Source organism: Intrasporangium sp. DVR (assembly GCF_040365325.1).
Taxonomy (GTDB): Bacteria; Actinomycetota; Actinomycetes; order Actinomycetales; family Dermatophilaceae; genus Intrasporangium.
In genome coordinates this window covers 1-55,336 of the sequence record NZ_BAABZW010000032.1, presented here as the reverse complement: position 1 = coordinate 55,336, position 55,336 = coordinate 1, and the positions used below count along the sequence as shown (strand labels likewise).

Annotated in this window: 54 protein-coding genes and 5 tRNA genes (1 of these 59 cut by a window edge); 27 read left to right on the top strand and 32 right to left on the bottom strand. The window is 70.7% G+C overall.

Going from position 1 to position 55,336, the window contains the following annotated elements; genetic code table 11:
- A protein-coding gene (locus tag ABWV20_RS18620) for a tetratricopeptide repeat protein (RefSeq protein WP_353357848.1) crosses the window boundary here: on the bottom strand, positions 1-619 show its 5' portion. The gene continues 353 nt to the left of window position 1, outside the view; only the first 619 of its 972 coding nucleotides appear in the window; it begins with the start codon at positions 617-619; its stop codon lies beyond the left edge, outside the window.
- Between the two features lie 318 nt (positions 620-937).
- Between ABWV20_RS18620 and ABWV20_RS18615 the strand changes: the two genes are divergently transcribed.
- From ABWV20_RS18615 to ABWV20_RS18605, 3 genes are all read left to right on the top strand, one after another.
- Positions 938-2,737, top strand: a complete 1,800-nt coding sequence (locus ABWV20_RS18615; RefSeq protein WP_353357846.1) for a sensor histidine kinase — start codon at positions 938-940, stop codon at positions 2,735-2,737.
- A complete protein-coding gene (locus tag ABWV20_RS18610) occupies positions 2,734-3,420 on the top strand; it encodes a response regulator (RefSeq protein WP_353357844.1) in 687 nt (228 codons plus the stop codon). The genes ABWV20_RS18615 and ABWV20_RS18610 overlap by 4 nt, the downstream gene beginning before the upstream one ends.
- A gap of 135 nt (positions 3,421-3,555) precedes the next feature.
- The gene (locus tag ABWV20_RS18605) at positions 3,556-3,888 is read left to right on the top strand and encodes a helix-turn-helix domain-containing protein (RefSeq protein WP_353357842.1); all 333 of its coding nucleotides are present in this window, start codon (positions 3,556-3,558) and stop codon (positions 3,886-3,888) included.
- Here the strand turns inward: ABWV20_RS18605 and ABWV20_RS18600 are convergent.
- Positions 3,860-4,357 carry a hypothetical protein gene (locus tag ABWV20_RS18600; protein ID WP_353357840.1) on the bottom strand — a complete coding sequence of 166 codons (498 nt, stop codon included), beginning with the start codon at positions 4,355-4,357 and terminating at the stop codon, positions 3,860-3,862. The two genes, ABWV20_RS18605 and ABWV20_RS18600, sit on opposite strands and share 29 nt — an antisense overlap.
- 15 nt (positions 4,358-4,372) lie before the next feature.
- Positions 4,373-6,367: a threonine--tRNA ligase gene (gene thrS, locus ABWV20_RS18595; RefSeq protein WP_353357838.1), complete on the bottom strand. Its 1,995-nt coding sequence runs from the start codon at positions 6,365-6,367 to the stop codon at positions 4,373-4,375.
- A 260-nt stretch (positions 6,368-6,627) separates the two neighbouring features.
- Between thrS and ABWV20_RS18590 the strand changes: the two genes are divergently transcribed.
- A complete protein-coding gene (locus tag ABWV20_RS18590; protein WP_353357836.1) occupies positions 6,628-7,122 on the top strand; it encodes a hypothetical protein in 495 nt (164 codons plus the stop codon).
- Here ABWV20_RS18590 and ABWV20_RS18585 read toward each other — a convergent pair.
- The 5 genes from ABWV20_RS18585 to ABWV20_RS18565 all read right to left on the bottom strand — a co-directional run bounded on the left by ABWV20_RS18585 (position 7,108) and on the right by ABWV20_RS18565 (position 12,875).
- Complete coding sequence (locus ABWV20_RS18585) at positions 7,108-8,112, bottom strand: zinc-dependent alcohol dehydrogenase family protein (RefSeq protein ID WP_353357834.1); 1,005 nt, start codon at positions 8,110-8,112, stop codon at positions 7,108-7,110. The two genes, ABWV20_RS18590 and ABWV20_RS18585, sit on opposite strands and share 15 nt — an antisense overlap.
- A gap of 95 nt (positions 8,113-8,207) precedes the next feature.
- Positions 8,208-9,191 (bottom strand): hypothetical protein, encoded by a 984-nt coding sequence (locus tag ABWV20_RS18580; protein WP_353357832.1) that lies wholly within the window; start codon positions 9,189-9,191, stop codon positions 8,208-8,210.
- Between the two features lie 153 nt (positions 9,192-9,344).
- Complete coding sequence (locus tag ABWV20_RS18575) at positions 9,345-10,238, bottom strand: MaoC family dehydratase (protein WP_353357830.1); 894 nt, start codon at positions 10,236-10,238, stop codon at positions 9,345-9,347.
- The gene (locus ABWV20_RS18570; RefSeq protein WP_353357828.1) at positions 10,235-11,554 is read right to left on the bottom strand and encodes a 3-oxoacyl-ACP reductase; all 1,320 of its coding nucleotides are present in this window, start codon (positions 11,552-11,554) and stop codon (positions 10,235-10,237) included. The genes ABWV20_RS18575 and ABWV20_RS18570 overlap by 4 nt, the downstream gene beginning before the upstream one ends.
- A gap of 1 nt (position 11,555) precedes the next feature.
- Positions 11,556-12,875, bottom strand: coding sequence for an acetyl-CoA C-acetyltransferase (locus tag ABWV20_RS18565; protein ID WP_353357826.1), 1,320 nt, complete (start codon positions 12,873-12,875; stop codon positions 11,556-11,558).
- Between the two features lie 106 nt (positions 12,876-12,981).
- Between ABWV20_RS18565 and ABWV20_RS18560 the strand changes: the two genes are divergently transcribed.
- A complete protein-coding gene (locus ABWV20_RS18560; protein WP_353357824.1) occupies positions 12,982-13,689 on the top strand; it encodes a TetR family transcriptional regulator in 708 nt (235 codons plus the stop codon).
- 36 nt (positions 13,690-13,725) lie between these two features.
- On the opposite strand, the gene ABWV20_RS18555 is transcribed toward ABWV20_RS18560, so the two are convergent.
- The 4 genes from ABWV20_RS18555 to arsB all read right to left on the bottom strand — a co-directional run bounded on the left by ABWV20_RS18555 (position 13,726) and on the right by arsB (position 16,348).
- Positions 13,726-14,241, bottom strand: a complete 516-nt coding sequence (locus tag ABWV20_RS18555) for a flavin reductase family protein (protein ID WP_353357822.1) — start codon at positions 14,239-14,241, stop codon at positions 13,726-13,728.
- The gene (locus ABWV20_RS18550) at positions 14,238-14,588 is read right to left on the bottom strand and encodes a hypothetical protein (RefSeq protein WP_353357820.1); all 351 of its coding nucleotides are present in this window, start codon (positions 14,586-14,588) and stop codon (positions 14,238-14,240) included. Before ABWV20_RS18550 ends, ABWV20_RS18555 begins: the two co-directional genes overlap by 4 nt.
- A gap of 165 nt (positions 14,589-14,753) precedes the next feature.
- Positions 14,754-15,173, bottom strand: coding sequence for an arsenate reductase ArsC (locus ABWV20_RS18545; RefSeq protein ID WP_353357979.1), 420 nt, complete (start codon positions 15,171-15,173; stop codon positions 14,754-14,756).
- Positions 15,174-15,202: 29 nt separating this feature from the next.
- Positions 15,203-16,348, bottom strand: a complete 1,146-nt coding sequence (gene arsB / locus ABWV20_RS18540) for an ACR3 family arsenite efflux transporter (protein ID WP_353357818.1) — start codon at positions 16,346-16,348, stop codon at positions 15,203-15,205.
- A gap of 116 nt (positions 16,349-16,464) precedes the next feature.
- Between arsB and ABWV20_RS18535 the strand changes: the two genes are divergently transcribed.
- Positions 16,465-16,818 carry an ArsR/SmtB family transcription factor gene (locus ABWV20_RS18535; protein ID WP_353357816.1) on the top strand — a complete coding sequence of 118 codons (354 nt, stop codon included), beginning with the start codon at positions 16,465-16,467 and terminating at the stop codon, positions 16,816-16,818.
- 38 nt (positions 16,819-16,856) lie between these two features.
- Here the strand turns inward: ABWV20_RS18535 and ABWV20_RS18530 are convergent.
- The 6 genes from ABWV20_RS18530 to ligD form a co-directional block, all read right to left on the bottom strand.
- Positions 16,857-16,930: transfer RNA gene (locus ABWV20_RS18530), tRNA-Val, on the bottom strand.
- Between the two features lie 41 nt (positions 16,931-16,971).
- Positions 16,972-17,505 carry a TIGR02611 family protein gene (locus ABWV20_RS18525; protein WP_353357977.1) on the bottom strand — a complete coding sequence of 178 codons (534 nt, stop codon included), beginning with the start codon at positions 17,503-17,505 and terminating at the stop codon, positions 16,972-16,974.
- A gap of 5 nt (positions 17,506-17,510) precedes the next feature.
- Positions 17,511-18,356, bottom strand: coding sequence for an aminotransferase class IV (locus ABWV20_RS18520; protein ID WP_353357814.1), 846 nt, complete (start codon positions 18,354-18,356; stop codon positions 17,511-17,513).
- 4 nt (positions 18,357-18,360) lie between these two features.
- Positions 18,361-19,398, bottom strand: coding sequence for a chorismate-binding protein (locus ABWV20_RS18515; protein WP_353357812.1), 1,038 nt, complete (start codon positions 19,396-19,398; stop codon positions 18,361-18,363).
- 26 nt (positions 19,399-19,424) lie between these two features.
- Positions 19,425-19,907, bottom strand: coding sequence for a glutathione peroxidase (locus tag ABWV20_RS18510; RefSeq protein WP_353357810.1), 483 nt, complete (start codon positions 19,905-19,907; stop codon positions 19,425-19,427).
- Positions 19,908-19,983: 76 nt separating this feature from the next.
- Positions 19,984-20,955 carry a non-homologous end-joining DNA ligase gene (gene ligD / locus ABWV20_RS18505; RefSeq protein ID WP_353357808.1) on the bottom strand — a complete coding sequence of 324 codons (972 nt, stop codon included), beginning with the start codon at positions 20,953-20,955 and terminating at the stop codon, positions 19,984-19,986.
- Positions 20,956-21,089: 134 nt separating this feature from the next.
- Between ligD and ABWV20_RS18500 the strand changes: the two genes are divergently transcribed.
- The gene (locus ABWV20_RS18500; protein WP_353357806.1) at positions 21,090-21,701 is read left to right on the top strand and encodes a hypothetical protein; all 612 of its coding nucleotides are present in this window, start codon (positions 21,090-21,092) and stop codon (positions 21,699-21,701) included.
- A 114-nt stretch (positions 21,702-21,815) separates the two neighbouring features.
- Here ABWV20_RS18500 and ABWV20_RS18495 read toward each other — a convergent pair.
- Positions 21,816-21,888 (bottom strand) — tRNA-Gly (locus tag ABWV20_RS18495).
- 261 nt (positions 21,889-22,149) lie between these two features.
- Between ABWV20_RS18495 and ABWV20_RS18490 the strand changes: the two genes are divergently transcribed.
- Together ABWV20_RS18490 and ABWV20_RS18485 are read left to right on the top strand one after the other, a co-directional pair.
- Entirely contained in the window at positions 22,150-23,322 is a 1,173-nt protein-coding gene (locus ABWV20_RS18490) for a tyrosine-type recombinase/integrase (RefSeq protein ID WP_353357804.1), read from the top strand.
- A gap of 56 nt (positions 23,323-23,378) precedes the next feature.
- On the top strand, positions 23,379-23,816 hold the full coding sequence (locus ABWV20_RS18485) for a hypothetical protein (RefSeq protein ID WP_353357802.1): 438 nt from the start codon (positions 23,379-23,381) through the stop codon (positions 23,814-23,816).
- 1 nt (position 23,817) lies between these two features.
- Here the strand turns inward: ABWV20_RS18485 and ABWV20_RS18480 are convergent, their stop codons facing one another.
- Together ABWV20_RS18480 and ABWV20_RS18475 are read right to left on the bottom strand one after the other, a co-directional pair.
- The gene (locus tag ABWV20_RS18480; protein ID WP_353357800.1) at positions 23,818-24,237 is read right to left on the bottom strand and encodes a helix-turn-helix domain-containing transcriptional regulator; all 420 of its coding nucleotides are present in this window, start codon (positions 24,235-24,237) and stop codon (positions 23,818-23,820) included.
- Between the two features lie 240 nt (positions 24,238-24,477).
- The gene (locus ABWV20_RS18475; RefSeq protein ID WP_353357798.1) at positions 24,478-25,122 is read right to left on the bottom strand and encodes a helix-turn-helix domain-containing protein; all 645 of its coding nucleotides are present in this window, start codon (positions 25,120-25,122) and stop codon (positions 24,478-24,480) included.
- Between the two features lie 186 nt (positions 25,123-25,308).
- On the opposite strand from ABWV20_RS18475, the gene ABWV20_RS18470 reads away from it, so the two are divergent.
- The 3 genes from ABWV20_RS18470 (at position 25,309) to ABWV20_RS18460 (ending at position 27,202) form a co-directional block, all read left to right on the top strand.
- A complete protein-coding gene (locus ABWV20_RS18470) occupies positions 25,309-26,223 on the top strand; it encodes a hypothetical protein (RefSeq protein WP_353357796.1) in 915 nt (304 codons plus the stop codon).
- A 94-nt stretch (positions 26,224-26,317) separates the two neighbouring features.
- Positions 26,318-26,803 carry a GNAT family N-acetyltransferase gene (locus ABWV20_RS18465; protein ID WP_353357794.1) on the top strand — a complete coding sequence of 162 codons (486 nt, stop codon included), beginning with the start codon at positions 26,318-26,320 and terminating at the stop codon, positions 26,801-26,803.
- 153 nt (positions 26,804-26,956) lie between these two features.
- Positions 26,957-27,202, top strand: coding sequence for a hypothetical protein (locus ABWV20_RS18460; protein ID WP_353357792.1), 246 nt, complete (start codon positions 26,957-26,959; stop codon positions 27,200-27,202).
- Between the two features lie 351 nt (positions 27,203-27,553).
- Here ABWV20_RS18460 and mobF read toward each other — a convergent pair whose 3' ends face one another.
- Positions 27,554-31,135, bottom strand: a complete 3,582-nt coding sequence (gene mobF / locus ABWV20_RS18455; protein ID WP_353357790.1) for a MobF family relaxase — start codon at positions 31,133-31,135, stop codon at positions 27,554-27,556.
- Between the two features lie 362 nt (positions 31,136-31,497).
- On the opposite strand from mobF, the gene ABWV20_RS18450 reads away from it, so the two are divergent.
- A complete protein-coding gene (locus tag ABWV20_RS18450) occupies positions 31,498-31,695 on the top strand; it encodes a helix-turn-helix domain-containing protein (RefSeq protein WP_353357788.1) in 198 nt (65 codons plus the stop codon).
- Positions 31,696-31,800: 105 nt separating this feature from the next.
- On the opposite strand, the gene ABWV20_RS18445 is transcribed toward ABWV20_RS18450, so the two are convergent.
- The 4 genes from ABWV20_RS18445 to ABWV20_RS18430 all read right to left on the bottom strand — a co-directional run bounded on the left by ABWV20_RS18445 (position 31,801) and on the right by ABWV20_RS18430 (position 33,249).
- Positions 31,801-31,875 (bottom strand) — tRNA-Val (locus ABWV20_RS18445).
- Positions 31,876-31,895: 20 nt separating this feature from the next.
- Positions 31,896-31,966: transfer RNA gene (locus ABWV20_RS18440), tRNA-Cys, on the bottom strand.
- Between the two features lie 27 nt (positions 31,967-31,993).
- Positions 31,994-32,066, bottom strand: a tRNA-Gly gene (locus tag ABWV20_RS18435).
- Between the two features lie 79 nt (positions 32,067-32,145).
- The gene (locus ABWV20_RS18430) at positions 32,146-33,249 is read right to left on the bottom strand and encodes a YihY/virulence factor BrkB family protein (RefSeq protein WP_353357786.1); all 1,104 of its coding nucleotides are present in this window, start codon (positions 33,247-33,249) and stop codon (positions 32,146-32,148) included.
- Positions 33,250-33,347: 98 nt separating this feature from the next.
- Between ABWV20_RS18430 and ABWV20_RS18425 the strand changes: the two genes are divergently transcribed.
- Entirely contained in the window at positions 33,348-34,985 is a 1,638-nt protein-coding gene (locus ABWV20_RS18425; RefSeq protein WP_353357784.1) for an acyl-CoA dehydrogenase family protein, read from the top strand.
- 24 nt (positions 34,986-35,009) lie between these two features.
- Here the strand turns inward: ABWV20_RS18425 and ABWV20_RS18420 are convergent, their stop codons facing one another.
- On the bottom strand, positions 35,010-36,005 hold the full coding sequence (locus ABWV20_RS18420; RefSeq protein ID WP_353357782.1) for a PPK2 family polyphosphate kinase: 996 nt from the start codon (positions 36,003-36,005) through the stop codon (positions 35,010-35,012).
- Between the two features lie 62 nt (positions 36,006-36,067).
- On the opposite strand from ABWV20_RS18420, the gene ABWV20_RS18415 reads away from it, so the two are divergent.
- The 3 genes from ABWV20_RS18415 to ABWV20_RS18405 all read left to right on the top strand — a co-directional run bounded on the left by ABWV20_RS18415 (position 36,068) and on the right by ABWV20_RS18405 (position 38,635).
- A complete protein-coding gene (locus ABWV20_RS18415) occupies positions 36,068-36,835 on the top strand; it encodes a dihydrofolate reductase family protein (protein WP_353357780.1) in 768 nt (255 codons plus the stop codon).
- Positions 36,832-37,818, top strand: coding sequence for an RNA polymerase subunit sigma-70 (locus ABWV20_RS18410; RefSeq protein WP_353357778.1), 987 nt, complete (start codon positions 36,832-36,834; stop codon positions 37,816-37,818). Before ABWV20_RS18415 ends, ABWV20_RS18410 begins: the two co-directional genes overlap by 4 nt.
- Positions 37,819-37,963: 145 nt before the next feature.
- Positions 37,964-38,635 (top strand): dihydrofolate reductase family protein, encoded by a 672-nt coding sequence (locus ABWV20_RS18405; protein WP_353357776.1) that lies wholly within the window; start codon positions 37,964-37,966, stop codon positions 38,633-38,635.
- Here ABWV20_RS18405 and ABWV20_RS18400 read toward each other — a convergent pair.
- Positions 38,536-39,756 (bottom strand): alpha/beta hydrolase family protein, encoded by a 1,221-nt coding sequence (locus ABWV20_RS18400; protein ID WP_353357774.1) that lies wholly within the window; start codon positions 39,754-39,756, stop codon positions 38,536-38,538. The two genes, ABWV20_RS18405 and ABWV20_RS18400, sit on opposite strands and share 100 nt — an antisense overlap.
- Positions 39,757-39,854: 98 nt before the next feature.
- Between ABWV20_RS18400 and msrB the strand changes: the two genes are divergently transcribed.
- Both msrB and ABWV20_RS18390 read left to right on the top strand, forming a co-directional pair.
- On the top strand, positions 39,855-40,274 hold the full coding sequence (gene msrB, locus ABWV20_RS18395; RefSeq protein ID WP_353357772.1) for a peptide-methionine (R)-S-oxide reductase MsrB: 420 nt from the start codon (positions 39,855-39,857) through the stop codon (positions 40,272-40,274).
- Between the two features lie 80 nt (positions 40,275-40,354).
- Positions 40,355-40,735, top strand: a complete 381-nt coding sequence (locus ABWV20_RS18390; protein WP_353357770.1) for a DUF1707 SHOCT-like domain-containing protein — start codon at positions 40,355-40,357, stop codon at positions 40,733-40,735.
- Between the two features lie 23 nt (positions 40,736-40,758).
- Here the strand turns inward: ABWV20_RS18390 and hemQ are convergent, their stop codons facing one another.
- Entirely contained in the window at positions 40,759-41,460 is a 702-nt protein-coding gene (gene hemQ / locus ABWV20_RS18385) for a hydrogen peroxide-dependent heme synthase (RefSeq protein WP_353357768.1), read from the bottom strand.
- Between the two features lie 8 nt (positions 41,461-41,468).
- On the bottom strand, positions 41,469-42,878 hold the full coding sequence (hemG, locus tag ABWV20_RS18380) for a protoporphyrinogen oxidase (protein ID WP_353357766.1): 1,410 nt from the start codon (positions 42,876-42,878) through the stop codon (positions 41,469-41,471).
- Between the two features lie 120 nt (positions 42,879-42,998).
- On the opposite strand from hemG, the gene ABWV20_RS18375 reads away from it, so the two are divergent.
- On the top strand, positions 42,999-44,033 hold the full coding sequence (locus tag ABWV20_RS18375; protein WP_353357764.1) for a DUF4349 domain-containing protein: 1,035 nt from the start codon (positions 42,999-43,001) through the stop codon (positions 44,031-44,033).
- Positions 44,034-44,089: 56 nt separating this feature from the next.
- On the opposite strand, the gene murJ is transcribed toward ABWV20_RS18375, so the two are convergent.
- Together murJ and hemE are read right to left on the bottom strand one after the other, a co-directional pair.
- Entirely contained in the window at positions 44,090-45,760 is a 1,671-nt protein-coding gene (gene murJ / locus ABWV20_RS18370) for a murein biosynthesis integral membrane protein MurJ (RefSeq protein ID WP_353357762.1), read from the bottom strand.
- Positions 45,760-46,836 carry a uroporphyrinogen decarboxylase gene (gene hemE / locus ABWV20_RS18365; protein WP_353357760.1) on the bottom strand — a complete coding sequence of 359 codons (1,077 nt, stop codon included), beginning with the start codon at positions 46,834-46,836 and terminating at the stop codon, positions 45,760-45,762. Before hemE ends, murJ begins: the two co-directional genes overlap by 1 nt.
- Before the next feature lie 92 nt (positions 46,837-46,928).
- Here hemE and ABWV20_RS18360 point away from each other — a divergent pair, with 92 nt between their 5' ends.
- The 7 genes from ABWV20_RS18360 to ABWV20_RS18330 form a co-directional block, all read left to right on the top strand.
- Positions 46,929-47,513 carry a DUF3000 domain-containing protein gene (locus ABWV20_RS18360; RefSeq protein ID WP_353357758.1) on the top strand — a complete coding sequence of 195 codons (585 nt, stop codon included), beginning with the start codon at positions 46,929-46,931 and terminating at the stop codon, positions 47,511-47,513.
- Entirely contained in the window at positions 47,510-48,844 is a 1,335-nt protein-coding gene (locus ABWV20_RS18355; RefSeq protein ID WP_353357756.1) for an HRDC domain-containing protein, read from the top strand. The genes ABWV20_RS18360 and ABWV20_RS18355 overlap by 4 nt, the downstream gene beginning before the upstream one ends.
- A gap of 132 nt (positions 48,845-48,976) precedes the next feature.
- Positions 48,977-50,266, top strand: coding sequence for a thiolase family protein (locus tag ABWV20_RS18350; RefSeq protein WP_353357754.1), 1,290 nt, complete (start codon positions 48,977-48,979; stop codon positions 50,264-50,266).
- Between the two features lie 83 nt (positions 50,267-50,349).
- Positions 50,350-52,446, top strand: a complete 2,097-nt coding sequence (locus ABWV20_RS18345) for a 3-hydroxyacyl-CoA dehydrogenase NAD-binding domain-containing protein (protein WP_353357975.1) — start codon at positions 50,350-50,352, stop codon at positions 52,444-52,446.
- 157 nt (positions 52,447-52,603) lie between these two features.
- The gene (locus tag ABWV20_RS18340) at positions 52,604-53,521 is read left to right on the top strand and encodes an SDR family oxidoreductase (protein WP_353357752.1); all 918 of its coding nucleotides are present in this window, start codon (positions 52,604-52,606) and stop codon (positions 53,519-53,521) included.
- A gap of 25 nt (positions 53,522-53,546) precedes the next feature.
- Positions 53,547-55,076 (top strand): helix-turn-helix domain-containing protein, encoded by a 1,530-nt coding sequence (locus tag ABWV20_RS18335; RefSeq protein WP_353357750.1) that lies wholly within the window; start codon positions 53,547-53,549, stop codon positions 55,074-55,076.
- Positions 55,077-55,198: 122 nt separating this feature from the next.
- The coding region (locus ABWV20_RS18330) for a helix-turn-helix domain-containing protein (protein WP_353357973.1) at positions 55,199-55,336 on the top strand (138 nt) is incomplete at its 3' end.

The following is a 55,336-nucleotide window of genomic DNA, read 5'->3' as shown; positions in this document are numbered from 1 at the left end:
TGAAGGTGGCGACCGCCTTGGCCGGCTTGCCCTGCTGCAGCTGGGCCAGGCCGATCTGGTACATCGCGTCCGAGTCCGTGGGAGCGATGTTGAGGGAGTGGCTCAGCTGCTCGATCGCGACCTCGGGCTTCTGCTGCTTGATGGCGATGACGCCCAGGTAGTAGTAGGCCGCGCCAAGGAGCGAGTCCGAGTTGGCGAACTCTCCCTTGCGGGTGGCCTTGATGACCTTGGTCAGCGGCGCCTTGGCTGCCTCCAGGTCGCCCTTCTCGAGGAGGGCGTAGCCCTTGGCCACGAGGGCGTCCTTGCTGTCGGGTGCCACCTTGAGCACCTGCTCGAACTGGGCGAGGGCGTCCTCGTAGCGCTTGGCCTGCTGGTAGACGAGGCCGAGGTGCAGGCGGGCATCGACGTTGTTCGGGCTCTTGCGGACGGCCGCCTCGGTCAGGTTGATCTGCTGCTGCAGCATCGACGGGGTCGGGGTGACGTACTGGTCCTTGTAGTAGAGGAATCCCACGGCAGCGAGCCCGACGACGAGCACCGCCACCCCCAGCCGCAGGAACAGGGTCAACATCCGGTCGGACGACCCGACCGCGAGTCGGTGCTCGCTTCGTGCATGTGCCACTGGTACCTCACCCGTCCTTTGTGGCGGTTCTGCCGGCATGCCTGCCGCTCGGAGGCGAAATCCTCCGTGTTCATCGTGTTCGCGCCCGGCCTCGGGGCCTATCCGCCGCAGGGTAGAGATCGGATAGAGGGACCGGCAGGTCTCGTCCCTATCCGCTCAAACCCATGGATCCCGTCACGTTTCGCTCCCAGCGCGATTCCGGGCCGCCGGATCGCCCTACACTCTCCTTGACGCATCAGTCAGCCGGTCCGGCGAAGGAGCAGGTCGATCACCAGCAAGTACGCCACCACAGCGGGGCACGCCGACAGCCCGAGTGCCGTGATCCACTCCCCCACCGGGGAGCCCGTCTCCGACGGCCCGCCCGCACCGCAGCCGCGCACCCCGCTCGTGAGCCGACGGCTCCGGCTGATCGGCATCGTCCTGCCCGTGGCCGGGGCGGTCATCCTCGAGCTGGCCCGGTATGTCCTCGAGTCGCGTGGCTACTGGTCGCCGGGGCTCATGGAGACCTGGCACGTGGCGATGGTCCTGCTCGTCATCGGCGGCATCGTCGTATTCGCCCTCTTCATGTTCCGCCTCATCGACGACTCCGAGCGGCAGATCGTCAGCCAGAACCGCGACCTCACCACCGCCAACGCTGTGGCCGGCGCCATCCAGGGCCAGTCGACCGTGTCGAGCATCATCGACGGCACCCTCGACGCGATCGTCCGGACGGCCGGCGCGGCGCAGGCGAGGATCCGGATCTTCGACACGCCGGGCGCGGCAGACTCCGAGACCTCGACCTACACCCTTGCGGCGACCCGCGAGCTCGAGTCGTCCGACCACCCCACCCTCGATGTGCCGCTCACCCACGGGGCGGTCACCGTCGGGCGCCTGGCGATCTGGTACCCCGACGGGGTCGACCCGGCCGAGCGGGTCGGGAGCACGGCCCTGTCGAGCCTGACCACCCAGGTGGCCTGTGCGATCCAGCTCGCGGAGGCCGTCGCGGACCTCAACCGGCGCAAGATCGAGGGACATGCGCTCTACGACATCCTGCTGAGGGTCTCCAACCAGGACCCGACGACCCCCGTGCTCGATGCCGTCGCTCGGCACGCCATGGTCCGCCTGCACGCGGACGGCGCCGCCATCACGCTCAATCCCGAGACCGCCAGCTCGGTGCGGTTCGAGGCCGGCCCGGAAGCCCCCACCCTGCGCCCCGACGGCACTGCCGTGATGGCCTGTGGGGCGCCTGTGGAGGCGAGGACGAGCAACCGCGGCAGCAACGGGCGCCCGAAGGAGGCTGCCCCGCTCCACAGGGCGAGCAAGGTCGTGACCGGACCGGCCGGGCCGCTCGGCGAGATCACCGTGGCGCGCGTCGCCGGCTCGGCCTTCTCCGAGCGCGACCGCGGGTTCCTGTCCACGCTGGCGAGCCTGGTCGGCATCGCCCTCACCGGCGCCCAGATGCGGGAGCTGTCCCGGCAGCGGGCGATCCTCAACGAGCGCACCCGGATCGCCCGGGAGATGCACGACAGTCTGGCCCAGGTGCTCGGCGCCGTGCACCTGCGCCTCCGGGCGCTCGGAGCCACCTACGCCAGCCTGCCCAAGGACCAGGTCGCCGAGGAGATCGACTCGCTGGCCGAGGTCTGCGCCGAGTCGTACCGTGACGTCCGCGAGACGATCCTGGGTCTGCGCGACTCCCACCAGCACGCCGAGCGCAGTCTCGAGGACAACCTCCGGGCCTATCTCACGAAGTACTCCTCCCAGTCCGGCATCGCCGCCACCCTGATCAACGAGGTCGGGCACGAGGTCAGCCTCTCGCCGAGGGCCGAGGTCCACCTCATCCGCGTCGTGCAGGAGGCGCTGACCAACGTGCGCAAGCACGCCCATGCGTCCTCGGTCACCGTGAGCGTCAACGGCACCGACACGTCGACGAGCTTCGCCATCGAGGACGACGGGGTGGGCTTCGACCCGGGCCAGACGGCCAGCGCCCAGGACGGCTACGGCCTGTTCACCATGCGGGACCGCGCGGCGCTGCTGGGCGGCACGGTCGACATCGACTCCGTCCTCGGTCGCGGCACCCGCATCATGGTGACGGTGCCCGAGCGCCCGTTCGCCCCTCGCGCCGTCGGGAGCGCACGGTGAGCGAGCCGACCCGCATCCTGCTCGTCGACGACCAGCCCCTTTTCCGCGGCGCCATCGCGGCCCTGCTGGCACGCCAGCCGGACATGGAGGTCGTCGGTGAGGCCGAGAACGGCCTCGCCGGGGTCGAGCAGGCGAGGGCCCTGCGCCCCGACCTCGTCATCCTCGATGTCGAGATGCCGGTCATGAACGGCGTCGAGGCGGTGCGGCTCATCCGCGAGCAGGTCATGGACGTCAAGGTCATCATGCTGACCGTCTCCGACGTCGAGGACCACGTGCTCGAGGCCCTGCGCAACGGCGCGCACGGCTACCTGCTCAAGGACCTTCGCCCGGAGCAGCTCTACGACATGGTCCGTTCGGTGATGCGCAACGAGACGCCGATCTCCCCCGGTGTCGCCGGTCGCCTGCTGCGCGAGATCCGTCAGGGTGGCAAACCGCGCGTGACCTCACCCGCCGCCAGGACCGAGCAGTCGGTGACGCGTCGCGAGCTCGAGATCCTGCGGCTCGTGGCGGAGGGGCTGAGCAACAAGGAGATCGCCAAGCGTCTGGTCATCACCGAGGGCACGGTCAAGAACCACGTCCACAACGCCCTGGAGAAGCTCCACATGGACAACCGGATCCAGGCGGCCGCCTACGTGATCCGGCAGGGGCTGGGCGCCCCCGGCGGCGAGCCCGCCGGCCGTTGACGGCCAGGCCCGTTCGCCGCACCCGGGTATAGGCCGACCCGTGCCGTTCCTGTAACCAGAGCCGGATGGTTCCACCTCCCTCGCCGCACCTAGCCTGAACGCGGAACGGCTGGATCCGCGGAGGAGGGTGACAGGGTGGAGCACGAGACGTCGGTGCTCGTCATCTGCGAGCACGAGCTCCTCGGCGAGGGTCTGGCTGCTCGGTTGCAGATGATGGGTGTCCAGGCGCTCGTCGCCGCCGCCCACAACGACCACGCGGTCGTCCTCGCCCTGCGGGCACACCCGGACGTCGTCGTCATCGAGAGCCCGGACCCCGCCTGCCTCGACCGGGTCATGATGTTGAGCCCCTCCTCGCGCGTCGTCGACGCGACCAGGTCGATCGGCCGGGGGTTCCCGACCGAGACGATGCGCTTCGAGGCGATCCTCGCTGCCCTCCCGGTCAAGCCCCAGCCGGAGGCGATGGCTTGACGTACGCGGCCCGCAGGTGCCGCGAGTTGAGCAGCGTCGCGACGACGAGCAGGATCACGGCCAGCACGACCTGCTCGACGATCATCCACGTCGGGTAGAGCCCGGGTATGAAGCAGCTCGCCACTGCGACGACGGGGAAGATGACCGAGAAGAGGCGCAGCCTCGAGTAGGCCCACCACCAGCCCCGTTGCGCCCGCCAGACGAAGTAGTAGAGCGATGCCGTGAGCAACGAGATCATCACCAGGCGGGTCCAGACGATCCAGCTCAGCGACGCGCCCATCTCGGTGCGCACGACAGCGAGGAGCACAGCCGCGACATCGAGGGAGAAGGCGGCCGTGATCCCCATCGCGACATCGGCGAGGATGCGGCGGCTCTCTGGGTGCTCGGTGTGCTCGGGCGGCACGCGCAAGCGGGCCTTGCGCCCGCCGCCGATCCGGTCCAGCACGCGGGCCACGACCTCGACGTCCATGGAATCCCCCGTCCCCTAGACCTGGGCCCGGGACTCGATCGCCCCGAGGATCTCGGCCAATGCGTCGTCGATCGGCACGCCGTTCTTCTGTGACCCGTCTCGGTAGCGGAACGACACCGCGTCGGCGGCCCGGTCGTCCTCCCCCGCGATCAGCACGAAGGGCACCTTCGACTTGGAGGCGTTGCGGATCTTCTTCGGGAAGCGGTCGTCGCTCGCATCGAGCTCGACCCGGACGCCCTTGCGGCGCAGCCGGTCGAGCACCCCGCCGAGGTAGGCGGCGTACTCCTCGGCGACGGGCACGCCCATGACCTGGACCGGTGAGAGCCAGACGGGGAACGCCCCGGCGTAGTGCTCGACGAGCACGCCGAGGAACCGCTCTATCGAGCCGAACTTCGCCGAGTGGATCATGACCGGCTGCTGCCGCGTCCCGTCGGCCGCCTGGTACTCCAGGCCGAACCGCTCGGGCTGGTTGAAGTCGTACTGGATCGTCGACATCTGCCAGGTGCGGCCGATGGCGTCGCGGGCCTGGACGGAGATCTTCGGGCCGTAGAACGCGGCGCCGCCCGGGTCGGCGACGAGCTCGAGGCCGGATGCCTTCGCCACGTCCTCGAGGACCTTCGTCGCGACCTCCCACTGCTCGTCCGAGCCGATGAACTTCGCAGACTTCTCCCCCTCGGTGTCCCGGGTCGACAGCTCGAGGTAGAAGTCGTCGAGTCCGAAGTCGCGAAGCAGCGACAGGACGAAGTCGAGCAGGTGCTTGATCTCGTCGGGCGCCTGCTCCGGGGTGACGTACGAGTGCGAGTCGTCCTGGGTCATCCCCCGCACCCGGGTCAGGCCGTGGACGACGCCCGACTTCTCGTAGCGGTAGACCGAGCCGAACTCGAAGAACCGGAGCGGCAGCTCACGGTAGGACCGCCCGCGCGACTGGTAGATGAGGTTGTGCATCGGGCAGTTCATCGCCTTGAGCTGGTACTTCGCACCCTCGAGCTCCATCGGGGGGAACATCGTGTCGGCGTAGTACGGCAGGTGGCCGGACGTGTGGAAGAGCCCGTCCTTGGTGATGTGGGGCGTCCCGACGTAGTCGAAGCCTTCCTCGATGTGCCGCCGGCGGACGTAGTCCTCCATCTCGCGCTTGATGACCCCGCCCTTGGGGTGGAAGACGGGCAGGCCGGAGCCGAGCTCGTCAGGAAAGCTGTAGAGGTCGAGCTCAGCCCCGAGCTTGCGGTGATCGCGTCGCTCGGCCTCGGCAAGCCGGTCGAGATAGGCCTTCAGCTCGTCCTTGGTCGGCCACGCCGTGCCGTAGATCCGCTGGAGCTGCGGGTTCTTCTCGGAGCCGCGCCAGTAGGCAGCGGCCGAGCGCATCAGCTTGAAGGCGTTGCCGATGAGCTTGGTGTTGGGGATGTGCGGGCCGCGGCAGAGGTCGCCCCAGGCGCGGGTGCCGTCGCGGCGGATGTTGTCGTAGATCGTCAGCTCGCCGGCGCCGACCTCGACGCTCGCGCCTTCGGCTGCCTCGCCGGCGCCGCCCTTGAGGCCGACGAGCTCGCACTTGTAGGGCTCGTGCGCGAGCTCTGTCAGCGCGTCGGCGTCGGAGACGACGCGCCGCTCGAAGGTCTGGCCCTCGTTGATGATCTTCTGCATGGCCTTCTCGAGGGCCTTGAGGTCATCGGGGTGGAAGGGGGTGTCGACGTCGAAGTCGTAGTAGAAGCCGTCGCGGATGGGCGGGCCGATCCCGAGCTTGGCGTCCGGCAGGGTGGACTGGACGGCCTGGGCGAGCACGTGGGCGGTGGAGTGCCGCAGGACGGCGAGCCCGTCCTCGCTGTCGACGGTCACCGGCTCGACGACGTCGCCGTCCGAGAGCACGTGGAAGAGGTCTCGCAGCTCGCCGTTGACGCGGGCGACGACGACGTCCCGACCCCCGGCGCCGATCTGCTCGAAGAGGTCACCCGCCGTCGTCTGCTCCGCGACCGATCGCTCGCTCCCGGCGACGGTGACGCTGATCTGTGCAGACACGGAGGGTGCTCCTTCAGTGGGGCCCGGCCCTGCGGCCGGTGCGAGTTCGCGACCGCTGCGCGCGGCCGAGCCTCAAGGGTATCGACTGCCCCGGGTGCGCCGCGAAACCATACCTGCCCAGCGGACCCGAGATCGCCGGTCCATCCGGGCAACCTTCTGCCCTGAAGCCGCGTCCTGAGTGCACGGGCTCCGGGTCGACCGACCCACCTCCACACACCAGTCCATCGAGCCCGTCAACGGAAACCAGGGGGTTACCTGACATGAATGCACTTCGCACCGGGACGCTCGCCGCCTCCGCGGCCCTGCTCGCCGGCGGGGTCCTCACCGCGGCACCGGCCGCCGCCGCACCTGCGACGACGTCGTCGCACACGACGACCATCTCGGGCACACCGTGCCGGACCACGTCGATCCACCAGATCGGCACGAAGAAGGTCGTCTGGGACAAGGGGATGGCCGCCTTCACCGTGCGCCAGTACCTCGGCTACTGCCGGGACGCCAGGGGCTGGGCGTGGATGAACGTCGCGTCGACCTACGTCTGGCAGCAGTACCACGTGCGCGGCTTCGGGTACCGAGCCCAGGTCGGCATCGCCGTCAAGGGAGAGGACGAGACCCGCGGCTACGTCATCGGCGCCAACCGCCAGCGCCTGACCTGGTCCAAGCCGGTCCGCACCGTGAACCTGTGCACCCGAGGATGGGGCAAGCTCTCCCGACTCGGCTCCGAGTCCGCACAGGGCATGACGTCACTGCGGTGCTGACCCCTCCCTCGTGAGGACGGCAACCCCCGCGAACCTGCCCTCGGCGAGGTCGTCGAGGGCCCGGTCCGCGGCGGCGAAGCCGTAGGTCGTGACGGTCGAGCGGATACCGAGCCGGGCGGCGAGGGCCAGCAGCTCCTCGCCGTCCTGGCGGGTGTTGGCCGTGACCGAGGTGATGGTCCGCTCGCGAAACAGGTGGGCCTGGTAGTCCAGGCCCGGGATGTCGCTGACATGGATTCCCGCGAGGGCCAGGGTGCCGCCCTGCTGCAGGCCCGCGAGCGCCACGGGGACCAGGTGCCCAGCGGGCGCGAAGAGGATCGAGGCGTCGAGCGGCACGGGAGGCAGAGCGTCCGCCGGTCCCGCAGAGGCAGCCCCCAGCTCCAGCGCCAGCTGACGAGCGTCCTCACCCCGGGTGAGGACGTGCACTTCCGTCCCCTGGGCGAGCGCGAGCTGGGCCGTCAGGTGGGCGCTCGCCCCGAAGCCGTAGATGCCGAGGCGCCCGCCGGCAGGCACGTTCGCTCTCCGGAGGGCTCGGTAGCCGATGATCCCGGCACAGAGGAGCGGCGCCGCCTGCTCAGCCGTGATCTCCGGGGGGATGCGGTAGGCGTACGCCTCCGGCACCGTGAGGAAGTCGGCGTAGCCGCCGTCCTCGTCCCAGCCGGTGAACCTGGCTGTCGGGCAGAGGTTCTCCCGCCCGGATCGGCACCACCGACAGGCGCCGCACGTGCTGCGGAGCCAGGCGATCCCGACCCGGTCGCCGAGGGCCAACCGCGAGGTGGCCGGGCCGCGGCCGACGACGCGTCCGACGGCCTCGTGACCGGGGACGACGTGCGGCCGGTGCGTTGGCAGGTCTCCCTCGGTGACGTGCAGGTCGGTGCGGCACACACCGCAGGCCTCCACCTGCACCAGTGCCTCGCCCCTGGCCGGCAGGGGCACTGGACGCTCGACGCGCCTGATCCGGCCGGGGAGGCCCACCGTCTCCCAGGCAGACATCGAATCGGGAAGATGCTGACCATCGACCATGAGCCAAGGCTCACGCGCCGCGGGCCGTCTGTCGAGTGATCGCCACGGCCGGGTGGGCGCGCGCCCTACGACGTGGGGTGGGCTCGCTCCTCCTCGACGAGGCGAAGCGCACCGCCGATCGCTCCCCCCAGCGACATGAGGAGGATGAGGAGGACCGTGGTCCGCTCCCCCGGGCCGGCCCCCGGAGCGGCCCAGTGACCCGGCTCGGTCGAGACGTTGCGCAACGTCTCGCTGAGGGCCGTCGTGAAGATGACCCCCGAGCCGAGCCAGACCGTCGCGAGCCGCGCCCGGGTGAGCCGCTTGCCCCGGACCAGGCCGGTGGTCCCCACGGCGGCCGCCACGGCCGCGAGGGCGGACGCGGTGAAGAGCGTCCGCTGTGGGAGGCTGGGGCCCGCCGACGAGCCACCGCTCTGCACGGCCCCGGAGAGCTGCACCCCGGCGAAGGCCATCGCCGCGACAACGAGGAACGAGCCGAGGATCCGCTGCAACGGACCGGTGTCGCCCTCCCCGTCCGCCACACGGCCACCGCCGGTCGCCACCGGCCACCGGGTCCGCGCGTAGAGCAGGAAGCCCGGCACGAGCAGGACTGCCTGCAGGACGAACCCGGAGTACACCAGGCCGAAGACCCAGGGGCTCAGGACGTCGTCCCCGGTGAACGGGTTGCCACCACCGGTGGCGAGCTGCAGTGGGGTGCCGACGAGGAAGCCGACGGCAACCGGCGCCAGCAGGCCGCTGCCGATCCAGAGGGGGAAGGCGACGAGGAAGGCCGGCAGCCGACGCCCCCACGGCGCGACGAAGGCGATCGCCAGGATCATCGCCACGAGATCCATCCCACCCGTGACCAGGTTGGCGGCTCGGGTGGTGTCGGTGAAGCCCTCGGCAGATGCGCCCACCGAGACTCCGGACACCCACAAGGCCTTGAGGAGCGTGTAGGGCAGGCAGACCGTGACCGTCGCGACGGCGAGGCGTCGGCGGACGACTCCGACCCGGTCGGAACCGGTCCGCTCAGGGCTGGGCTTCCGGGGCGTGGTGACGGATGCGCTGGTCATGGCTCCAGCCTCATCGAGTCGCGATCTCGACGCATCGTCCTCGCGTCTCGACGTCGTCATCCCCACGGATGACGGGCCCTCCGTCGCGGGGCTGAGCCCGGCACCTGCTGCTCGGACAGCGGGACCGGCTCAGCGGCATACGGAATGGGTTGTCTACCAGGAGTGCTCGACGATCAGGTGCACGTGGTCACCATTGGCACTGTGCACCAGCGACAGCGCACGGTTGGTCTCGAAGGCGGTGCGAAGCCGCACCGTGGAGGGCAGTCGCAGCGGCTTGCGGAACCACACCCTGCTCGTGACTCCCGCGGTCGGGATCCTCGGCCCGAGCGCCGCGACCACGCGGGCATAGCTGTACATCCCGTGGGCGATGGCCGTCGAGAAGCCGAGTGGCCGAGCGGTGAGCGCGTGGAGGTGGATTGGGTTCCAGTCGCCGGAGACCCTGGCATAACGGCGTCCGACGCCCTCGGTGAGTCGCCACGTCGGCCCGGCCTCCACCGACGCCAACCCGTCGAGCGACGGCGGCTCGGATGCGTCGCCCGCGGCGCCCTCATCCCTCGTGCCCGTGTCGCTCTCCTTGGACAGGTAGGTGCTCACGCCCGTCCAGACGACCTCGCCCTGCACGCTCACCTCCGAGACGAGGTCGACCTGCCGGCCCCGACGATGCGGCCGGAGGTTCTCGGCCCGGACGGTGAGGTCGAAGGACTCCTCCACCGCGATGGGCCGGGTCGACGTGATGACGTTTGCCAGGTGGACGGCGCCGGCGAGCCCGAGTGGAAAGTCCCGCTCGCTCATCAGGGCCATCTGGAGCGGGAAGGCGAGCACGTGGGGATAGGTGAGCGGCAGCGCGGACCCCACCGGGAAGCCGCAGACGCGGGCATAGTCGGCGAGGGTGTCGAGGTCGACGCGGACGCCGCGGCGCACCGCCCGGACCTCGGGCAGTGGGCCGGATGTGGCGCGGCCGCCGGAGACGAGCGCCGAGGCGTAGATCCGCCGGAGGTCGGGGGCCCGGTCGAAGCGCACCTCGCGGGTCATGCTGGGGCCGCTCATGCGCCGAGCAGGCTCTGCCCGCAGACGCGGACCACCTGGCCGGTGACGGCTGCCGCGCCGGGCTGGGCCAGCCAGGCGATCGTCTCGGCCACGTCCCTCGGGAGACCGCCCTGCTGGAGGGAGTTCATCCGCCGACCCATCTCCCTCGTCGCGAACGGGACGGACCTCGTCATCGCCGTCTCGATGAAGCCGGGAGCCACCGCGTTCACCGTGATCCCCCGGTCCTGGACCTGCGCCGAGAGTGCGTCGACGAGGCCGATGAGTCCGGCCTTGCTGGTCGCGTAGTTGGTCTGGCCGCGGTTGCCCGCGATGCCCGCGATGGAGGAGAGGCAGACGATGCGCCCGCCCTCGCCGAGGGCCCCTTCGCCGAGAAGTGCCTCGTTCATCCGGACGATCGAGCGCAGGTTCACGTCGAGCACCGCGGCCCACTTGTCCTCGGACATGTTGACGAAGAGCTTGTCGCGCAGGATGCCGGCGTTGTGCACGACGATGTCGATCGAGCCGTGGCGAGCGACCGCGTGCTCGAGGACCCGACGACCCGCCCCCTCGGACGTGACGTCGAGCTGCAGGGCGGTGCCCCGCACCTCGTTGGCGACCTGGGCGAGGGCCTCGCCCGCTGCCGGCACGTCGACGGCGACGACGGTGGCTCCGTCGCGCGCGAGGACCGCGGCGATCTCGGCACCGATGCCGCGGGCCGCGCCGGTCACGACGGCGACCTTGCCCGCGAGAGGCGTCCCGGCGTCGACCGGCTGCGTCGACGCCTCGTTGACCCGGACCGTCTGGCCGTCGACGTACGCCGAGCGGCCGGAGAGGAAGAACACCACCGCCGATGCCACCCCGTCGTCCGCCTGGCCCTGGGCCAGGACGTGGTTCGCGGTGGCCCCGAACCGCAGCTCCTTGCCGAGGGACCGCACGAAGCCCTCGAGGGCGCGCTGCGTGGCAACCTCCGCGACGTCGGTCAGGGTGCTCGGATCCGTGCCGACGACGACGACCCTCGAATTCTTGTCCAGCCGTTTGACGGCCGGGACGCCGAGGTTGTGCAGCTGGCCGAGCTCGCCCGGGTCGAGCGCGGCGGACAGGTCGAGGACGAGCCCGCCGAGACGCCCGTCCACCTCGTCGAGGCTGGTCACGACGGACACGCCGGCGAGCTCCAGCCGGCCCACCAGGGACTTCTCGAAGCGCCCGCCTCCGGCGACGAGCACGGGCCCCTCGACGAGGAGGTCCCCGGGTGTGTAGCGCCTCAGTCTCGTCGGCTGCGGGACCCCGGCCTTCTTCGCGAGCGGCGACGTCATGAGCGTGCTGAAGAGGTCGGCCATCTCACGCCTCCAGGATCGCGACGACGCCCTGGCCGCCGGCGGCGCAGATGGACACGAGCCCACGAACGGGCTGCCCCGTCGCGTCGCGCTTCTCGTTGAGCTGCTTGGCCAGGGAGGCGACGATCCGGCCCCCGGTGGCTGCGAAGGGGTGCCCGGCAGCGAGGGACGAGCCGTTGACGTTGAGCCTGGTCCGGTCGATCGAGCCGAGCGCCCCGTCGAGGCCGAGCCGCTTGACGCAGAACTCCTCGTCCTCCCAGGCCTTGAGGTGGGTCAGGACCGTGGACGCGAACGCCTCGTGGATCTCGTAGAAGTCGAAGTCCTGCAGGGTCAGCCCGTTGCGGGCGAGCAGCCTCGGCACGGCATACGCCGGTGCCATCAGCAGGCCCTCGTCACCGTGGACGTAGTCCACCGCGGCCGCCTCGCCGTCCACGAACCAGGCAAGCGGGGTCAGGTGGTGCGCCGCGGCCCATTCCTCGCTCGCGAGGAGGACCGCGGATGCGCCGTCGGTGAGCGGCGTCGAGTTGGCCGCCGTCATCGTGGCGTTCTCGCCCGTGCCGAAGACCGGCTTGAGCTTGGCGAGCGACTCGACGCTCGAGTCCGGACGGAGGTTGTTGTCCCGCGTGAGGCCGAGGAAGGGCGTGACGAGGTCGTCGAAGAAGCCGCGGTCGTAGGCAGCGGCGAGGTTGCGGTGGCTGGCGGCCGCGAGCTCGTCCTGCGCCTCGCGGGTGATCCCCCACTGCTCGGCCGTGACGGCCATGTGCTCGCCCATCGACATCCCCGTGCGCGGCTCGCCGTTCTGCGGGATCGCGGGAGCGAGGTGGGTCGGACGGAATGCGGCAAGTGCCTTGAGCTTGTCGACGGGAGTCTTGGCGCGGTTCACCGCGAGCAGGATCGTGCGCAGCTCCTCGCTGACGGCGATCGGTGCGTCGCTGGTCGTGTCGGCACCACCGGCGATGCCTGAGTCGACCTGTCCCAGTGCGATCTTGTTGGCCACGAGGATGGCGGCCTCGAGCCCGGTGCCGCAGGCCTGTTGGATGTCGTAGGCCGGGGTGGTGGGGTCCAGGCGCGTGCCGAGGACCGACTCGCGAGTGAGGTTGAAGTCGCGGGAGTGCTTGAGCACGGCGCCGGCGGCGACCTCCCCGAGCCGCTCGCCCGCGAGGCCGAAGCGAGCCACGAGCCCGTCGAGGGCGGCGGTCAGCATGTCCTGGTTGGAGGCGCGGGCATAGGCGCCGTGTGCTCGGGCGAAGGGGATCCGGTTGCCGCCGAGGACGGCGACGCGGCGCGTCTGCCGTGCCGACGGCTTGCGGGTCTTGGGTGCCATGGAAATCTCCTGGGTGGTCCGGGATGGGGCCGTGCGGCCCGCCTCCGATCAAGATAACCGAAACTCCCAGTAGTCGATACAGCGAGTACCTGTTAGTTTGCCGCTCATGAGCCATCCCGAGGATGCGAACGAGCCGGCCCGGGTCGCCGACGGCCGCTCGGTGCGCTGGGCCCGGCACCGCGAGGAGCGGCGCGCGAGTCTCGTCGATGCCACCATCCGCGCCATCCGCCGCCACGGCGCGTCCGTCGGCATGGACGACATCGCCGCAGAGGCGGGCACGAGCAAGACCGTCATCTACCGGCACTTCGAGGACCGGGCCGGCCTCTACCGGGCGGTCGCGCAGCGGGTCGACGAGCGCGTCGTCGGCGACATCGCGGCTGCTCTCGAGCGGTCCAGCGCGGCCGGCAAGGACCCACGAGAGCTGATCTCGTCGACCGTGGACGCCTACCTCGCGCTCGTCGAGTCCGACACGGAGCTCTACCGCTTCGTCGTCAACCGCCCCCTGGTCGACCGCCCGCTGCCGGACGACCCTGTCGACCGGCTGGTGAGGCACGTCACCGACCAGCTGACGCAGCTTCTCGAGGGGTCTCTCGGCCGCGCCGGCAGGCGTGGCGATGACCGGGCTGATCGGGCTGATCGGGCTGATCGGGCAATGACCCGGGTCTGGGCCGTGTCCCTCGTCGGCTCCGTGCAAGCGGTGGCCGACGACTGGCTCGCCTCACCCACGAGGGCAGCACGACAGGATCTCGTCGAGTCGCTCACCGAGCTGGCGTGGCACGGCCTCTCGCCCATCCTCGCCGACCGGCGACCCTGAGAGGTGCTGGCCGCCGCTGTCCCCCACCACGTGCGGTCAGGGCCGGGTGTAGCGGCCCCTCCGGTGGAAGAGGGGGTCGTCCTCGTCCCCCACCTCCACGTGCTCCACGACCGCCTCGAGCAGGACCGACCAGCCCGCCTCCCGGCGGGACCGGGCATCGACCCGCACACCCAGCCAGGAGGGCGCCGACGTGAGTCGCGGACCCCAGCCGGTCTGCTCCCACTGGTCCAGCCGGAACGGGCCGCCGGGAGCGGGAAACTGGCCGGCGAACACCTCGGCGAGCTCGCGGTGCCGCCAGGACAACAGCGACACGACGGCGGTCGACGTCTCCTCCAGGCGCTCGAGCAGGTCGGCGTCCGGATGCAGCAGCACGACGACCCGGGCGGGCTCGCCGTCGGCGACGAGAAAGGACGTCACCGTCAGGCCGGCCCGGTCAGGGCCAGCGCCAGAGGTCCAGAGGGACACCGCCCCGCCGACCCGGCCGCGGAAGCGCCGGACCGGGTCGCGTCGGGTCTCGTCCGCCTCGAACGGGTGACTCGAGTGGATCGTCACCCGCGCTCCGCCGTCAGCAGGAGGTCGTCGACCGCCACCTCGCCCGGCTCCACCACGTCGGCGTAGACACCTGGACAGTGCGATGGACGTTTCGTCACGGTCAGGGTGCAGTCGCCGAGCCGGATGACCGACCCGACGAGCGAGAAGAGCACCTCGGGCTCGATGTCGAGCACGATGTTGGCCTTCGGGTGCGTGCCGACGTACTCCTCGGCCGACACGATGTGCACCGCGTGCTTCTTCGACCGGTTGCCCTTGGGGCCCGTCGGCGTGATGTCGATCGCCTCCAGCTCCTGTGCAGGCGAGTCGGCGTCCGGGTAGATGAAGAGGCTGCTCACTGTCACCGGCATGTCGGTCAACCGCCTTTCCGCTGCCACCCGCCGGGGGGCGCCCGCGCGCGGACCCAGCCCAGCGGCATACGGCCGACTCCTGATGACCAGGAATCGCTCCTGGCCGGAGTGTATGACCGAAGTGGCCCCGAATGTCAGGCCCAGAGCCCCGGGAGAAGCGGAGGCTCAGCCGGCGGCGCCGGACACCGGGGTGACGTCGAGGGAACGGAGCAGCTCGATGACCCGACGACGGATCTCGTCCCGGATCGGGCGGACCGCCTCGACTCCCCTGCCGGCGGGGTCCTCGAGCTCCCAGTCCTCGTAGCGCTTGCCGGGGAAGATCGGACAGGCATCGCCACAGCCCATCGTGATGACGACGTCGGAGTCCTGCACCGCCTCCGTGGTCAGGACCTTCGGGCTGGCTGACGTGATGTCGATGCCCTCCTCGGCCATGGCTGCCACGGCCGAGGGGTTGACCTGGTCCGCGGGCGCGGAGCCGGCCGAGCGGACCTCGACCGCGCCAGCAGAGAGGTGCTCCAGGTAGGCAGCCGCCATCTGCGACCGGCCGGCGTTGTGGACACACACGAAGAGGACGGACGGCTTCATGGTCGGGTCCGTGTCGTGGGTGCTGTCGGTCACCGGGTCTCCTGTCGTCCGTGAGGTGGCAGGTGGGAGGCGCGGCCGGTCGGCTCCGCCGGATGCGGGAAGCGACGGCGCAGAGCCAGGCTGACGTAGACGAGCCCCACCAGGACGGGGACCTCGATGAGGGGACCGACGACGCCGGCGAGGGCCTGGCCGGACGTGACACCGAACGTGGCGATGGCGACCGCGATGGCCAGCTCGAAGTTGTTGCCTGCCGCGGTGAACGCGAGCGTCGTGGTGCGCTCGTAGGTCATCCCGAGAAGACGGCCGAGCAGGTAGCCGCCGGCCCACATGACGGCGAAGTAGGCGAGCAGGGGCACGGCGATCCGGGCGACGTCGAGGGGACGGCTCGCGATCTGGTCACCCTGGAGCGCGAAGAGGATGACGATCGTGAACAGGAGGCCGTAGAGGGCCCAGGGCCCGACTCGCGGCAGGAACCGCCCCTCGTACCAGACGCGGCCGCGGGCCCGCTCCCCCCACGTGCGCGACAGGTAGCCGGCGAGGAGCGGGATCCCGAGGAAGATCAGGACCGACTTGGCGATCTGCCACGCGGAGACGTCGAGGACGGCCTGCTCGAGTCCGAGCCAGCCCGGCAGGACCGAGAGGTAGAACCAGCCGAGGCCACCGAAGGCGATGACCTGGAAGACCGAGTTGAGCGCCACCAGGACCGCAGCGGCCTCGCGGTCGCCGCAGGCGAGGTCGTTCCAGATGATGACCATGGCGATGCAGCGGGCCAGGCCGACGATGATCAGGCCGGTGCGGTAGGCCGGCAGGTCGGGCAGGAAGGTCCAGGCGAGCGCGAACATCAGCGCCGGGCCGATGAGCCAGTTGAGCACGAGGGAGCTGACGAGCATCCGCTTGTCGGCGGTGACGCTGTCGAGCCGGTCGTAGCGGACCTTGGCCAGGACCGGGTACATCATGACGAGCAGTCCGAGGGCGATCGGCAACGAGACACCGTCGACCTCGACGGCCCCGAGCGCCTCGCCCAGCCCCGGCACGAGGCGTCCCAGGAGCAGCCCGGCCGCCATGGCGGCACCGATCCACAGGGGCAGGAAGCGGTCCAGGGTCGAGAGCCTGGCGGTGACGACCTCCGCACCCTGGTCAGCGTGCGCGGGCGCGACGTGGGACTGCTGGCTCATTCGTGGTGGCTCCCATGACGTAATATTGATCTGTGTCGATACGACTCAACCAGTCCGTATCGATACCTGTCAATATTGCCCCATCTGGCCCGCCCGGACGCACAAAGGTGACCGACATGACGACCGAGCCGACGCTCCTCGAGTCGGCCATCGCCAAGTGTGCCGGCGCGCCGCGGCCGCTGCCCCTCCATCGATACGAGGCGGACGAGCTCGCCGCGCTGCTCAAGGCGGTCGCGGACCCGGCCCGCCTCCAGCTGCTGACGCTGATCCGGGCCAGCGAGGGCGGCTCCGCCTGTGCCTGTGATCTCACGCCGTCGGTCGGGCTGTCCCAACCGACGGTCTCGCACCACCTCAAGGTGCTGACCGAGGCCGGGCTGGTGACTCGCGAGCGCCGCGGGGCGTGGGCGTGGTTCACCGTCGTGCCGGAGCGCCTGGCCCAACTGGCCCGCGCGTTCGGCCAGGACGCGTGAGACGCGGCGAGGCTGACGAGGCTGATGAGGAGATGCGGTGGACGTGAAGGGACTCGAACCCCTGGCCTCTCGCGTGTGAAGCGAACGCTCTAACCAACTGAGCTACACGTCCTGGCGGTGCGGCAAAACAATAGCGGGTGGGCGTCCCGGGCCCTAATCGAGCCCGGGCAGGCGGGCGAGCTGCTGCTCGGCCCAGTCCGGCGTCCATCCGGGCAGCCCGAAGATCACGAACGTCAACCAGAACACCGCCCAGATGAGCACCAGCGTCCCGAGGCCGATGAGGCAGCGGACCCACAGCGGCTGGGCCATCACCCAGCGGTTCCACAGGTGGACGTGGTGCTTGACGAAGTCGAGCCACCGTTGGGCGAACTCGAACTCGCTCGCGAGGATCACGAGGCCGAGGATGACCACGGCCCAGCCCGGCCCGGGTGCAGGCACCATGATGAGGCCGGCGACGGTCACGACCGAGCCGACCACCCCCACCGCACTGCGCCAGGCGAGGTGTGTCGCGGGGTGCCGGCGCAGGCGCGCCCGCCAGGCCCAGCGGTCCTCGTGGGCGTCCAGGGTGGCGTTGTCGTCGGAGTAGTCGACGTGCGCCCCCGACGCTTCGGGAGCGACCCGGCCGGGGCCGTGTTCGTCGCCGTCGACGGCTCGGAGCGCGTCGCCGGTCTTGGCGGTCTTCGCCATGTCGGTCACGGGTCCAGGTCCTGATGCGCCCTCGCTCGGAACAGGTCCCGCAGCCGGGTGGCCACCGGGCCGACCGGCACGTCGCGGTCGTCGACGGCGTGCACGGGCAGGACGTCCTTGGTCGAGCTGGTGATGAAGACCTCGTCCGCGGTCTCCAGCACGTCCAGAGGCAGCGCGACCTCCCGGATGGCCACGTCGGCCTCCGCCGCCCACTCGAGGAGGAGCTCGCGGGTGATGCCGGCCAGCAGGCCGGAGTCGGCCGGTGGGGTGAGCACCTCGCCCCCCACCACGACGAAGATGTTGCTGCCGGTGCACTCGCACAGCTCACCGCGGGTGTTGCCGAAGACGGCCTCGATCGCCCCGACCTGCTTGGCCCGGCCGAGGGCGACGACGTTCTCGGCATAGGAGGTCGTCTTCAGGCCGGCAATGGCCGAGCGCTCGTTGCGCGTCCACGGCAGCACGGTCAGCTTCCCGGAAGCAGGCGGACGGGCCTGCGGCCCAGCCAGGACGACGTAGGTCAGGTCCGCGTCGCCGCGGTCGGAGCCGAGGGGGCCGACGCCGCCGGTCACGCTGTAGCGCAGCCGCCCGAAGTCGATCTCCTCACCCTCGAGGACGGCGTCGATGCCCTTGGCGATGAAGGCGAGGTCCACGGGAGGCAGCCCGAGCCCGGCAGCGGACCGCTGCAGCCTCGCGTGGTGCCGGGACAGGGCGAACGGCCGGCCGGCGTCGATCTTGGCGGTCTCGAAGACGCCGTCGCCGACCGTGACGGCGTGGTCGAGGGCCGAGATGGAGGGGCCGGTCGGGTCGACGAGGTCGCCGCCCACCCAGACGCGAGGAAGGCTGCCGGTCATGTCGTCATGGTGTCACAGAGCCGGCTGCCAGCCCGACCAGCCGGGCCGCCTTGAGCTCCGTCTCGGCCCACTCCCCCTCAGGGTCGGAGTGCCACGTGATCCCCGCGCCGGTGCCGAAGCGGAGCCAGCGGGCGCCTTCGCTGTCCCGGTCGGCCCAGAAGGTTCGGATCCCGACGGCGAGCTCCGCCTCGGCCCGGTCTGCGTCGATCCAGCCGATCGCGCCGCAGTACGGCCCGCGGGGCGCCGTCTCGAGGTCGGCTATCGCGGTCAGCGCGCTCGACTTCGGGGCTCCTGACACGGATCCCGGTGGGAAGGTCGCGCGGAAGATCTCTCGCCACGTCACGCCCTCCCGGACCCGTCCACTCACCGTCGACACGAGGTGCACGAGGCCGGGGTGCCGCTCGAACGCACAGAGCTCGTCGACCGAGACCGTGCCCGGTTCGCACACCGCCGACAGGTCGTTGCGCATCAGGTCGACGATCATCACGTTCTCGGCGTGGTCCTTGGGGAGCATCTGCTCCGGTGTCGGGGCGGTGCCCTTGATCGGCCTGGTGACGAGGCGTCCCCCGCGCCGGGCGAGGAACAGCTCCGGCGAGGCGCTGACGACGTCCACCCCCGCCTCGGCGCACCTGATCCTGGCTGCATGGGGCGCCGGGTTTCCCTGTCGGAGGAGCCCGTCCAGCCCGTCCAGGTCGGCGTCCTCGGCCAACGGGTGGCTGAGAACCCGGCAGACGTTGACCTGGTAGACGGTGCCGGCGGCGATTCGCCGGCGCACCTCCTTCACCGCCTCGACGTATGCCGCTGGGCTGAGCGAGCTCTGCCAGTGCCGGTCGAGCGGGGCCCAGTCGACCGCCCGCGCGGCCGGCCGGCGCGCACCGTCGAGCCGCTGCACGTCCCGGAAGCGGATCGCCGTGACCTCGCCCTCGAACGTCGCCACGAGCGCCCAGAAGCCACCTCCGGACACCGCCTCGAGGGCGTCGTCGCCGCGCCGGATGTCGCTGACCCCGCGCGCCGAGCGGTCGGGGAAGCGAGCATGGTCCACGCGCAGATCCTAGGCGCGTGGACGCGTCAGGCAGCCAGCGCCTTCTCGATGTCGGCCACCAGCGCAGTCGGCTCCGCCTGCGGTGCGTAGCGCCCGATGACGTGCCCGTCCCGCCCGACGAGGAACTTCGTGAAGTTCCACTTGATCCGGTCCCCCAGCAGGCCGCCCTTCTCGGACTTGAGCCAGGTCCACACGGGGTGGGCGTCGGCCCCGTTGACGTCGACCTTGGACATCATCGGAAAGGTCACGCCGAAGTTCTTCTGGCAGAAGGCGCCGATCTCCTCGTCCGTCCCGGGGTCCTGTGCGCCGAACTGGTTGCACGGGAAGCCGACCACCGTGAACCCCTGGTCCCGGTACTGCTCCCAGAGCTGCTCGAGCCCGGCGAACTGCGGGGTGTAGCCGCACTCGCTCGCCGTGTTGACGACGAGGACGACGTCCCCGGAGAAGTCCGCCAGGGACCGCTCCTGACCGTCGATCGTCGTTGCCGTGAAGTCGCCGAGAACGGCCACCGGTCCTCCTTGGGGTGAGCGGGTCGGCCCCCGGGAAGGGAACCCTGTCTCGGGAGCAAGCCCAGCGGCATACGGCTTATTCCTCCGGCTCGGGAGGGACGTCCTTGCCCGCCTTCTCGTCCCGCTCAGCCCAGTCCAGCAGCGGGGCGATGTCGAAGACGGCATCGTCGATGCCGGCGTGGAGGTCGCCGAGCCGGGCGAACCGCTCGGGCATCGTGGCGATGGTGAAGTCGTCCGGGGCCGAGTCGTCGATCTCGTCCCAGGCCAACGGGGCCGACACCGTCCCGCGGCTGTTGCCACGGACGCTGTAGGCGGCGGCGATGGTGTGGTCGCGGGCGTTCTGGTTGTAGTCGACGAAGAGGTCGTCCGGAGCGCGGTCACGGCGCCACCAGGCCGTCGTCACGTCGTCGGGGAGGCGACGCTCCACCTCCCGGGCGAAGGCCAGGGCCGCGCGGCGGACGTCCTGGAAACCGTGGGTCGGCTCGATGCGGACGTAGACGTGCACGCCGCGCCCCCCGGACGTCTTGGGCCAGCCGACCGCCCCGAGCTCCTCGAGGACCTCGTGCGCGACGTGGGCGGCCCGGCGCACCTTCTCGAAGCCACAGCGCGGCATCGGGTCGAGGTCGATGCGCCACTCATCCGGCTTCTCGGTGTCAGCGCGACGGGAGTTCCACGGGTGGAACTCGACGGTCGACATCTGCACGGCCCAGATGACGTCGGCGAGGCGCTGGACGCACAGCTCGTCCGCGTGCAGGCCGTAGCGCGGGAAGTGCAGCCGGACCGTCTCGACCCACGGCGGCGCCCCGGCAGGCAGCCGCTTCTGGTGGACCTTGTCCCCGTCCACGCCCTTGGGGAACCGGTGGAGCATGCACGGCCGGTCACGCAGGGCGGTGACGATGCCGGGGCCGACCGACAGGTAGTAGTTCGCCAGGTCCAGCTTGGTCTCGCCCCGCTCCGAGAAGTACACCCGGTCCGGGTTCGTCAGGCGCACGTCATAGCCGTCGACGTCGAGCACGACTGCTGGGGTCTTCTTCGACGCGGCCGCCATGGGCCCACCCTATTCCGCTCCGTGGACAGGGTCCGGCCCCGGGACATTTCGGGCTGCCGATCCCGGCGACTCGTCGTACTGTCGACGCACCAGCCACTCCCCTACCACACCCGCCCCGACGACCACGCTGAGACATGACGAACCACCACCATCTGCAGGAGCTCTCGACCATGATGTCCCTCCACCGCGTGATCCCCGCGTTCGTGGCCACCCTCGTCGCCGTCCTGCTGACGGCGCTCGTCCCGACCCCCGCATCGGCTGCCGGCGCCGCCCCGGCCACGGCTTCCTCGCAGCCCAGACCCTCGGTGCCCCTGGCGGCAGACCCCCTGACTGCCGAGGCGACCGCCGAGGCGAGCGCCGAGGTGACCGACGACAGCGCCGGCGTCAACTGCTCCGACGTCCGCGAGCTCGGCACGGCCCGGGTCGTCCGCGACAAGGGCATGAACGCCTTCACCGTCCGTCAGTACATCGGCTGGTGCTGGGACGCCAGCGGCTCGGCCTGGATGAACTTCGCCTCGGTCTACGTCTGGGCCCAGTACCACGCCCTCGGCTTCGGCTACCGCGCCCAGGCGGGCATCGTCGTCGGTGGCGGCAGCGACACCCGCGGCTACACCGTGGGTGACAACCGGCAACGCCTCACCTACTCCACGCCGGTGCGCACGGTGAGCTCGTGCACCCAGGGCTGGGGCAAGCTCCTCCGCGGCGGCTCCGAGAGCGCGCAGGGCCTGACCTCGCTGGTCTGCTGACCCAGCCGGTCCGCCTGGCGGTGCGTCCCGGCGTCGTCCCGGCGTCGTCCCGGCGTCGTCCCGGACTGCGCAACGACGAAGGCCCCCGACCTCGAGGTCGGGGGCCTTCAGCCGAGCGGACGACCGGGCTCGAACCGGCGACCTCAACCTTGGCAAGGTTGCGCTCTACCAACTGAGCTACGTCCGCAGGGGGATCGAGACGAACGGCGCCCGACCCGCTCTCGCGAGTCGAACGCCGTGTCCCGGGTGGTGGGCGATACTGGGTTTGAACCTTTGAGAACCGGTCCTCCGTTGACCCTCGCCGCGCCACTAGATTGAGCGTAAACTCACAGGTCAGAGGGCACTTTCGGGATCTTCTGACGCCTGACAGTCCGAGACATCTTCGGACGGATTCAGACGTCTATGTTCCCCATATGTTCCCCGAAAGGCGGTACTGGGAGGACACAAGATGGCTCGGGCAACCAGTAGCGCCCGCCGCGGCTTCGGCCGTATCGAGCGACGCGAGTCCGGCCGCTACCGCGCGGCGTACACCGGTCCCGATGGGCAGCTCTACCGGGCGCCGACGACCTTCGACGCCAAGGAGGACGCCGTTGCCTGGCTGGCCAACCGCCGCGCCGAGATCCAGATGGAGGTCTGGGCGCCTGACACGGCCGCTCGCGGCGCCGCCCGTCTCGCGATCCCGACGATGAAGGCGTACGGCGACCAGTGGCTCGAGGGCCGCAAGACCCGCGGCCGGGAGCTGCGCCCCACCACTCGCCAGCAGTACCGGATGCTGCTCGACACCTACATCTACCCGACCTTCGGCGACGAGCGGCTCGACCGGATCACTGCCGAGGACGTCACCAAGTGGTACGACGCCCTCGCGCCCGGAAAGGAGACCATCCGCGCGCAGGCCTACAGCCTGCTGCGCACCATCCTCGGTTCGGCCGTCTCCGCGCGGCCGAAGCCACTCATCCCGTACAACCCCGCGCACATCCGGGGCGCCGGCAACGTGAAGCGCGCGCACAAGGTCCGGCCCGCATCGCTCCAGGAGCTGGAGACGATCGTCGAGGCGCTTCCCGATCGGTACAAGCTGATGTGTCTGCTCGCGGCTTGGTGCGCGATGCGCTTCGGCGAGCTGGCCGAGTTGCGCCGCGGCGACATCGACCTGCGCACGAACCGGGTCTCGATCAGCCGCGGCGTCGTCCGCGTTGGCGGCGGCTTCGTCGTCGGCTCGCCGAAGTCCGACGCCGGCGTCCGTGACGTGGCGATCCCGCCGCACCTGATCCCGGTGGTGAAGGCGCACCTGAAGGACCACACCGGCAAGGGCAAGGACGCGCTGCTCTTCCCGGCCGCGGCCGACAGCAACGCCCACATGGCGCCGTCGACGCTCTACAAGGTCTACTACCCGGCCCGGAAGGCCGCCGGCCGCGAGGATCTGCGCTGGCACGATCTCCGCCACACCGGCGCCGTCCTCGCGGCCCAGACTGGCGCCACTCTGGCCGAGCTCATGGGTCGGCTCGGCCACTCCACCCCTGGCGCGGCCATGCGCTACCAGCACGCCGCCGCCGACCGCGACGCAGAGATCGCCAAGCGGCTCTCTGCGCTTGTCGGTGCACAACGTGAAGATGAACCGCGATGAGCCCAGACGCGCGCGATCGCCGAAAGCAAAGACGGCCACGGCCGAAGGTGTCTGCGGTGCGCACCGGGCCGTCGCCAGATGACGAACACGAGATCGTCTTCTTCAGGCGTCACAAGGACGACGACCCGAAACGGCCGACCCCGGGCCGTGAAGCGCTCGACGCCTATCCGACGCCGGTGCGGGCGAAGATGCGCGCCGCGCTCGTCGCTGTCGCCACCGCACCACCCAAGCGGTTCTCTGGTGGCGGCTACTGGGAAGCGATGAAGGGCGAGATGAGCGGATGGTTCGAGCTGCGCATCGATGGCCCTCGCCGTCATCACTACCGGCTCTTCTGTCTGCTCGACTACGACGCCAAGGGCGAGGACAAGCCCTTGCTGGTTGTGATCGATGGTCGCGACAAGCCGTTCCGGACGACGCTTTCGGACGCCGACTACGCGGCCGTCCGCAGCCTAGGGGATGAGTTCCGCAGGCGAAACCCACGCTCGCTCGCGTGAGTCAAGCGGGCACCTTCGGTTTCCGGGTTCGCATCGCGTCGAGGTGTTTGGCCAACTTCTTCGGGTCTGCGACGCGTCCTTCGAGGAGGGGGCCGGTGACTTGTGCTCGCTCGTCCTTGCCCAGCGGCTCGACCGTGATGCGCAGCCCGAGTACAGCGGCGACTTCGGCGAGCGTGCCGAGCGTTGGATTCATCCTGTCGGACGAGAAGAGCCGTCGGATGGTCGCCGGCTCAGACTGAATGGCTCGGGCCAGCTCTGCCTTCGACAGCCCCGCCGCCTCCCGGGCGGCATCGAGCGCATTGACGATCGCGTCGATGGTCGCGATGCGCATCGACTCGGCGACGTACTCCCGCAGGAACTCAGGGTCCTCAAGGTCGCGGGCCAAGTCGTCCCAAAACGCGGTGTGCTTCGTCATTTCCATCAACTCCCCTCGCGCCAGAGCGTATCACAAATGTTACGCTCGGGAGACGAGCCGGAGGTAAGAGACGTCAGCCCCGGTGCTGATTCCACCAGCGTGTCCGGGGCCTTCTTCCTCGCACCGGAGCCCGGGGAGGCGTTCCCAGAGTAGCCCTTCGCTGTCTGGCGTACATCGCGTCGAACTCCCACGCCAATCCGCCGATCAGGTGCACTCAGCGGCCGAGGCGGTGGGATGGGCGCCGGCTCAACCGCTGGGGTGGTCCTCATGCTCGTCTTTCCCGAGCCGCAGGTGACGGGCTCGCTCGCTGGGTCGGAGTCGGATGAGCGCCCCGGGTGGGCTTTCGCTGCCGGCCCTGGTCGCTCGCGGGCGGCGGCTCGGCAGGGCGTTGCGGATGAGCGGCTGCCAGGCGCGGCGGATGGGGTCGGGCAGGTCGAGCTCCTTCCAGACGTCGACGAGCAGTGCGCCGTCGATGTGGTCGAGCAGGTCGCTCGGATTGCCCTCTCGCAGGATGAGCTCGTAGGCGCGTGCGCGGTCGGTGCGGTCGTGGAGGTAGTACGGCCGCCGCGGTACCGGCCAGTCGTGGTCAGGTCCGGGCAGGAGGACCATGCGGAAGGCGCGCTCGGGATCGAGTCGCCACAGCTGGTTGGCGAGCCAGAACGGGTGTAGGCCGTGCTGGCCGGGCACCTCGACGAACTCCAGGTTCGGCACGACCTCCAACCGATGACCGGCTGCCTCGACGATCCGCTCGGCGACGGCCAGCGAGGGCGACTTCGTGCCGCGCTCGTACGCCGACAAGGTGGGCTGCGACGTGCCGGCGAGCCTCGCGAGGGCGTCTTGGGTCAGCCCGGCCGCGCGGCGGGCGTACGCGAGCAGGGAGCGCCCGGACACGATTCCGAGGATATCGGATCGGATCTGCTCGGCCAGATTGTTCGTTTCGGCGCCTGACCTGCACAGATGCGACAGCGGACGGACAGTTGCGGTCAGGTCGTGCGGGGTGTCCATGCCAAATCCGGACATGCCTTGCACACCTACTTCTTGACAGGGGTCTGCCTGGCACGGAAAGGGGTGATCACCATGAGTGTCGCGACGTGTCTCGGCCTCGACGACGTCGACGGTCCGGCGATGGCGGCCGCGGCTGCGGCGTGGCAGCGTTTGTGCCATCAGGAGCCCGAGCTCGCGGTCGTTGACGACCTGCTCGACCTGCCCGACTGGACGCGTCGGGCCTCCACGGTGGCCAAGGACGATCTGCTGGCCCGTCTCCATCGGCTGGCTCAGGACGACGCCGAGGCGGCCGTCGTCATCGCCTGGCTGTTGCTGCCGGGCGCGACGCGCCTGGCCGACAGCCTGCGGGACCTCTCGCCAGACATCGACGCGCTGACCGCCGGCGCGCTCTGGCTGCAGATCCGGACGCGCCCGACGCTGCGGTGCGTGGCCGCGACGGTCCTCCGCGCCGTACGACGGTCACTCCTCGCCGAGCTAGGGCACACCGAGGCCGCGCAGCGACACGATCGCACCTGGGCAAGCACCACTCTGTGCGACAACGCTGAGGACCTCGACCTCCTCGCCGGTCTCCCCGAGCTTCATGCCGACGCGGTGTTCGAGTCGAGCCAGCTCGTCCAGCACGCACTAATCGGCGGGGTGCTGAGCCTGCCGGACGCCTCGCTGTTGCAGCAGCTCGCCGTGGCGGCAGCCGAGCACTCCGCCCCGGCCCGGAGGGGGCGTGCCGGGCTCACCTCACCGCAGGTCGTCGAGGACGTGAGCCGCTACCGCCTCGCGTCGGCGCGTTCGGTACGCCGCCGCGCATCGATGCTCATGGACCGGCTCGGTCGGTACGCGTACGAGGAGCGACTCGTCGACGACCTGCGTCCCTTCGTCGCAGCGCACGAGCTGCCGCCGATGAGCCTCGACGAGGTCCTCGAGGAGTACCTGTGGCAGCACATCGAGGACTGCGCCAACGCCGGCCACCGGGAGTTCGACGAGTCCGCGTGAATGCAGCAGATTCATCTTCCGGATCCGATGTGCGCGCACCGAAGCACGACCCTCTCGCCGTGGGCAGGTATCTGCGGCTGTTACAACGGACGACATGGATGCTGAGATACGAAAGGCGCAAGCGTCGGACGTGGACGCGATCGCCGCCTTCGGGTCGGCGGTAGTCCCGGCGCACTACACGCCGATCCTCGGCGCCGACGGCGCGCAGGGACAGTTGGCTTGGTGGACGCCGCAACGCATGGGGTCCGCGGTTGAACGCGGTCGCGTGCATGTGGCCCTGGTCGACGACACCATCGTCGGCGTATCCGAGACCGGTGAGATGGGCAACGAGCAGGTGATCTGGAAGCTCTATCTGGCACCCGACTTCCGCGGCCGTTCTCTTGGTGTGAAGTTGCTTCGCCAAGCCATAGCTGCGCTACCCACCGGCGCGAAGAGCGTCCTCGTGGAGCACTTCGCCGGCAACACCCGGGCCGGGTCTTTTTACGAGCGCGAGGGGTTCACGGTCGTCAATACCGAGCCATCCAGCTCTGGCGACCCGAATGCCGCAATCATTTGGCGAAGGCTCGAACTGCGCGAATGAGCCATCGTTGAGCCGTGTACTGACTGGCCCGACGCCCGCATCTGGCCCGCCGACAGGGAGACTCGCTGACCTGACCGCTCATCGGTTTTGCACGTGATCGACCATGCCGGTGAGCGAGCGTGGGCGTAACCTGACAGTGGAGGGTGGCGACACATGATCCCGACGATGATCCTGTTCGGTCTGGTTCTTGGGCGATGGTGGCCCGTGACGCTGCTCGTCGCGGCGTTCGGATGGCCCGCGCTCCTGGTCGCCACCGACGTCGTCAGCGTCAACGCCGGTCTGATCGCGGCGGCCGCACTCGCCCTGGTCAACGCTGGTGTTGGCGTTCTCATCTATCAAGGTCTCTTCCACGCCTACCGGCGCTTCCACCGCCCCGCCTCCACGGGGGTTCCCCGCTGACCGGTCGCCTCAACGTCCGGATCTAGCCGCGATGAGCGCAGTCACGCCGATGTGCGAGCGACGAACGCGCGCCCTTTTGCGATGATGGATGCCATGGCGATCTGGGGCAGGCTGGTGGCACGTCCCGCCTCCGGCGATGCCCGGTGGCTAGAGGGACTCCTTGCCGCCTCCGGGGTGCTCACGGGTGTGGTCGGCATCCTGATTGGTCGAGACCCCGTGATCGTCGCGGGCTTCGTGTGCCTCTTCTTGGCAATGGTTGTTGCCAACATTGACTTGGTCCTCGACTGGCGACGGCGGCGTCGAGAGCGGTAGTCGACGACCGCTTCTGCCGCATAGTGTGCGCGGGAGCGCTCACATCCCGATGCCGGGCGCCTGCTGTGCAGGCGCCTGGCGGTGGTGCTCGGCGACGGGGATTTCGCGGCGGCGCTGCTTTGGTGCGAGCTGCTTGCGGATGCGGTATGCGAGCGCCGCGGTGGGGTGTTCGGACGGCAAGGGCCTGATACTCGCCCTCATCAGCAACGGCTCTGGGTCGCGGCCCTGACGCTTGAGCCGGTCGAGTTCGCGCGCCAGGGTGAGGGTGTGCTCGTCAGCGCGGCCGACGTATGCGACCACGCGACGTTCCCACACGTGGACGGCGTCGTCGTAACGGCTGTTGACGGTGCGGACGAGGCTGCGCCGGTACGCCGCGGCGCGGTCGTCGTCGGGCGCGGGACCGGCGATGGTTCGTTCGTCGACTGTGATGCCTTGGGCGGCCCGCCAGACCGCGATGTCCGCGCGCAACTCTGGGGTGAGGACGTCGTTGTAGTCGTCGAGCCAGGCCGGCAGGGTCTGGTCTGCTCGGTTGCTGACTTCGGAGGCAAGGGTGCCCACCAAACGTCCTCGCGCGGCGAGGTAGGGCCCCCACGACGGGTGGTCGGCTACCTCGGCGGGGATGTCGGGCAGCCACGGGAGCGGGCCGGACCCGACCGGCTCTTCAGCAGGCGTGCCGAGCACCGTCCGGGCTGCGAGGCTCACGGTGTCGGCGTACCGGGTTGCGGCGTCGTGGAGGCGAGTCTCTGGCGTGCCGGCCAGTGCGCGGGTCGAAGTCGCCGAGACGGCAGCACCGTCGCGACCGAGGGCGCGCTCGAGGATCTCGGTGGCGGTGAGTTGTTCGGTGATGCCCGGCAGCTCGAACTCACGCTCGTCGCTCAGGTCGTCGGTGATGACGTGGACGTGGTTCTCGGCGCGGCCGCGGGTCATCATCGTGTAGAGCAGCTGCCGGGTCTCCCCGCCGGTCACGACGCCGTGCATGACGTCAGCGGTCAGCCCCTGGGCGGTGTGCACGGTGGAGGCGTACCCGAGCTCGACATGGGCCGCCACGTACTCGGCCGGCAGCACGGTGGTGAGCCCGGAGTCGCGGTGCCGCACGATCAGGGTGCCGTCGTGGACGCGAGTGACGGTCCAGCGGTCGCCGTTCTTGGCCCAGTCCGTGCTGCTCACGCCGAGCCGACGGTCGTTGTGTCGGGTGAGTACGACGTCGCCGACCGACGCGTGCGTGCCGCCCCGGAGCAGGGCCTCGTCGCCAGCGGCGGTGTCGCCGAGGCGGGCGGATCGGGCTCGTTCGTTGAGCTGCCGTACGAGCTCGTGAGTCGGCGCCAGCATCAGGCAGTCGCGGCCCGCGTCCTGCTCGCGTCGCCATGCGTCGAACACCTCCTCGACGACGGTCTGTTCATCGCCGGCGTGGATGCGGTCGTGGTCGAGGTAGTAGCCCAGGGCCGCACGGTCGCCGTCCCGGAGCGCCAGGGAGGCCTCGGCTTCGACCGGGTCGTCGAACCTCACGACCTCGTCCAGGCGTACCGCGCCGTGCGTACGGGCGAGGTCGCGGAGGACGCCGCCGGCGCCGATGGCGGCGAGTTGCTGGTCGTCGCCGATCAGCCGCGCCGTGGCGCCGCGCGCGACGGCGAAGCCGATGACCCGATCGAGGGTGATGGTGTCGGCCATTCCGGCCTCGTCGATGACGAGCAGAGACCCGGGGCCGACAGCCGCGGCCAGCTCGGAATCGGGCTGCGTGTCGAGGTCGTGGACGAGCTTGGCGAGCGTCTCGCACGGCATGCCGGTCGCGTCGCGGAGAGCGGCCGCGGCGGCCGCCGAGGGGGCGAGTCCGAGCACGTCGGCCCCGGCCTCGGTCCACACCCCCGCGAGCACCCGCATCGCGGTCGTCTTCCCGGCTCCGGCGGGTGCCAGGGCGAGCTGCACGCGGCGGCCGCTGCCGGCCATCGCACGGACCAGCTGCTCCTGGCCGGCGTTGAGCTCGATGCCCTCAAGGCGCGCGGCCAGAATTCCCAGCTCGACGTCGCCGGCCGACCATGCCACCGCGTCGGTGCTCGCCGCGGCCGCGACGATGCGCGCCTCCGCGTCGAGCACGCGGGTGGTGGTGAAGTGGTCGCGTCCGGCGTGGCGGTAGACGCTCGTCCCGTCCGACCTACACAACCGATCTGGGTCTGTGACCGGGTCGCGGTCCGGGGTCAGGTTGATCGACAGCTCTGTGACCTCGTCGACGACCCAGCCAACGGCCTCGGCAACCAGATCTGCGGAAAGCCCTGCGCCGCGGATCTGCCGATGAACCTCCGCGTGCACGTGCCAGGACTGCCAGGTCGCCCGGCGCGCCTCGAGTTCGCCGAGCACGCGCTCGGCCATCTCCCGCACCCACCAGGTCGACACCTTGGCCTGTGCGGGCGCGCCGGTGGGGTGGAGCGCGGCCTGCACCATGCGGGCGATCGCGTCCGGGGACCCGAGTACGTCGATGGCCTGGCTCCGCCAGGTCGTCCTCTGCTCGGCCAGGGATCGCGGCCTGTGCTTGGCCTCGCGCGTCTCCAGGTTCGCCTGCTGGGCCAGCGCAACAGCCTCGACCGGCGTCGGCGTACGGCCGTGTGCGTCGCGGAACTCTCGCGTCAGCTCGCGCTGCCGGACGACGATGTCGGCTCGCCGGCGGGACCACGCCTCGCAGAGCTCGCGGTCGACGCCGACGATCTCGCGGATCGGCCTCTTCTCCCGGCTGGCGGCCGGCCGCTCGGCGAACTGCACCCCGAGCGCCTCGACCAAGTGTCGCTCGAGGGTGGTGTTGTAGGTCTCCGATGCGGCGACCACGTGCTGGTGCAGCACCCGCCCGTAGATCGCGAGCCACTTGCCCTGCATGGTCTGCACCTTGTTCGCAACCGCCACATGCGCGTGCAGGTCGGGGTCGCCCGCGCGGGAGTCGCGGTGGGTGAACGCGGCGGCGATCAGTCCACGGGTCTCAACCTGGCGGGCGCCGTCCTTGCCCTCGCGGGTGAACAGGGCGTGCTGCTCGATGAAGGCCAGTGCGTCGGCGACCGCCGCCTGGTGTGCCCGCTCGATCTTCGCCGCCACCTCCGGCGGCGCGATCGCCCACAACGTGGAGACCGACTTGACCGGGCTGAACGTCAGGTCAAAGCCAGCGACCGCGGTCTGCCGCGGGCGTGAGTACCTCGCCAACGCCGTCGACAGCTCCCGCGCCGACGCCGGCTCGCGTCCGTGCTCGGCGACGAAGACCTCGCGCGCCGTGGTCGAGCGCGCTATCGCCCGCTGGGCTGGTGTTGGCGCGGCCACGGGGCCGAGCAGCTCGTCGACCCGGGCATTGAACGCATCGACCGTCTCGTTGACATAGACCTTGTACGCCGCCCCCAGTGGTCGCCCGGAGGTCGGGTCGCAGCCGCTGCCGAACAGGTGTTTCATCTGCTCAGCCGTGACGATGTCGTTGATCGCCAACCCGTCGATGCCGACGAGACCCGAGCCGATCCAGCGGCCGGGCGCCTCGCCCTTCGCCGCGTAGTAGTCGGCCAACGGGATGCTGCCCTTCTCCGTCGAGTCGAGAGCGGCGACCTGCCGGGTCAGGTACTCGTACCCCGACCCGGCCGACAACTTCTGCAGCGTCATCGTCACACCCCTCAAGGCCGCGCACTGGCCGCGAGTGGCCAGGGGGAACCTCGGATGGAAGAGGTGTGTGCGAATGGAGGAGACGGAGGAGGAGATTGGCAGGGCAGAGGGGTGGCTGGAGGAAAGGAGTGAGAGGCAGGACGGTGCAGGGAGAAACGTGGTGACAGGTAAATAGGGAGGTGTTGGGACGGACGAGCGCCCGCAAGACGATCGGCTTGTGGCGAACAGCCGCGCGGGAAGGCGCCCAGCGATCTGCGCCAGGAGCGATCGGAACAACTCGCCATGCGTGGCCACTCGCGGACAGACCGCGGCCTTGGGGGAGTGAGGCCGTCGTCGGACGGCCGCGAACCCAGGAGGTCATCATGACTGCCACCATCTCCCGCCGTCTCGTCTCGCTCGCCGACGCTGCCGACGCGCTCGCCGTCTCGACGCGGACCGTTCGTCGCTACATCGCCGACGGTCAGCTCGACGCCGTACGCCTCGGCCGCAAGACGCTGCGGATCAAGGTCGACTCGATCGAGCGCTTCATCGATGCCAAGCCCGTAGGCAACTGGCGTTGAGGCTTCGCCGGGGTCAGGAGCGGCCAAAAGTGGCTGTCTCTTGTTCCCCGTATGTTCCCGAAATCGGAAAGAGGCCCTCGAAAGGGCCTCTGACCTGCGGGTTTCTGGTGGGCGATACTGGGTTTGAACCAGTGACCTCTTCCGTGTCAAGGAAGCGCGCTACCACTGCGCCAATCGCCCGTGTTCTTGGTGCTGCACCGAGGTGGAGACGGGATTTGAACCCGTGTACGCGGCTTTGCAGGCCGCTGCCTCGCCTCTCGGCCACTCCACCATGAAGGCAAGTTGCCTTTTGCCTCCGAGCGGACGACCGGGCTCGAACCGGCGACCTCAACCTTGGCAAGGTTGCGCTCTACCAACTGAGCTACGTCCGCGGGAACACCAGCGGTGTAACTTCCCCGCTCGGTGCTTGGTAGACAGTAGCGGATCGATCCAGCAGATTCAAAACTGCCATCAGGCGCCCGTGGTGCCGTCGCGACGGGGCCGCGCGACGCCCTCCTCGAGCTCCCGGTCGAGCGCCTCGGCGAGGTGCGGGCGCTCTCGTTTGGTGAACTGCTGGTCCCGGCTGCGCTGGTCTCCCACGGCAGGATCCACCTTCACCACCGGACGCGCCAGGTCGCCCCGCGACAACCGCCGTCCGGCCCAGTGGGCCAGCCGCGTCCCCGCCCCGTCGCGCAGCTCGACCGGCCAGAGCACCCGCGTCGCGGCGTTCAGCCCGGCGCCGATGAGGATCGCGATGGCGAGGACGTAGAGCCAGATGAGCAGGACGATCGGGGTGCTCAGCGGCCCGTAGATGGACGAGCCACCCAGGGAGGCCTCGAGCGCGCTGCGGACGACGAGCGACGCGAGCAGCCAGATCCCCAGCGCGAGGAGGGCTCCCGGAGCATTGCGCCACCACCGGGCCCGGCGCGGGGTGGCGATGTGGAACAGGGTCGTCAGGAGAGCGATCGACAGGACGAGCACCAGGGGCCAGTAGGCGATGGTGAGGAACTTGACCCGCTCGGGCAGCCACGCCTCGATGATGGCCGGACCGAGGAGGACCAGCGGCAGCAGGACGACCGCGACGACGATGCCGAGGGTGTAGAGGCCGAAGGTGAGGAAGCGCTGGCGCAGGATCCCCCGGCCGTCACCTTGGCCGTACATGATCGCGATCGTGTCGACGAAGACGTTGAGCGCCCGCGAACCGGACCAGAGAGCGATGAGGAAGCCGACGGAGATGAGGTCGGGTCGGCCGTCGCGCAGCACGTCGCGGACGGTGGGCAGCAGCAGCTCGTCGATGCTCGACTGGGTGAGGAAGCCGGACGCGTAGTCCGTGACGACGTCGAGGAGCCGCTGCACGCTGTCGGGTCCGAGGATGTTGCCGAGGTAGCCGACGCCGCCGAAGAGGCCGAGGACGAACGGCGGCAGCGACAACAGCAGGAAGAAGGCGCCCTCGGCGGCAAGACCGGTCACGCGGTAGTTGAGGCTGACGCGGACGGTCTCGAGGGTGACCCGGGCGAGGGGCACCGCCCCCGGGACCCGCTCCAGGATGCGCCGCACCGCCGACTTGACCGTCATCGCCCCCGAGGCTAGCTGCCCGTCAGGCGCGCTCCGGGGTGACGCGCGCGACAGCCGGGCCAGATCGCTCGGCGAGGGGTCCGGCCTACGCTGCAGGAGTGAGCACGCACGAGGTCAGCAACCAGGTCGGGCCTTTCGTCGGCAGGGACTTCCTCACCGAGGACCGAGCGCTCGCCGAGGCGGTCGCCCGCTGGGTACCGACGCAGGACGTGGCGTCCTTGGCCGAGCTCGGGCGGCTCGCGGGATCGCCGGAGGCCCAGGACCACGGTCGTCTCGCCGACACGAACGCGCCGGTCCTGCGCACGCACGACCCCCAGGGCAACCGGGTCGACGAGGTCGAGTTCCACCCCTCCTGGCACTGGCTGATGACCCGGGCCGTCGGCGCCGGCCTCACCGCCGAGCCGTGGACGGCCCCGGCGGGGAGCGGCGCCCACGCCAGGCGCGCCGCGGGCTTCATCATGTGGTCGCGGGTGGAGGCCGGGCACGGCTGCCCCGTCTCCATGTCGTATGCCGCTGGGTCGGCCCTTCGACATCACCCCGAGTCCGCGTCGCGCTGGCTCCCCCTCCTCGCGAGCCGGAGCTACGACTTCGGGATCCGGCCGGTGGAGGAGAAGGTCGGCGCCATCGCCGGCATGGGGATGACCGAGAAGCAAGGCGGCTCGGACGTCCGGTCGAACTCGACGAGGGCGGTGCCCGCACCCGGAGGCCCGCTGCCGGGCGAGACGTATCGCCTCACGGGCCACAAGTGGTTCTGCTCGGCGCCGATGAGTGACGTGTTCCTCATGCTCGCCCAGTCACCCGGAGGCCTCACCTGCTTCGTCGTCCCGCGGGCGCTCGGCGACGGCTCACGCAACCCGTTCGCCCTCCAGCGGCTCAAGGACAAGCTCGGGAACCACTCCAACGCCTCGAGCGAGGTGGAGCTGGAGGGAACGTGGGGGTCCCGCCTCGGCGAGGAGGGCCGGGGCGTACGGACGATCATCGACATGGTCGGGGCGACCCGTCTCGACTGCGTCCTCGGTTCCACGGCGACCATGCGCGATGCTGTCACCCGCGCGGTGCACCACGCCCGTCACCGCTCGGCCTTCGGCCGCCTCCTCGTCGACCAGCCGCTGATGCGCAACGTCCTGGGCGACCTGGCCCTGGAGGCGGAGGCCGCCACCGTCCTGTCGATGCGACTGGCTCACGCCTTCGACACGGGCGAGTCGGAACTCGCGCGGCTCGGGGTCGCGGTCGGCAAGTACTGGGTGTGCAAGCGCACCGCACCGATGGTGGCCGAGGCGCTCGAGTGCCTCGGCGGCAACGGTTACGTCGAGGAGAACGGTCTGGCACGGCTCTACCGGGAGGCCCCCCTGAACTCGATCTGGGAGGGGTCGGGCAACGTCAACGCCCTCGACGTGATCCGGGCCATCAGCCGGGAGCCCGCGAGCCTCGAAGCCCTCACCAAGGAGCTGCACCGAGTCCGCGGGGTGAGCCGGGCCCTCGACGAGCAGACGGACCAGGCTGTCCAGCAAGCTCATTCGTTGGAGCCCGACTCGCCTGGTGCTGCGTTCACGGCCCGGTCGGCGGTCGAGGGCCTGGCCGTGGCTCTGCAGGCCGCCCTTCTCGTCGAGCACTCCCCCACCGTCGCCGACGCGTTCATCGCCAGCCGGGTCGAAGGGGGTCACGGCCACACCTTCGGGACGCTGCCCGTCGACCTCGCCGACGCGGTCGGGCCGATCCTCGACCGCGTCGGCTAGCTCGGGCCCCGCAACACACCGCCCTCAGCTGGCCGCGAGGCGCTTCTTCTCCGCTTCCACGTCGAAGTCCGCCTCCGGCCACTGCAGGTCCATCTCCCGGAGAGCCTCGAGCAGCAGCTGCTGGACCGCGAGCCGGGCGTACCACTTGCGGTCCGCGGGAACGACGTGCCAGGGCGCGCCGACCGTTGAGGTCCGGTCGAACACCGCCTGGTAGGCCTCCATGTAGTCGAGCCAGTGGCCGCGCTCGTCGACGTCGTCGGGGTTGAACTTGTAGTGCTTGTCGGGGCGGTCGAGCCGGCGCATGAGACGAGCCTTCTGCTCGTCCTTGCTGATGTGCGTCATCACCTTGACGACCTTCGTCCCACTGGCAATGGCCGCACGCTCGAAGGCGTTGATCTGCGCATAGCGTTTCGACCAGACCTGCTCCGGGACGAGCTCGTGCACCCGCACGATGAGGACGTCCTCGTAGTGGGAGCGGTCGAAGACGCCCAGCTGCCCGGGTGCCGGCAGCGCCTTCTCGATGCGCCACAGGAAGTCGTGGGCGAGCTCCTCCTCGGAGGGCGCCTTGAAGGCGGTCGCTCGCACGCCCTGCGGGTTGACGGAGATGACGTGGCGCATGATGCCCCCCTTGCCCGACGTGTCCATGCCCTGGACGACGAGGAGCAGCGCGCGCTTGGAGCCGGCGGTCGACTCTGCCCAGAGGCGCTCCAGCAGGTCGGTCAGCTCCTCCTCCGCGGATGCGAGCGCTGCCTTGCCGGCCAGCTTGTCCCCGTCGAACGCCGGCGTGGCAGAGGTGTCGACACCGTCCAGGACGAACCCCTTCTCGACGCGGAGGGCATCCGAGAAGCCGCCCATGGGATGCACTCCGTCCGCGACGAACTGCTCGGCCAGGTCGGCGACGGCTCGATCCTCGTCGGCCTTCTTCTTCGACTCGAGCGCGTCGGCGTCGGTCCGGGCGCCGGACCTGCCGCCCTTGCGTGCCTTCTGGTCACCCTTGCCCTTGCCCTTGCCTTTGCCCATGGCGCCATCCTGCCCGACACGGCGGCCGTAGCCCGGGATACGAGGCCGCTTAGGGTGTTTCCATGCGCCTGCTCCTCCCCGCCGGCAGCGGCCTCCCGCCCGGCAGCGAGCTCGATCTGGACGCCCTCGCCGGCGTCTATGCGCCGCCGACGGATCCGTGGCTGCGCTGCAACATGGTGACGACTCTCGACGGTGCGGCCACGGGACCGGACGGGAGGTCCGGCTCGATCAACACGACAGCCGACCATGACGTCTTCGACCTGCTTCGCGGCCTGAGTGACGCGGTGATCGTCGGCGCCGGCACGGTCCGGGCCGAGGGGTACACCGGCCTCACGGTGGCCCCGCCGGTCCTCGGGATCCGCCGGAGCGCCGGACGCCCCGACTCCCTGCCACTCGTGACCGTGTCCGGTTCGGGTCGCCTGCCGTCCACGCTCCGAGGCGGCGCCGGCGGCCCGGTCCTGCTCGCCACGTGCGCGGCAGCTCCCGGTCTGGCAGAGGCACGGTCCGTCCTGGGCAGCGAGTCCGTTCTCGTCTGCGGTGAGGACGACGTGGACCTCGGCGCACTGCTGGAGCGGCTCCACGAGCGAGGGTGGACCCAGCTGCTCACCGAGGGCGGGCCACACCTGACCGGCTCCCTCCTCGCAGCGGGCCTGCTCGACGAGCTGTGTCTCACCATCGCCCCCCGCCTTGTCGGTGGCCACCACCCACGGCCGGTGAGCCCTGAGGCCGCACCGGAGGACCTCGAGCTGGGTTTCCTCGTCGAGCAGGACGGGACCCTCATGGGCCGCTGGTTCCCCGCTCGCCCGGCACCCCCACCGGGGACCCGATGACCCTCCTCGCGAGCGCCCGTGCCGGCGACCACAGGGCGTTCGACGAGCTGGTCGGTCCGCACCGCCGCGAGCTGCTCGTCCACTGCTACCGGATGCTCGGCTCCATCCAGGACGCCGAGGACGCGCTCCAGGAGACACTCCTCGCTGCGTGGCGTGGACTCGCCGGCTTCGAGCAGCGCAGCTCCCTCCGCAGCTGGCTCTACCGGATCGCGACGAACTGCTGCCTCAGGCTGACCCGCAACCGGCCGGCCCGTGTCCTGTCCTTCGACCACGCTCCCCCGCTGACGGCCACGCACGACCTGGGCGCCGCTGAGCCGGCCGAGCTCTTCGTGGAGCCCTGGCCGGACTCGAGCTCCGGCGGGACCGGCAACCCCGAGGACGCCGTCGCCAGCAAGGAGGAGGTGGAGCTGGCCTTCATCGCGGCCCTCCAGCTCCTGCCACCGAACCAGCGAGCCGTGCTCATCCTGCGTGACGTCCTCGCCTTCAGCTCCGCAGAGGTCGCCGACCTGCTCGGGACGTCTACACCCTCCGTGAACAGCGCCCTCCAGCGCGCCCGCTCGACGGTCGGGGCCGCCTCCGTGGACCGGTATGCGCGGCGGCTCCCGGGCGACGAGGAACAGGCTCTCGTGGCTGCACTCGTCGCTGCCTGGGAGCGTGCCGACGTCGACTCGGTCATCTCCTTGCTGGCCCGCGACGTGCGATTCACCATGCCGCCGCTCCCCGCCTGGTTCGACGGGCGCGCGTCCGTCGAGAGGTTCCTGCGAGAGCGGGTCTTCCAGACGCCGTGGCGGTTCGTGCGCACACGGGCCAACGGGCGTCCGGCGATCGGCGGCTACCAGGGCGTCGCCGGTCGGTACGCGCTCGGCAGCCTCACCCTGCTCCACGTCGGGCCGGACGGCATCGAGTGGTTCGCGTCGTTCCTCGACCCGGCGGTCCTGGACCACTTGGGCCTGCCTCCGGTCCTGGACCCGGTCGCCGGCTGACCTCGCCCGGCACTGGCCCGAGGGCGCGTGTGAGAGCCGGCCCAGCGGCATACGGCACGAAATGCCTGCCGGCCGACCGATGAGTTCCAGCGCGCGCGTGTCTCTCTACGGGTGACAGCACCCATCACCACAGTGAGGAACCGAGATGCCCAAGGTCATCGTCACCAACATCGTCTCCCTCGACGGCTACTACGAGGGGCCAGGCGGGAACGTCATGGCGCTACCCATGGACGAGGCGTTCGACGCGTACAACCTCGAGAGGATGCGCGCGGCGAGCGCCGTGCTCCTCGGGCGACGGTCTTACGAGATGTTCAGCGCGTACTGGCCGTCCATCGCGGACACCCCGGAGGACCCCGACAACCGGGCCCTCGACGCCACGAACCGGGAGCTGAGCCGCATCTACAACGACGTCCCGAAGGTCGTCGTCAGTGACACGTGCGTGCTGGACGAGTCCAACCCGTGGCGCGACACGACGACGGTCGTTCCCCGCGCCGCGGTCGGCGAGTGGCTCGCGGGCCACCTGGGCGGCGAGGCGGTCGTCTACGGGAGCCGGACGATGTGGAACGGCCTGCTCGAGGACGGCCTCGTCGACGAGCTGCACCTCATGGTCGGAGCGCTCGCGCTCGGCGACGGTGTCAGGCTCTTCGCCCGAGCAGTTCCCCGGCTCGAGCTGCTGGGCTCGTGCACGTTCGCCGGATCGTCCAACATCCTGCTGCGCTACGCCCCGAGTCGCGACCGCTCGGCGGACGGCACCCCCGAGGCTCCCAGGCCGGAGACGAAGGACGAGACGGCCGCTTCCCATCGCTCCGGGTCGTAGTTCCACTCGCGGCAGTGGCGCGCCCGGTGCCACGGCTCGAAGCGGACGATGTCGGGCCGGCGTTCGGCGAGGGCGGCCGCCGGCGCGAAGGGGACGACGGTGTCCCCCGTCGAGTGGATGAGCAGGATCGGCACCCCCAGGTCGTCGGCCCGAGCGACCCAGTCCGTGTGCGCGAGGTCGATCGGCTCGATCAGCCCGACGAGCGATCGACCACGGCGCGAGCCCATGAGGCCACGCGCCACGCGCACGAGCGGGCCGGGCAGGTGGTTGAGCCGGCCGTGGTGGCGCAGCACCGCATCCCAGTCGATGACGGCCGAGTCGAGGCACACGCCGACGATGCGATCGGCGTGCCGTGACCGGTCGAGGGTCTGCAGGACGATGGCGCCGCCCATCGACCACCCGAACAGGACGATTCGCTCGGCTCCCCGGGCGACCGCTGTCGTGATCGCGGCCTCGACGTCGCGCCATTCGGACAGGCCGAGGTTGTATCGCCCGTCGGGGCCGCGCGGCGCGTCGCGGTCGTTGCGGTAGGCGGCCACCAGGCACGTCCACCCGGCCTCCCGAAGCACCGGCACCGCGCGCAGCGTCTCCTCCTTGCGCGCCCCTCGGCCGTGCACGAGGATCGCCCAGTCGCCACCGGCGGACGACGCTGCCGGCGGCACGACCCACCCCGGCAGCGCGCCCACCTCCGAGATCACGACGACGTCCTCGTCCGGCAGGCCCATGCTGACGCTCGGCCGGTCCCAGAAGTAGTACTGGTTCCAGCGTGCCGGTCCCACCCCGAGCGCCCCACGATCGACCGCGATCAGCTCGCGGCGCACCGTGGCCGCCACCTCGTCGTGCTCGAGGATCCGCCCGATCCGCGCGTGGCCCGCTCCCCCGTCCAGCCACACGCCGTACTGCCCCGGGACGTCAGGGTCCGGGCCGGAGGCGAAGGTGACCGACTCCGCGTCGTGCGCGACGATGGCCACGTCGTCGGGCTGCAGCTCGTCCGGGGTGAGGACGCGGCGGGCGAACCAGGCCGCCGCCGCGACGGATCCGGCGGCGGCGCCCACGGCGGACCCCCCGCCTGCGGCGCCTGCGATGAGGACCGGGCGGGTCACGAGCTGACGAACCTTCACGCGGCCATCGTGTCAAAGCCCCAGCCGGCCGCGGTGACGCTTCGGTTCCCGGCGCGGCGAGTCGGGCACAAACGGGAGCGCGAGAGCGTTCGGAGGTCATGAGCAGCGACAAGACCTATGCCGTCCAGCGGAGCGACGACGAGTGGCGCGAGCGCCTGACGCCTGCGGAGTTCCACGTCCTGCGCGAGGCCGGCACCGAGGCGCCCTTCCGCGGCGAGTACACCGACACCAGGACCCAGGGGGTCTACTCGTGCCGCGCGTGCGGCGCCGAGCTCTTCCGCAGCGACACCAAGTTCGAGTCGCACTGCGGCTGGCCGTCGTTCTACGCGCCGCTGGCCGGGGACCGGGTGGACTACATCGAGGACACCAGCCTCGGCATGCGGCGGGTCGAGGTCCGGTGCGCGTCGTGCGGCTCCCACCTCGGCCACGTCTTCGAGGGCGAGGGCTACGAAACCCCCACGGACCAGCGTTACTGCATCAACTCGATCAGCCTGCGGCTGACCCCGACGGAGGAGTGAGGCGTATGCCGCTGGGCTCACTGGGAGCCCACGGGCGGGCTGGGTGCCCGGCGGGCCCCGCTCACCTATCGTGAGACGACATGGGACCGGACGAGCTGCGCGTTGGTGATGCGGAGCGCCGAGCCGCCATCGAGCTGCTCGCCGAGCACTTCGAGGCGGGACGGCTCGACTCCCACGAGTACGAGGACCGCCGCGGACGAGCGGCGGACGCGGTGACCCGACACGACCTCGACGTCCTGTTCAACGACCTGCCGGCGCTGGCACCGGACGGTCGCGCGCTGCCACGGCCGGCCGCGCTCCCCTTCCGCACCTCGCGGCAGCCGCGCAGGGTCCGGGACCTCATCCTGGGCCTGGTGCCCTTCGTGGCCCTGCTCATCTTCCTTCGCACCGGCTCGTGGGTGTGGTTCCTGCTCATCCCCATCACGGCGCTGGTCGTCAGGGCGCTCTTCACCGAGGAGTGACCTGCCCGAGGGCTGCGGTCAGCTCAGCGCAGGTTGGCGACGAGCTCGCGCGGCTCGACCCGCGGGCCGGTGAAGAAGGGGATCTCCTCGCGCACGTGGTTGCGCGCGCGGGAGGCCCGCAGCTCCCGCATGAGGTCGACGATCCGGAACAGCTCGTCCGCCTCGAAGGCGAGCAGCCACTCGTAGTCGCCCAGGGCGAACGAGGCGATGGTGTTGGCGCGCACGTCGGGGTAGTCGCGGGCCATCTGGCCGTGCTCGCGCAACATGTCGCGACGCTCCTGATCGTCGAGCAGGTACCAGTCGTAGGAGCGCACGAACGGGTAGACGCAGACGTACTTCCGGGCGACCTCGTCGGCCATGAAGGCCGGGATGTGGCTCTTGTTGAACTCGGCGGGCCGGTGCAGCGCCGCGGAGGACCAGACCGGCTCGAGGTGGGAGCCGAGCTCGGAACGCAGCAGCCGGTGGTAGGCCGACTGGAGCTGCTCGATGGTCGCTGCGTGCCACCAGATCATGAAGTCGGCGTCGCCGCGCAGTCCGGCGACGTCGTAGATCCCGCGCACGACCACTCCGTCGCCGGCGAGCGACGCGAGGAAGGACTCCAGCTCGTCGGCCAGGGAGTCACGGTCGTCGCCGAGCGGTGTGACGCTGCTGAACACCGACCACATCGAGTAGCGGATGGTCTCGTTGATCTCACGCATCTGGGCCGGGGTCAGCTTGTCACTCATGAGCACCATCATCCCAACGCTGCTCCGCCGGCCTGCAGTCGGGTCAGCACGGCCTGCGCCGCACGCCGTCCGGACGCGATGCACGCGGGGACGCCGACACCGGCCAGGGAGGCCCCGGCGAGCGCGACGTCCGCGGCCGGCTCCACCAGCCCGGCGACTCGCTCACGGTGGCCGACCGCGTACTGCGGCAGCCCTCCACCCCAGCGCTGCACGTGAACGGCCAGCGGTGTAGGCAGGGAGCGACCGAGCACCGCAGCGAGGTCGGCGAGGGACACGTCGACGAGCTCCTCGTCGGACCGGTGCAAGGTGGCCTCCTCGCGGTGGCGTCCCAAGGAGGTGCGCAGCACGGTCCGGTCCGGGTACGCCGCAGCGAGCCACGGCCACTTCACCGTGCTGAAGGTGGAGGCCTTGATGGTGAGCGGCTCCGTCGGGGGCACGAGGAACCCGCTGCCGTCGAGCGTCTCCGGCGGCGGCCCCTCGAGAACGAGGGTGACGATGGCCATGGAGGCGGACTCGATCGTGGCGAGTCGTGCAGCGGCGTCCGGCGCCAGGTCGCGCAGGAGGCGAGCCGTCGGGGCCGCGGGTGTGGCGAGGACGACGGCGTCGAAGACGTCCTCGCGCACGTCCGTCGTCGGACCGCTCGTGACGATGAGCTTGCCGTCGCGACGCTGGATCCCGCGGACGACGGCGCCTGTGCGGACCTCGCAACCGAGGCCGGCCAGCCGGGCCGCCACGTGTGCCGGGACGGTGCCGAGGCCCCCGACGACCGTGGCGAAGACCGGAGGACGCTCGACCTGCTCGGCGGGACGCGGCGCCGGGGCGAGGGCACGGGCCAGCTCCAGCACCGACGTGCCCTCGCGCGCTGCCCGGGCCAGCTGCGGAACCGCCATCTCGAGCGAGAGGTTCCGCGAGTCGCCCGCGTAGACCCCGGCGAGCAGCGGCTCGACGAGCTTGTCGGTGACCGCCGGCCCGAGTCTGGCGTCGATGAAGGTGCCGACGGCCACGTCACCGTGCACCGGAGGGGTGACCACCTCTGCCGTGAGTCGCTCGACCTCGGCGTCGGTCAGCAGGCCGCGGACCGCCTCCGGGTCGGACGGCACACCCATCAGGGTCCCCCTCGGCATGGGTCGGCGGGCTCCGTCGATGACGATGGAGGCCGGGACGGGCGCAGGGTGCGCGATGCGATCACCGAGACCGAGCTCCTCGAGAAGGGCAACGGCCTCGGGCCGGAAGGTGAGCACCGCCTCCGCCCCCACGTCGAGAGTCATCCCCGCGATGTCCTCGACCCGCAGCTTCCCTCCGACTCTCGAGGACCCCTCCAGGACCGTCACCTCGATGCCCGGAGCGGTCCGGACGAGGTGCCAGGCCGCGACGAGTCCGGAGATGCCTCCACCGACGACTCCCACGTGCGCGTTCATGACGCCACTCTTCCATCCCCCACACTCAACGTTTCGGGCCGGCCGGGTGTCTTATGGGGCAGGGATGGACACCGGCCCCACCGAGGCGGACCGGGAGCCCCCGCCAAGGAGGATGGCACCATGGTCACGCTCGATCAGCTCCGGCACAGCGGATCCCGACAGCGCCGCATGTGGCTCGTGGTCGGCCTGGTGCTTCTCCTGCTGGCCCTCGCGGTCCCGATCGGACTCACCGTGCTCCGCCCAGACGGGTCCGGGACGTCGAGCGAACCCGCCCCGGCCGGCGGCCTGCCCGAGCAGGGGCAGGGCTACGCCCCCGTGGCGCCGTCGCCCCCCGCGGCGGACGGCGACGTCTCGCGGGACGGGGCGGATACCGCCAAGGGGGCAGGCGCGATCGGCTCCCTCGGGACCAAGCTGGCTCGGACGGCGTGGCTCGGGGTGAAGGTGACCGACATCTCCGGCGCCAGTGCACGAGTTCGGGCCATCGCCCAGGCAGCCGGAGGGCAGGTCCTCTCGGAGAGCATCGTCACCGCGCCCGACCCGACCGGCTCCTTCGGTGCCACGAAGGGCGAGGCCGGCATGCCCGAGGATGCCGTCGTCCCGCCCGTCGGCGTGAACGAGGCGCGGCTCACCCTCGGCATCCCTGCTGACCGGCTCGACGCCGTGCTGGCGGACCTGTCGTCCGCGAGCATCGGAACGGTCTCCTACCGCTCGTCCCAGTCGGAGGATGTCACCGAGACGTACGTCGACACGCAGGCCCGGATCCAACCGGCGAAGGACTCCATCGCCCGGGTCCGCGCGCTCATGGTCAAGGCGACGACCCTCGACCAGATCGTCCTGCTCGAGAGCGAGCTCTCTCGCCGGCAGGCGGACCTGGACTCTCTCGTGCAGCGGCTCGCGGAGCTCGACCGGCGCACCACGACCTCGACGGTCTCGGTGACCCTCTGGACCGACGCGACCGTCTCACCCGAGCCGGAGGCCAACGGCTTCCTGCAGAGCCTCGAGCGGGCCTGGAACGCATTCCTCGACTCGATCGTGGTCGTGGTGACGGGGCTGGCCGTCCTGCTGCCCTGGCTGCTCATCGCGCTCGTCGTCGCGTGGTTCGTCCGGCGCTGGCTGCGTCGGCGGGGCACGGGAACGCGGCCCGCGACGGACTGACCACCCCCCTGCTGCCCGGACCGCCCAACGGCGGCGTCGCCAATGGGTGTGGGCGCTCAGGCGATGCGGCGACGGACCATGTCGGCGACGTCACGGACCTCGCGGACGTGCAGGGCGTGGGCGAGGGCGAGGTAGACGATGACGAAGAGCATCCCGGCGAAGGCCAGCACGATGCCGCTGGTGAACAGCCGGTCGACCCAGCTCGAGGGCGCCGTCGGGTCACCGAGGATCGGTGACAGCACGGTCATGGTCCCCCAGGCGAGCAGCCCGGCCCCACCAGCCGCGAGACCGATCCGGGCGGTGGAGTCGACGATCTCGGCTAGCCCGAGGAGGCCGAACCGTCTGCGGAGCAGGATGATGCCCGTGGCGGAGCTGGCGACGTTGCCGATGGTCTGTCCAGCGGCGACGACCGCGATCGCCCACTGGGGCTCCAGGGCGAGCGTGATCAGGCCGCCGGTGAGCGAGATCGTCGTGAGCACCGCCTGCATGAGGAGCGGGGATCGTCCGTCCTCCAGGGCGAAGAAGACCCGGTAGCAGAGCAGGTCGACGCCGAACGGCACGATGCCGAGGATCATGACGACGAGAATGATCCCGCCCAGCTCTATCGAGGGCCCGTCGATGCCGGGGTTGAGCAGGGCGACGATGGGGGTCGCGGCCACCATGACGAACACCATGACGGGGACGTTGGCGACCAGTGGCAGCCGCATGCCCCTGCGGAAGTCGGCCTTGAGGGCGGGGACGTCGTCGTCGGCGGCCGCCTTCGACAACCGTGGGAAGAGGGCCGTGATGATCGAGACCGCGATGAAGGCGTGCGGGAGCATGAAGATCGTGAAGGCCACTGCGTAGACCGCCGTGCCGCGTTGCGGGTCGTCCGGCGGGCGGCCGGATCTCGCCACCGCCGTGTTGAGCACCCACTGGGTGATGAAGAACCCGACCTGCGAGACCGCCAGCCCGACGAAGGCCCAGACTGCCAGGCGACTGACGCCACCGAGACCCACGCCTCGCAGGCCCCACCGGGGCCGGTAGCGGAAGCCGGAGCGGTACAGCGCAGGGAGCAGCCAGGCGGCCTGGGCGATCACGGACACAGTCGCCGAGCCGGCGAAGAGCCAGATCATCGGCGCTGTCCACTGGTCGGGGGGCCGGTGCAGGGGCTGCCCCTGGGCGTTGACGACCTGTGGCGCCGGGAAGACGGCGATGAAGACGAGGAGGCCGACCACCGCAACGACGTTGGCGACGAAGGGAGCCCAGGCGAACGCCCCGAAACGGTTCCTCGCGTTGAGGATCTGGCCGAAGAGGGCGAACGCGCCGTAGAAGAAGATCTGCGGGAGGCAGATGAGGGAGAACGCGAGCACGAGCCGCTCGAAGCCGGCCCCTCGGCCACCGGAGAGCAGCGACACGAAGAGACCGGCCCCGAGCACGACGAGGACCGTGATGGCGGCCATGACCACGAGGGCGACGGTGACGACCCGGTCGGTGAACTCCTTGCCGCCGTCCTCGAGCTTCATGGCTCGGGTCAGGGCCGGGATGAGCACCGCGTTGAGGATCCCGCCTGCGGCGAGCAGGTAGAAGACGTTGGGCAGGGTGTTGGCGAGGTTGAACGCGTCGCCGGCATCGATCGTGCCGATGATGGCGGTCAGGAGCCCGGCCCGGACGATGCCCAGCGCGCGGGACGCCATCGACCCGCCCACCATCACAAGGCTCGACCTGGCGAGCGACCCCTGCGCCATCAGCGCGCCGACACCTCGTGGACCAACGCGGTCACCCTGGTCAGCACGTCGGGGTCGACGTTGGGGAGGACACCGTGCCCGAGGTTGAAGATGTGGCCCGGAGCGTGCCGGCCCTCCTCGACGATCTCGCGGACCCGACGCTCGAGTGCCTCCCACGGAGCGAACAACAGGGCCGGGTCCAGGTTGCCCTGCACCGCGTGGTCGGGGCCGAGTCGTTCGACGGCGTCGGTGAGGCTGACTCGGTAGTCGACGCCGACGACCTCGGCGCCCACGTCACCCATGAGCCGGAGCAGCTCGCCGGTGCCGACGCCGAAGTGGATGCGGGGGACGTCGAGATCGGCCACGGCCGCAAGGGCGGCAGCAGAGTGCCGCTGCACGTACCTGGCGTAGTCCGCCTTGGACAGGGCGCCGACCCAGGAGTCGAAGAGCTGGACGGCGCTGGCCCCGGCCGCAGCCTGGACGCGGAGAAACGCGCCCGAGATCTGGGCGAGCCGGGCGCAGAGGGCGTCCCACAGCTCTGGGTCCCCGTGCATCAGCGCCTTGGTGTGCTCGTGGTTCTTCGACGGACCACCCTCGACCAGGTAGGAGGCGAGGGTGAACGGGGCCCCGGCGAAGCCGATCAGCGGGGTGGGGCCGAGCTCGACCGCGAGCTGCCGGACCGCCTCGGTGATGTAGGGGACGTGCTCCGGGGTGAGCTCGACGAGCTGATCGAGGTCCTTGTCCTCGCGGATCGGATGTGCGACGACCGGCCCGACGCCGGGAACGATGTCGAGGTCCACGCCGATGGCCTTGAGCGGCACGACGATGTCGCTGAAGAAGATCGCGGCGTCGACACCGTGCCGGCGCACCGGCTGGAGGGTGATCTCCGTGATGAGGTCGGGTCGCATGCATGACTCGAGCATGGGGATGCCCTCGCGCACGGCCCGGTACTCAGGCAGCGAACGTCCTGCCTGCCGCATGAACCACACGGGGGTCCTGGAGACGGGCTGTCGGCGGGCGGCTCGGACGAGGTCGCTGTTGCGGGGGCTGCTCGGCTCCGCCGGGGCGGACGCGGGGGGCGGGACTGGGGTCGGCACCGCTCAATCCTGCCACGCGAGCAGGCATGACCCGGCCACCCGCCCCGGCGTGCCCTGCGGACAAAAGGACCCCGGCGGCATACCCTCAACTGGTGCACACGAGAACGTTGCCGGGCAACCACGGCGCGGACTTCGCGAAGGTGCTCAGCGCCCTGCGCGATGTTCGAGTGCGCTCCGAAGTGCGCCTGACCGAAGTGCCCGCCCCCACCAGAATCGCGCCGTTCGCCGCGGCCCTGACCGCCGACGTCCTCGATCCCGCTGATCCCGACGCGGAGCTCGCCACCGGGCGCTTCGTCGTCCTGCACGACCCGGCCGGCCCGGATACGTGGGACGGCACGTGGCGCGTCGTGACCTTCGCCCGCGCCGAGCTCGAGCCGGAGCTCGCGGGCGACCCGATGCTCGGGGCGGTCGGGTGGTCCTGGCTGACGGACTCGCTCGCCGGCCGCGCCGTCGGCTGGACCGCGGAGGCCGGCACGGTCACCCGCGTCCTGAGCGAGAGCTTCGGAGGTCTCTCCGACCGCCACCCGAGTGTGGAGATGGAGATCCGGGCCTCGTGGACCCCGGTGAGCGGCGCCCTCACCGAGCACCTGCGCGCCTGGGCCGACCTCCTGTGCACCATCGCCGGGATCCCTCCCCTGCCCGACGGCGTCGTGCCGCTGCCCGGGCAGCGCCGGTGACCGCGGAGCCGAGCTCGCCGGGGCCTGGTCCTGTCGACTCGGACGAGTCACTCCAGCCCCTCGAGGCCCCGCAGGACCTTGGGTCCCACCAGTCCCCGGAGCCGGTGCAGTCGACCCGGGTGCTGACCCCGTTGACCGTGCCGGGTGACGGGGTCCCGGACGTCATCACCGACGAGCGGGCTCTGGCGCGCGCCTCCGCGGCCATCGCCGCGGGCTCCGGGCCGGTGGGGATGGATGCCGAGCGAGCCTCGGGCTACCGCTACGGGCAGCGGGCCTACCTCGTCCAGGTGCGGCGCGAGGGCGCCGGCACCTTCCTCTTCGACCCGGTCGCGTTGCCGGACCTCACCCCGCTCCAGGATGCGATCGGCGAGGCGGAGTGGATCCTCCATGCGGCGACCCAGGATCTCGTGTGCCTCGCCGAGGTCGGCCTGCGGCCGCGCCTCCTCTTCGACACCGAGCTCGGCGGGCGCCTCGTCGGCCTTCCCCGGGTCGGCCTGGGCGCCATGGTCGAGCACTACCTCGGCCTGCAGCTGGCCAAGGAGCACTCCGCGGTCGACTGGTCCGTCCGCCCCCTCCCCGAGCCGTGGCTACGCTACGCGGCGCTCGACGTGGAGGTCATCGTCGAGCTGCGTGACGCCGTGCGTGAGGACCTCGACCGGCAGGGCAAGGCCGCCTGGGCTGCCGAGGAGTTCCAGTCGCTCCTGCAGTTCACCGGCCCGGAGCCGAGAGTCGACCCGTGGCGTCGGACCTCCGGCATCCATCGCATCCGCGCCCGCCGCGGCACCGCCATCGTCCGGGAGCTGTGGCTCTGGCGGGACGCGCTGGCCAGGCAGCGTGACGTCTCCCCCGGCCGGATCGTCCCGGACGCCGCGATCGCGGAGATCGCCATCTCCCTCCAACGGGCCGAGCGCCCGCCCCGCACCCTCACCTCGTCCGACCCGCGCCTCGCCCGGTCCATCCGCCGCCACCAGGAGGCGCTCATCGAGGTGGTGGCCGAGGCCCTGACGCTCCCCGAGGACCAGCTGCCCCCGCTGACCCTGCCCGCCACCGGTCCCCCGCCTCCGCGCACCTGGGCCGACCGGGACCCGGTGGCCGCGGCTCGTCTCGCCCGAGCCCGTGAGCTGCTCGGCGGGCTGTCGGAGGAGCTGGCCATCCCCGTCGAGAACGTCCTGACCCCCGACCTGTTGCGGCGCTACCTGTGGGAGGGCCCGCCCGCCCCGACCACCGCCGACGTCGCCGAGGAGCTGTCCGGAATGGGCGCACGCACGTGGCAGACACGGCTGGCCGCCCCCCTCATCGCCCGGGCCTGCGCCGAGCACCCCCGTCCCTGACGCCCATCGGCCACCCCGGGGGCCTCCCACCACAGGGTGGCCCCCGTGAGGACCGTCACCACCTCAGGCGTTGGCCGAGAAGTTACTCGGCAGTAGGATCGGCGGGAACGTCCCCTCGCCCTAGGAGTCACCGTGCCCCGCCAGCTCAGTGAGGTCGTCTTCGTCGACGGCGTCCGAACCCCGTTCGGCAAGGCGGGTGAGAAGGGCATCTATGCCCAGACCCGCGCCGACGACCTCGTCATCCGCTGCATCAGGGAGCTGCTGAACCGCAACCCCGCTCTCCCCAAGGACCGCGTCGGCGAGGTCGCCATCGCGGCGACGACACAGATCGGCGACCAGGGGCTGACCATCGGCCGGACGGCAGCCCTGCTCGCCGGCCTCCCGCAGTCCACACCCGGCTACTCCATCGACCGGATGTGCGCCGGCGCCATGACCGCCGTCACGACCACGGCGAGCTCCATCGCCTTCGGGGCCCTGGATGTCGCCATCGCCGGTGGCGTCGAGCACATGGGGCGCCACCCGATGGGAGAGGGCGTCGACCCCAACCCCCGCATCCTCGCCGAGAAGCTCGTCGACCCCGACGCGCTCGTCATGGGCAAGACCGCCGAGAACCTCCACGACCGCTTCCCGCAGCTGACCAAGCAGCGCGCCGACGCCTTCGCCGTCGGCAGCCAGGAGAAGCTCGCCAAGGCCTACGCCAACGGCAAGATCCAGGCCGACCTGGTCCCGGTCGCCGTCCGCCACGCCGAGCTGGGCTGGGGGCTGGCGACCGCTGACGAGCCACCCCGTCCGGGCACGACCCTCGAGGACCTCGCCGCGCTCAAGACCCCGTTCCGCCCGCACGGCAACGTCACCGCGGGCAACGCCGCCGGCCTCAACGACGGCGCAACCGCCTGTCTGCTCGCCTCCGAGGCGGCAGCCGCCGAGCTCGGACTGCCCGTCCGGATGCGTCTGGTGTCGTACGCGTTCGTCGGTGTCGAGCCGGAGGTGATGGGCGTGGGCCCGGTTCCGGCGACCGAGCGGGCCCTCTCGCACGCCGGCCTCACCATCGACGACATCGGGCTCCTCGAGCTCAACGAGGCGTTCGCCGTCCAGGTCCTGGCCTTTCTCGACCACTTCGGCATCGCCGACGACGACCCGCGCGTCAACGAGTACGGCGGCGCCATCGCCGTCGGCCACCCCCTGGCGAGCTCGGGCGTTCGCCTCATGACTCAGCTGGCGCGCCAGTTCGAGGAGCACCCCGAGGTCCGCTACGGCCTGACCTCGATGTGCATCGGCCTCGGCATGGGCGGCACCGTGATCTGGGAGAACCCGCACCACTCCGACTACCGGTCCGACTACCGGTCCGATCCCCAGCCAGTCCAGGCCCACCCCGCCCAGCTCGATGACCCCGGCACGGCCGGCCAGGAGGAGCACCAGTGACCACCACCTCGACCACCACCTCGACCACCACCTCGACCACCACCTCGACCACCACCTCGGCGACCGCCGGGGCGAACGCCGGCCTGGAGTTCGGCAACGAGGTCGTGACGCGCGCGCACGTCCGCGACGTTGCGCTGCCCGGGGGCGCGGGCACCCTGGCGCTGATCACACTGGACAACGGCTTCGACCACAGCAAGCCCAACACCTTCGGCCCGGCGTCCATCGCCGGCTTCCACGCCGCCGTCGACGCGGTGCGGGCCCGGGCGGAAGCAGGAGAGATCAGCGCGGTCGCGGTCACGGGCAAGCCGTTCATCTTCGCCGTCGGAGCCGACCTCACCGGGGTTCCCCTCATCACCCAGCGGGAGCAGGCGATCGCAGTGGCCCGCTCGGGGCACGCCGCCTTCGCTGCATTCGCGGACCTGCCGGTCCCGACGTTCGCCTTCGTCAACGGTGCCGCGATGGGTGGTGGCGTCGAGCTCGCTCTCTCGGCGACCTACCGGACGATCAGCGCGGGGGTGCCCGCCGTCGCACTTCCCGAGGTGTTCCTCGGTCTGGTCCCCGGGTGGGGCGGCTGCTGGATGCTGCCCAACCTCGTCGGCGTCGAGAACGCCCTCAAGGTCATCATCGAGAACCCCTTGTCCCAGAACCGGATGCTCCGGGGCCCCGAGGCGTTGACGCTCGGCCTGGCGGACGCGATGTTCGAGCCGGCCGACTTCCTCGAGCGCTCGATCGAGTGGGCAGCCGCAGTCGTCACCGGCGCGCTCACGGTCGACCGGCCCGAGGTGGACCGTGACGAGGGCACCTGGAGCACCGCGGTCGCCAAGGCCAGGGCCTTCGCTGACCTCAAGACCGGACGTCAGGCCAGGTCGCCCTATGCCGCCCTCGACCTCGTCGCCGCGGCTCGCACGGCCCCCCGGGACGAGGGGTTCGCTGCCGAGGACGAGGCGCTGGCCGACCTCATCATGAGCGACGAGATGCGTGCCGGCCTCTATGCCTTCGAGCTCGTCCAGAAGCGGGCCAAGCGCCCTGCCGGCGCACCCGACAAGGCACTGGCCCGGCGCGTCACCAAGGTGGGGGTCGTCGGCGCGGGCCTCATGGCCAGCCAGCTCGCACTCCTGTTCATCCAGCGGCTCCAGGTGCCGGTCGTGCTCACCGACATCGACGACGAGCGGGTGGCCAGAGGTGTCGGCTACGTCCACGCGGAGCTCGAGAAGCTCGCCGGGAAGGGTCGCCTCGGCCCCGATCGGCTCAACCGCTACCGGGGTCTCGTGTCGGGGTCGACGAGCAAGGCAGGCTTCGCGGACGCCGACTTCGTCATCGAGGCGGTCTTCGAGGAGATGTCGGTCAAGAAGCAGGTGTTCGCCGAGCTGGAGGAGATCACGAGCCCCGAGTGCGTCTTCGCGACGAACACCTCGAGCCTGTCGATCTCCGAGATGGCGTCCGAGCTCGAGCACCCTGAACGCGTCGTCGGCTTCCACTTCTTCAACCCGGTCGCCGTCATGCCCCTCCTCGAGATCATCCCGGGCCGGCAGACCGACGAGGCCACCCTGGCCACCGCCTTCGCGGTCGGGCGCGAGCTGAGGAAGACCTGCATCCTGGCGGCCGACCGCCCGTCCTTCATCGTCAACCGCCTGCTCGGTCGGTTCATGGGCGAAGCGGCCCGGATCCTCGACGAGGGCACGCCCATCGAGGTGGTCGACCGCGCCTTCGCGGGCCTCGCACCGATGCCACCGTTCGTGCTCATCGGCCTCGTCGGTCCGGCCATCGCGCTGCACAACGGCGAGACCCTCGTGCGGGCCTTCCCGGACCGCTTCTACGCCTCGCCGACCCTGCAACGCCTCGTCGAGGCGAGGCTGCCCGGCTTCTACGACCTCAGCTCGGGCAGGCCGGTGCTCCTCCCCGAGGCGGCCGCGCTCATCGAGCAACCAAGCGACCCGGTCGTGCTCGATGTCCGCGAGGTCCGGGCGCGCGTGCTGGCGGTGCTCGCCGACGAGGCCCGTCGCATGCTCGACGAGGAGGTGGCCCAGTCCCCGATGGACATCGACCTGGCGATGATCACCGGGGCCGGCTTCCAGTTCTGGAACGGTGGCATCACCCCACTCCTCGACCGCACCGGCGTCGCCGAGAAGGTCACCGGTCACCGCTTCCTGCCGCCGGGTCTGTCGACCCTGCCCTCCTGAGGGCAGCCCCGAGGCCGTATGTCGCTGGGCTCGCACGCCACCCCGCGCCCGCCGAGCGGGTGGCTGGGTCCGAGCCCAGCGGCATACACCGGATGTTCTCGCGGGCAGGAGTCGGGACGTTCGGCCCTCCACGACGCGAGCCACGCCGTGCAGGCTCGTGCTGCTCGGCGCGGGCAAGCGTGCGCTGCAGGAGGAGGCCAGGGACATGATCGTCATCATCGGTGGGACCGGACGTCTGGGTGCACTGGTCGCAGAACAGGTCGCGGCTCTCGGGGAGAGGGCGCGGGTCGTCGCCCGGACACAGCCTCCCCGGGCCGTTGCCCCGGCGGAGTTCGTGGCCGCCGACGTCCGCGCCCCGGAGACGCTGCGGGCTGCCCTGGAGGGGGCTGATGTGGTCGTGTCGGCCGTGCACGGCCTGGACCCGAAGACGGGCCAGTCCCCGGCCGGCGTCGACCGGGACGGCAACCGCAACCTCATCGCTGCCGCTCGCGACGTCGGGGCGCAGATCGTGCTCGTGTCGGTCATCGGCGCCAGCCCGCAGCACCCGATGGAGCTCTTCCGGATGAAGGCAGCGGCCGAGCAGGCGCTGCGGGACGGGCCGGAGGACTGGACCATCGTGCGCGCATCCGCCTTCGCTGAGACGTGGGCCGACATCGTGCGGAGCACGACGGGCCGCAGGGGCGTCGCCAAGGTGTTCGGGCGCGGCGAGAATCCGATCAACTTCGTCGCCGTGGACGACGTCGCCGCCGCGGTGACGCGAGCCGCGACCGACCGCTCACTGCGCGGCGAGGTCATCGAGGTCGGCGGCCCGGAGAGCCTCACGATGACCCAGCTCGCACGCCTGGTGACGGGTCGGCCCGAGGTCGGACACATCCCCCGTGCCGCGCTCAGGGTGCTGGGTGTGGTGCTCGCCCCGGTGCGACCGGGAGCGGCCCGGCTGATCCGCACCGCTCTCGCCCAGGACTCCGCGGATCTCCGCTTCGACCCCGCAGCGAGCCGCACAAGACATCCGTGGTTGGGCTGCACGCCGATCGAGCACGTCCTCGCCGCCCCGACCCCGCTTGAGTTGCAATAACTCATATATGAGTTAGCCTCGACCCGTGTCTGAAAGCTACCTCACCCGAATCGGCGGCCTGATCCGCGACGCCCGTCGCCACAAGGGCATGACCCAGTCCGAGCTCGCAGAGCTCCTCGGGACGTCCCAAGGGGCGGTCACGAGGATCGAGGCCGGCAAGCAGAACCTCAGCCTCGACATGCTCGCCAAGATCGGCGACGCCCTGGACTCCGAGTTCGTCTCGGTCGGGCACTCCGGGCCGCAGCACCTGCGCATCGTCGGCGGCAAGCAGCTCTCCGGATCGATCGACGTCAAGACGTCGAAGAACGCCGCCGTCGCGCTGCTCTGCGCCGCGCTGCTCAACAAGGGCCGGACGACGCTGCGCAGCCTCGCCCGCATCGAGGAGGTCAACCGGATCCTCGAGGTCCTCGCCTCGATCGGGGTCCGCACCCGGTGGCTGCCCGACAGCAACGACCTCGAGATCACCCCTCCCGACCGGCTGCACCTCGAGGACATCGACGTCGCGGCTGCCCGGCGGACCCGGACCGTCATCATGTTCCTCGGCCCGCTCCTGCACGAGTACCCCGAGTTCCAGCTCCCCTACGCCGGTGGCTGCGACCTCGGCACCCGCACCGTCGAGCCGCACCTCGCCGCGCTCCGCGCCTTCGGGCTCGAGGTGACCGCAACCCATGGCTTCTACCAGGCGCACTCGGACCGGAGCGTCAACCCGACGCGCGCCATCGTCCTCACCGAGCGCGGCGACACCGTCACCGAGAACGTCCTCATGGCAGCGGCTCGCCACGACGGCGCCACGGTCATCCGCAACGCCTCCCCCAACTACATGGTCCAGGACCTCTGCTTCTTCCTCGAGCGGCTCGGCGTCCGGATCGAGGGCATCGGCACGACCACCCTCGTCGTCCACGGCCGGTCGCACATCGACGTGGACGTCGACTATGCGCCGAGTGAGGACCCGATCGAGGCGATGAGCCTGCTCGCGGCGGCCGTCGTGACGCACTCGGCGATCACCATCCGTCGTGCCCCCATCGAGTTCCTCGAGATCGAGCTGGCCACGCTCGAGGAGATGGGGATGAAGTACGACCTCAGCTCTGAGTACACCTCCGCCAACGGCAAGACCCGGCTCGTCGACATCACCACCGTTCCCGGCCCGCTCCGCGCGCCCACCGACAAGATCCACCCCATGCCGTTCCCGGGGCTCAACATCGACAACCTGCCGTTCTTCGCTCTCATCGGGGCCGTGGCCGAGGGCAGCACGATGATCCACGACTGGGTGTACGAGAACCGGGCGATCTACCTCACCGAGCTGACCAAGGTCGGCGCTCGGGTCCAGCTGCTCGACCCCCACCGGGTCATGATCGAGGGCCCCACGCGCTGGCGAGCGGCCGAGGTCGTCTGCCCGCCGGCGCTCCGCCCCGGAGTCGTCGTCCTCCTCGCCATGCTGGCCGCGCCCGGCACGTCGGTGCTGCGGAACGTCTACGTCATCAACCGCGGCTACGAGGACCTCGCCGAGCGCCTCAACGCCCTCGGCGCCACGATCGAGGTCTTCCGGGACATCTAGCTGTACTGACCGGACAGGTTGGTCGAGTCGGTGTGACGACACGGTGTGACGTGACGTGAAGGGAGGACCCTCCCGCGGTTGAGTGGAACTGCTGAAGGTTCACTCGACAGGAAGGTCCTCCCATGTCCCACGCTAACGCAGCCCTGACTCCCCGCGCCCGGCTCAAGGTCGCCCGCCTCGTCGTCGAGGACGGCTACCCGATCAGCGAGGTCGCGGCCCGCTTCCAATGCTCCTGGCCCACCGTGAAGCGGTGGGTCGAC

What these genes read in the sequence shown, in the direction of transcription:
- ABWV20_RS18520 (WP_353357814.1), bottom strand. Translation starts at nt 18,356, where the DNA reads ATGACCGGCAGCCTTCCTCGCGTCTGGGTGGGCGGCGACCTCGTCGAC.
- ABWV20_RS18600 (WP_353357840.1), bottom strand. Translation starts at nt 4,357, where the DNA reads ATGGACGTCGAGGTCGTGGCCCGCGTGCTGGACCGGATCGGCGGCGGG.
- ABWV20_RS18470 (WP_353357796.1), top strand. Translation starts at nt 25,309, where the DNA reads ATGAGTGTCGCGACGTGTCTCGGCCTCGACGACGTCGACGGTCCGGCG.
- arsB (WP_353357818.1), bottom strand. Translation starts at nt 16,348, where the DNA reads ATGAGCCAGCAGTCCCACGTCGCGCCCGCGCACGCTGACCAGGGTGCG.
- ABWV20_RS18390 (WP_353357770.1), top strand. Translation starts at nt 40,355, where the DNA reads ATGGGACCGGACGAGCTGCGCGTTGGTGATGCGGAGCGCCGAGCCGCC.
- ABWV20_RS18565 (WP_353357826.1), bottom strand. Translation starts at nt 12,875, where the DNA reads ATGGCACCCAAGACCCGCAAGCCGTCGGCACGGCAGACGCGCCGCGTC.
- ABWV20_RS18535 (WP_353357816.1), top strand. Translation starts at nt 16,465, where the DNA reads ATGACGACCGAGCCGACGCTCCTCGAGTCGGCCATCGCCAAGTGTGCC.
- ABWV20_RS18570 (WP_353357828.1), bottom strand. Translation starts at nt 11,554, where the DNA reads ATGGCCGACCTCTTCAGCACGCTCATGACGTCGCCGCTCGCGAAGAAG.
- ABWV20_RS18375 (WP_353357764.1), top strand. Translation starts at nt 42,999, where the DNA reads ATGGTCACGCTCGATCAGCTCCGGCACAGCGGATCCCGACAGCGCCGC.
- ABWV20_RS18405 (WP_353357776.1), top strand. Translation starts at nt 37,964, where the DNA reads ATGCCCAAGGTCATCGTCACCAACATCGTCTCCCTCGACGGCTACTAC.
- ABWV20_RS18585 (WP_353357834.1), bottom strand. Translation starts at nt 8,112, where the DNA reads ATGTCTGCCTGGGAGACGGTGGGCCTCCCCGGCCGGATCAGGCGCGTC.
- ABWV20_RS18560 (WP_353357824.1), top strand. Translation starts at nt 12,982, where the DNA reads ATGAGCCATCCCGAGGATGCGAACGAGCCGGCCCGGGTCGCCGACGGC.
- mobF (WP_353357790.1), bottom strand. Translation starts at nt 31,135, where the DNA reads ATGACGCTGCAGAAGTTGTCGGCCGGGTCGGGGTACGAGTACCTGACC.
- ABWV20_RS18580 (WP_353357832.1), bottom strand. Translation starts at nt 9,191, where the DNA reads ATGACCAGCGCATCCGTCACCACGCCCCGGAAGCCCAGCCCTGAGCGG.
- ABWV20_RS18480 (WP_353357800.1), bottom strand. Translation starts at nt 24,237, where the DNA reads ATGGAAATGACGAAGCACACCGCGTTTTGGGACGACTTGGCCCGCGAC.
- hemG (WP_353357766.1), bottom strand. Translation starts at nt 42,878, where the DNA reads ATGAACGCGCACGTGGGAGTCGTCGGTGGAGGCATCTCCGGACTCGTC.
- ABWV20_RS18575 (WP_353357830.1), bottom strand. Translation starts at nt 10,238, where the DNA reads ATGAGCGGCCCCAGCATGACCCGCGAGGTGCGCTTCGACCGGGCCCCC.
- ABWV20_RS18550 (WP_353357820.1), bottom strand. Translation starts at nt 14,588, where the DNA reads ATGCCGGTGACAGTGAGCAGCCTCTTCATCTACCCGGACGCCGACTCG.
- ABWV20_RS18415 (WP_353357780.1), top strand. Translation starts at nt 36,068, where the DNA reads ATGCGCCTGCTCCTCCCCGCCGGCAGCGGCCTCCCGCCCGGCAGCGAG.
- hemQ (WP_353357768.1), bottom strand. Translation starts at nt 41,460, where the DNA reads ATGAGTGACAAGCTGACCCCGGCCCAGATGCGTGAGATCAACGAGACC.
- msrB (WP_353357772.1), top strand. Translation starts at nt 39,855, where the DNA reads ATGAGCAGCGACAAGACCTATGCCGTCCAGCGGAGCGACGACGAGTGG.
- ABWV20_RS18450 (WP_353357788.1), top strand. Translation starts at nt 31,498, where the DNA reads ATGACTGCCACCATCTCCCGCCGTCTCGTCTCGCTCGCCGACGCTGCC.
- ABWV20_RS18525 (WP_353357977.1), bottom strand. Translation starts at nt 17,505, where the DNA reads ATGGCGAAGACCGCCAAGACCGGCGACGCGCTCCGAGCCGTCGACGGC.
- ABWV20_RS18590 (WP_353357836.1), top strand. Translation starts at nt 6,628, where the DNA reads ATGAATGCACTTCGCACCGGGACGCTCGCCGCCTCCGCGGCCCTGCTC.
- ABWV20_RS18410 (WP_353357778.1), top strand. Translation starts at nt 36,832, where the DNA reads ATGACCCTCCTCGCGAGCGCCCGTGCCGGCGACCACAGGGCGTTCGAC.
- ABWV20_RS18465 (WP_353357794.1), top strand. Translation starts at nt 26,318, where the DNA reads ATGGATGCTGAGATACGAAAGGCGCAAGCGTCGGACGTGGACGCGATC.
- ABWV20_RS18420 (WP_353357782.1), bottom strand. Translation starts at nt 36,005, where the DNA reads ATGGGCAAAGGCAAGGGCAAGGGCAAGGGTGACCAGAAGGCACGCAAG.
- ABWV20_RS18500 (WP_353357806.1), top strand. Translation starts at nt 21,090, where the DNA reads ATGACGAACCACCACCATCTGCAGGAGCTCTCGACCATGATGTCCCTC.
- ligD (WP_353357808.1), bottom strand. Translation starts at nt 20,955, where the DNA reads ATGGCGGCCGCGTCGAAGAAGACCCCAGCAGTCGTGCTCGACGTCGAC.
- murJ (WP_353357762.1), bottom strand. Translation starts at nt 45,760, where the DNA reads ATGGCGCAGGGGTCGCTCGCCAGGTCGAGCCTTGTGATGGTGGGCGGG.
- ABWV20_RS18430 (WP_353357786.1), bottom strand. Translation starts at nt 33,249, where the DNA reads ATGACGGTCAAGTCGGCGGTGCGGCGCATCCTGGAGCGGGTCCCGGGG.
- ABWV20_RS18460 (WP_353357792.1), top strand. Translation starts at nt 26,957, where the DNA reads ATGATCCCGACGATGATCCTGTTCGGTCTGGTTCTTGGGCGATGGTGG.
- ABWV20_RS18490 (WP_353357804.1), top strand. Translation starts at nt 22,150, where the DNA reads ATGGCTCGGGCAACCAGTAGCGCCCGCCGCGGCTTCGGCCGTATCGAG.
- ABWV20_RS18545 (WP_353357979.1), bottom strand. Translation starts at nt 15,173, where the DNA reads ATGAAGCCGTCCGTCCTCTTCGTGTGTGTCCACAACGCCGGCCGGTCG.